Source organism: Sulfurovum sp. (assembly GCA_026990595.1).
Taxonomy (GTDB): Bacteria; Campylobacterota; Campylobacteria; order Campylobacterales; family Sulfurovaceae; genus Sulfurovum.
In genome coordinates this window covers 1-40,542 of sequence record JALXCZ010000046.1, presented here as the reverse complement: position 1 = coordinate 40,542, position 40,542 = coordinate 1, and the positions used below count along the sequence as shown (strand labels likewise).

43 protein-coding genes are annotated in these 40,542 nt (G+C 40.4%); 6 read left to right on the top strand and 37 right to left on the bottom strand.

The genetic code is table 11. The annotated features are described in order from the left end of the window. The 7 genes from MVE01_RS08880 to ypfJ all read right to left on the bottom strand — a co-directional run. On the bottom strand, window positions 1-1,838 hold a 1,838-nt coding region (locus tag MVE01_RS08880; RefSeq protein WP_472561829.1), incomplete at its 3' end, for a hypothetical protein. Window positions 1,839-1,873: 35 nt separating this feature from the next. Beyond that, the gene (locus MVE01_RS08875; protein ID WP_472561828.1) at window positions 1,874-2,752 is read right to left on the bottom strand and encodes an RnfABCDGE type electron transport complex subunit D; all 879 of its coding nucleotides are present in this window, start codon (window positions 2,750-2,752) and stop codon (window positions 1,874-1,876) included. Continuing rightward, window positions 2,749-5,721: a transcription-repair coupling factor gene (gene mfd / locus MVE01_RS08870; protein ID WP_472561827.1), complete on the bottom strand. Its 2,973-nt coding sequence runs from the start codon at window positions 5,719-5,721 to the stop codon at window positions 2,749-2,751. The genes MVE01_RS08875 and mfd overlap by 4 nt, the downstream gene beginning before the upstream one ends. 116 nt (window positions 5,722-5,837) lie before the next feature. Continuing rightward, entirely contained in the window at window positions 5,838-7,025 is a 1,188-nt protein-coding gene (locus MVE01_RS08865) for a bifunctional folylpolyglutamate synthase/dihydrofolate synthase (RefSeq protein ID WP_472561826.1), read from the bottom strand. Window positions 7,026-7,027: 2 nt separating this feature from the next. Further along, window positions 7,028-7,567, bottom strand: coding sequence for an LPS assembly lipoprotein LptE (gene lptE / locus MVE01_RS08860; RefSeq protein ID WP_472561825.1), 540 nt, complete (start codon window positions 7,565-7,567; stop codon window positions 7,028-7,030). Between the two features lie 64 nt (window positions 7,568-7,631). Next, window positions 7,632-10,073 carry a leucine--tRNA ligase gene (gene leuS, locus MVE01_RS08855; RefSeq protein ID WP_472561824.1) on the bottom strand — a complete coding sequence of 814 codons (2,442 nt, stop codon included), beginning with the start codon at window positions 10,071-10,073 and terminating at the stop codon, window positions 7,632-7,634. A 201-nt stretch (window positions 10,074-10,274) separates the two neighbouring features. Continuing rightward, window positions 10,275-11,162: a KPN_02809 family neutral zinc metallopeptidase gene (gene ypfJ / locus MVE01_RS08850; protein WP_472561823.1), complete on the bottom strand. Its 888-nt coding sequence runs from the start codon at window positions 11,160-11,162 to the stop codon at window positions 10,275-10,277. A 90-nt stretch (window positions 11,163-11,252) separates the two neighbouring features. On the opposite strand from ypfJ, the gene MVE01_RS08845 reads away from it, so the two are divergent. Continuing rightward, entirely contained in the window at window positions 11,253-13,094 is a 1,842-nt protein-coding gene (locus MVE01_RS08845) for a DNA polymerase III subunit gamma/tau (RefSeq protein ID WP_472561822.1), read from the top strand. Here MVE01_RS08845 and MVE01_RS08840 read toward each other — a convergent pair. The 21 genes from MVE01_RS08840 to MVE01_RS08740 all read right to left on the bottom strand — a co-directional run bounded on the left by MVE01_RS08840 (window position 13,091) and on the right by MVE01_RS08740 (window position 32,299). Beyond that, window positions 13,091-13,903, bottom strand: coding sequence for a TIGR00282 family metallophosphoesterase (locus MVE01_RS08840; RefSeq protein ID WP_472561821.1), 813 nt, complete (start codon window positions 13,901-13,903; stop codon window positions 13,091-13,093). The two genes, MVE01_RS08845 and MVE01_RS08840, sit on opposite strands and share 4 nt — an antisense overlap. Before the next feature lie 3 nt (window positions 13,904-13,906). Further along, on the bottom strand, window positions 13,907-14,914 hold the full coding sequence (locus MVE01_RS08835; RefSeq protein WP_472561820.1) for a beta-ketoacyl-ACP synthase III: 1,008 nt from the start codon (window positions 14,912-14,914) through the stop codon (window positions 13,907-13,909). Window positions 14,915-15,216: 302 nt separating this feature from the next. Then, window positions 15,217-16,203 (bottom strand): phosphate acyltransferase PlsX, encoded by a 987-nt coding sequence (gene plsX / locus MVE01_RS08830; protein WP_472561819.1) that lies wholly within the window; start codon window positions 16,201-16,203, stop codon window positions 15,217-15,219. A 3-nt stretch (window positions 16,204-16,206) separates the two neighbouring features. Further along, window positions 16,207-16,368, bottom strand: coding sequence for a 50S ribosomal protein L32 (gene rpmF / locus MVE01_RS08825; RefSeq protein WP_012083812.1), 162 nt, complete (start codon window positions 16,366-16,368; stop codon window positions 16,207-16,209). Between the two features lie 18 nt (window positions 16,369-16,386). Continuing rightward, window positions 16,387-16,761: a YceD family protein gene (locus MVE01_RS08820; RefSeq protein WP_472561818.1), complete on the bottom strand. Its 375-nt coding sequence runs from the start codon at window positions 16,759-16,761 to the stop codon at window positions 16,387-16,389. Between the two features lie 12 nt (window positions 16,762-16,773). Then, on the bottom strand, window positions 16,774-17,187 hold the full coding sequence (gene ndk, locus MVE01_RS08815; protein ID WP_472561817.1) for a nucleoside-diphosphate kinase: 414 nt from the start codon (window positions 17,185-17,187) through the stop codon (window positions 16,774-16,776). A 156-nt stretch (window positions 17,188-17,343) separates the two neighbouring features. Beyond that, a complete protein-coding gene (locus MVE01_RS08810; RefSeq protein ID WP_472561816.1) occupies window positions 17,344-17,619 on the bottom strand; it encodes a 4Fe-4S dicluster domain-containing protein in 276 nt (91 codons plus the stop codon). 60 nt (window positions 17,620-17,679) lie between these two features. Next, complete coding sequence (gene metK, locus MVE01_RS08805) at window positions 17,680-18,834, bottom strand: methionine adenosyltransferase (RefSeq protein ID WP_472561815.1); 1,155 nt, start codon at window positions 18,832-18,834, stop codon at window positions 17,680-17,682. A 225-nt stretch (window positions 18,835-19,059) separates the two neighbouring features. Then, a complete protein-coding gene (dxs, locus tag MVE01_RS08800; RefSeq protein WP_472561814.1) occupies window positions 19,060-20,859 on the bottom strand; it encodes a 1-deoxy-D-xylulose-5-phosphate synthase in 1,800 nt (599 codons plus the stop codon). Between the two features lie 10 nt (window positions 20,860-20,869). Next, complete coding sequence (locus MVE01_RS08795) at window positions 20,870-21,085, bottom strand: hypothetical protein (RefSeq protein WP_472561813.1); 216 nt, start codon at window positions 21,083-21,085, stop codon at window positions 20,870-20,872. Then, window positions 21,082-22,176 (bottom strand): histidinol-phosphate transaminase, encoded by a 1,095-nt coding sequence (gene hisC / locus MVE01_RS08790; protein ID WP_472561812.1) that lies wholly within the window; start codon window positions 22,174-22,176, stop codon window positions 21,082-21,084. The genes MVE01_RS08795 and hisC overlap by 4 nt, the downstream gene beginning before the upstream one ends. A 49-nt stretch (window positions 22,177-22,225) precedes the next feature. Beyond that, complete coding sequence (gene pheA, locus MVE01_RS08785) at window positions 22,226-23,284, bottom strand: chorismate mutase (RefSeq protein WP_472561811.1); 1,059 nt, start codon at window positions 23,282-23,284, stop codon at window positions 22,226-22,228. Between the two features lie 16 nt (window positions 23,285-23,300). Then, window positions 23,301-24,512 carry a diaminopimelate decarboxylase gene (gene lysA / locus MVE01_RS08780; RefSeq protein ID WP_472561810.1) on the bottom strand — a complete coding sequence of 404 codons (1,212 nt, stop codon included), beginning with the start codon at window positions 24,510-24,512 and terminating at the stop codon, window positions 23,301-23,303. Between the two features lie 100 nt (window positions 24,513-24,612). Then, the gene (locus tag MVE01_RS08775; RefSeq protein ID WP_472561809.1) at window positions 24,613-25,695 is read right to left on the bottom strand and encodes an LptF/LptG family permease; all 1,083 of its coding nucleotides are present in this window, start codon (window positions 25,693-25,695) and stop codon (window positions 24,613-24,615) included. Next, window positions 25,692-26,264 (bottom strand): aminoacyl-tRNA hydrolase, encoded by a 573-nt coding sequence (gene pth, locus MVE01_RS08770; RefSeq protein WP_472561808.1) that lies wholly within the window; start codon window positions 26,262-26,264, stop codon window positions 25,692-25,694. The genes MVE01_RS08775 and pth overlap by 4 nt, the downstream gene beginning before the upstream one ends. A gap of 22 nt (window positions 26,265-26,286) precedes the next feature. After that, the gene (locus MVE01_RS08765) at window positions 26,287-26,823 is read right to left on the bottom strand and encodes a 50S ribosomal protein L25/general stress protein Ctc (protein WP_472561807.1); all 537 of its coding nucleotides are present in this window, start codon (window positions 26,821-26,823) and stop codon (window positions 26,287-26,289) included. A gap of 52 nt (window positions 26,824-26,875) precedes the next feature. Continuing rightward, a complete protein-coding gene (locus MVE01_RS08760; RefSeq protein WP_472561806.1) occupies window positions 26,876-28,015 on the bottom strand; it encodes a type IV pilus twitching motility protein PilT in 1,140 nt (379 codons plus the stop codon). 23 nt (window positions 28,016-28,038) lie between these two features. Next, window positions 28,039-29,034, bottom strand: a complete 996-nt coding sequence (locus MVE01_RS08755) for a transaldolase (protein ID WP_472561805.1) — start codon at window positions 29,032-29,034, stop codon at window positions 28,039-28,041. Then, window positions 29,024-29,785, bottom strand: a complete 762-nt coding sequence (gene aat, locus MVE01_RS08750) for a leucyl/phenylalanyl-tRNA--protein transferase (protein WP_472561804.1) — start codon at window positions 29,783-29,785, stop codon at window positions 29,024-29,026. The genes MVE01_RS08755 and aat overlap by 11 nt, the downstream gene beginning before the upstream one ends. Before the next feature lie 4 nt (window positions 29,786-29,789). Further along, window positions 29,790-31,988 (bottom strand): ATP-dependent Clp protease ATP-binding subunit ClpA, encoded by a 2,199-nt coding sequence (gene clpA, locus MVE01_RS08745; protein WP_472561803.1) that lies wholly within the window; start codon window positions 31,986-31,988, stop codon window positions 29,790-29,792. Between the two features lie 11 nt (window positions 31,989-31,999). Next, a complete protein-coding gene (locus MVE01_RS08740) occupies window positions 32,000-32,299 on the bottom strand; it encodes an ATP-dependent Clp protease adaptor ClpS (RefSeq protein ID WP_472561802.1) in 300 nt (99 codons plus the stop codon). An 83-nt stretch (window positions 32,300-32,382) separates the two neighbouring features. Between MVE01_RS08740 and bioD the strand changes: the two genes are divergently transcribed. The 3 genes from bioD (at window position 32,383) to MVE01_RS08725 (ending at window position 35,018) form a co-directional block, all read left to right on the top strand. Then, window positions 32,383-33,030, top strand: coding sequence for a dethiobiotin synthase (bioD, locus tag MVE01_RS08735; protein WP_472561801.1), 648 nt, complete (start codon window positions 32,383-32,385; stop codon window positions 33,028-33,030). A 27-nt stretch (window positions 33,031-33,057) separates the two neighbouring features. Then, window positions 33,058-33,933: an aspartate carbamoyltransferase catalytic subunit gene (locus tag MVE01_RS08730; RefSeq protein ID WP_472561800.1), complete on the top strand. Its 876-nt coding sequence runs from the start codon at window positions 33,058-33,060 to the stop codon at window positions 33,931-33,933. A gap of 113 nt (window positions 33,934-34,046) precedes the next feature. Further along, window positions 34,047-35,018, top strand: coding sequence for an aminodeoxychorismate synthase component I (locus MVE01_RS08725; protein WP_472561799.1), 972 nt, complete (start codon window positions 34,047-34,049; stop codon window positions 35,016-35,018). On the opposite strand, the gene MVE01_RS08720 is transcribed toward MVE01_RS08725, so the two are convergent. The 6 genes from MVE01_RS08720 to ribA form a co-directional block, all read right to left on the bottom strand. Continuing rightward, window positions 35,003-35,443 carry a hypothetical protein gene (locus tag MVE01_RS08720; protein ID WP_472561798.1) on the bottom strand — a complete coding sequence of 147 codons (441 nt, stop codon included), beginning with the start codon at window positions 35,441-35,443 and terminating at the stop codon, window positions 35,003-35,005. The genes MVE01_RS08725 and MVE01_RS08720 overlap by 16 nt on opposite strands. Window positions 35,444-35,519: 76 nt before the next feature. Then, the gene (locus MVE01_RS08715) at window positions 35,520-36,200 is read right to left on the bottom strand and encodes a rhomboid family intramembrane serine protease (RefSeq protein ID WP_472561797.1); all 681 of its coding nucleotides are present in this window, start codon (window positions 36,198-36,200) and stop codon (window positions 35,520-35,522) included. Between the two features lie 6 nt (window positions 36,201-36,206). Further along, entirely contained in the window at window positions 36,207-36,587 is a 381-nt protein-coding gene (locus tag MVE01_RS08710) for a hypothetical protein (protein WP_472561796.1), read from the bottom strand. A 19-nt stretch (window positions 36,588-36,606) separates the two neighbouring features. After that, window positions 36,607-36,819 (bottom strand): PP0621 family protein, encoded by a 213-nt coding sequence (locus MVE01_RS08705; RefSeq protein WP_472561795.1) that lies wholly within the window; start codon window positions 36,817-36,819, stop codon window positions 36,607-36,609. After that, window positions 36,816-37,415, bottom strand: a complete 600-nt coding sequence (gene rsmG / locus MVE01_RS08700) for a 16S rRNA (guanine(527)-N(7))-methyltransferase RsmG (protein WP_472561794.1) — start codon at window positions 37,413-37,415, stop codon at window positions 36,816-36,818. The genes MVE01_RS08705 and rsmG overlap by 4 nt, the downstream gene beginning before the upstream one ends. A gap of 14 nt (window positions 37,416-37,429) precedes the next feature. Continuing rightward, complete coding sequence (gene ribA / locus MVE01_RS08695) at window positions 37,430-38,002, bottom strand: GTP cyclohydrolase II (protein WP_472561793.1); 573 nt, start codon at window positions 38,000-38,002, stop codon at window positions 37,430-37,432. 89 nt (window positions 38,003-38,091) lie between these two features. Between ribA and hemB the strand changes: the two genes are divergently transcribed. Then, the gene (hemB, locus tag MVE01_RS08690; protein ID WP_472561792.1) at window positions 38,092-39,063 is read left to right on the top strand and encodes a porphobilinogen synthase; all 972 of its coding nucleotides are present in this window, start codon (window positions 38,092-38,094) and stop codon (window positions 39,061-39,063) included. Window positions 39,064-39,095: 32 nt separating this feature from the next. Here the strand turns inward: hemB and MVE01_RS08685 are convergent, their stop codons facing one another. The 3 genes from MVE01_RS08685 to MVE01_RS08675 are packed head-to-tail and all read right to left on the bottom strand — an operon-like array spanning window position 39,096 to window position 40,154. Continuing rightward, on the bottom strand, window positions 39,096-39,575 hold the full coding sequence (locus MVE01_RS08685; protein ID WP_472561791.1) for a DUF6714 family protein: 480 nt from the start codon (window positions 39,573-39,575) through the stop codon (window positions 39,096-39,098). 2 nt (window positions 39,576-39,577) lie between these two features. After that, complete coding sequence (locus MVE01_RS08680) at window positions 39,578-39,874, bottom strand: type II toxin-antitoxin system RelE family toxin (protein ID WP_472561790.1); 297 nt, start codon at window positions 39,872-39,874, stop codon at window positions 39,578-39,580. After that, window positions 39,864-40,154 carry a prevent-host-death protein gene (locus MVE01_RS08675; protein ID WP_472561789.1) on the bottom strand — a complete coding sequence of 97 codons (291 nt, stop codon included), beginning with the start codon at window positions 40,152-40,154 and terminating at the stop codon, window positions 39,864-39,866. Before MVE01_RS08675 ends, MVE01_RS08680 begins: the two co-directional genes overlap by 11 nt. 87 nt (window positions 40,155-40,241) lie before the next feature. On the opposite strand from MVE01_RS08675, the gene MVE01_RS08670 reads away from it, so the two are divergent. Then, window positions 40,242-40,542 (top strand): hypothetical protein (locus MVE01_RS08670; protein ID WP_472561788.1); only part of this gene is annotated, 301 nt, incomplete at its 3' end.

Below are 40,542 nucleotides of genomic sequence, written 5' to 3'. Positions count from 1 at the left end.
GGCCACACTTTGACATGAAGATTGCCGTCATCTCCAATGACCGTATCTGCCCAGCAGTACTCCTCTCCCTTTTTTGCATCATTACGGATGCGGGGAACATACCACAGTACCACATGTTCACCCTCAATGTTTTCCGGTTTTTCTATGTAACGCTCTACTCCATCTGCTTTCAGGTCACAACATGAACCCAAAGTAAGCAGGTCTTTATCGCCTTCATTCTCTTTGAACTTAGTGGCAAAGAGTGTCGCATGGTCTCCTCTGCTGTTATCACCAAACTGCCCGTGGTTTGGCTCGATATAGTAGCCCTTGTTTTCATTGGTAGCAGAGACTATTTTGTATGGGTATTTATCTGTCGATATTGTCGGGGTGGGGGCACCCCGACCTACAAACTCGCTACCTTCCTTCTCCCAAAGTTTCCAACTGCCGTCATAGCTGTAAAGATTCTCTTTCTTTCCCAGCGCCATATCAATACGCATGACCGGTCGGTAGATTGCATTGTCACCACACCCTCTACCTTTATTTACGCCTACTACTCTAAAAGAACCGTCATCATAGAACTCAAAACGGTTCTCATAACGATAGTTACATGCCATTGGCCATTTCGGGTTACGGAAATCCTGTGTAAGCATAAAACCATCTCCATTTTTAAGCGCTCTTACCTGAGGACCGTTAAAAGCTAAGACAACAGAGGTAGAAAAAAGCGGACATCCCATCGCATCGTTGTAACCAAAGAGATAGTTGCCGTCTTCTCCCCGAACAAACTCTACCCTTCTGCCTTCTATGTAAGTTTCTGTACTGGTATCTAACTTCTCTCCGCCTTTTTGCTGATAGCTTACATGCCAATCCACGATCTTGGCAGAGGTGACTACAGGCATACCTTTGAAAAAAACATCACGGATCTCCAATCCATCCGAACCTGTCAGTCGGTAGGTGATCTTCCAGCCGTTCTTTTCCAGCACACTGTTCTTTTGACAAAAGTTTTTCATAATATAACGGTTTTGCAAACTTCGTTCACTGATACACGCAGGCGTCGTTGTCTTACCCAAACCAGCCCATTTGGCAGCTGCAAGTTTTAACTCTGTCAGATCCACCACTGCCCAAAGTGCCTGCTCTTTTTCATGGTCGGAGAAGGTAGGAGCCACGCAGAGGTGATCACTGTTTTCACATGGGGACTCTTTCATGGTTCCCCTGACATTTGCCATAGTGATATCTTTTTTCGCAGGCGTAAAACCCAATTCCTTTTTAACTTCAGGTGCATGCAGGGCAATGGTCTGGGCAATATGTGTCAGACGTAACGAGATATCAGGCTGCATCCCCGGGTAACGCTCTACCAAGAGCACTTGACCTGCATCGGTATCGACTACTGCTCTAGTAGTCGTGTTGGTGACAAAGTTGTACTTCTCTGCCTGATAGCAGCTGTGATCCTGACACACTTTTTGTGCTTTTTTATTCAATGTACTAACAATAGCAGGTAGAATACGCATCATATCGTTATGCAGAAGTTTGTTTCCTTGTCTGGTATCTTTAAGAAAATCTGCATTTTGAAGCAGAATTTTTTGTACTTCTTGGGCTTGACTATCCAGTTCACTGTTTTGCAGAGGAAGAACAGCCTGTCCCTTTTTGATCATTGCTTTGATATCTGACAAATAGCTCTGTACTTCTGGTATATTTTGATAGATATTCTTTTCATACTGCGGTAAAATAACCCGTTCTTCAACAGATACTTTTGACTTTAAATGCTTTACTGTAGAACTCTCTTGCGGCATAAACCAATACCCTGCGATTACCAATAATCCAATGAGCAATATACCTATACTGATCTTACTCTCTCTGTTCACCTGTTACCTGCTCCTTGCTGCTTGCATCCTGCTATTTATCCATTCATTTCAAAATAGTAAGGGGGTTGCATTTCGATGTAAATTATAGCACTTAGAGCTAAAAGTAGCATCGCACTGCTCATACGTATTAATATTTTTCTCTGATCAACATCTTGCCAGTGCACGCAAAGCGGTACCATAGCTGCACTTGCAAAAAGTGCCATAAAGAGATGCTGTACCCTAAAGCCGTTGTAGTAATCAAGCAATGTCGCACCCAAAGCAATAAGCGCTGTAAACAGCAGTTGCTGCCAATGCATTTTCGGTGTGGTCTTTGGATCGGTCAGCATAAAAAGAATAAAGACAATAAATGAGACCGAATAGAACCGGTAATACACTGTATCCATGATCAATACCGGATCACTCTTTACAAGAAAAAAATATTGTAACAGCAGATAGATTACAGAAAAACTGACAGGAATAACCCAGCGATCTATTCTATAGAGTATAGATGCCGCCAATAATGAGACAACTATTCCAAGCCACACACTGTCACCCAATTGCCCCAGAACAATATGGGCATCATCATAGAAAAACAGTAATCCTGTCATCAATGCAAAATTGGAAGGATTAAAAAAATGTTCTCCTTTCCATGTTAAAAAATGTTTCTGAAACAAGCCAAAGGCTATAAGCAATATTGTGAGCCACACATGCGGTGTAACCATCATCAGCATTACACCAATAGCGGTAGAAAGGGAAGAGAAAGAAAAAAAAGTAATCTCTTTTTCCTTCACATAAAGCATCAAATGTTCTATGAGTATGGTCGCAAACAGGATCAGCAGAATATGTTCCCATGGAAGATAGATATGCGCTGCATATTTCCCCAGAAGCAACAACAACCCAAGATTGATAAGCTGCTGTAACTGAGGATGTATCATTTTTTCAGATATCCCATTGCCGCAGCAATAATATCATCATCATCTTTACTTCGGGATTTGAGTACAACACGCTCTTTACCCTCTTCCCTGAACTCAATAAAAACATTTTCACCATAAGAAGAGACTTTGGAAATACCCTGTTTGCGTGCCAGAACCTTCATCACGATGACATCGATGAACTGTCTGGTAATGGTGTCAAGTTTACCGAATCTGTCTGCGATCTCTGCTTCTATTTCGTACACTTCTCCTGTACTCTCACAAAGTGAAAGCCTGCGGTAGAGTTCCAGACGCAGTCTGTCTTCTTCGATAAGCTCTTCATTCAGGTAGGCATCAACCGAGAGCTTCATATCTATGTTCTGAGCTACCTCTTTATCCTGCCCGCTGAGTTCTTTAATGGCATCTTCAAGCATGCGAAGGTAAAGGCTGTACCCTATCTGTTTAATGTGTCCGGACTGTGCTTCACCGATTATATTCCCGCCACCACGTATCTCAAGATCATGAAATGCAAGTACTGCACCGCTTCCCAGATCGGAGTGAGACTCCAGTGCCAACAGACGTCGTTTGGCATTATCTGTCAGTCTCTCTTTGTCTGTAACCATAAAGTAACAGTACCCCTCTTTCCCACCACGTCCTACACGCCCTCTAAGCTGGTGGAGGTCAGCAATACCAAAATGGTCTGCCCCGTCAACAATCATCGTGTTGGCGTGAGGCATATGAATACCTGACTCCACAATGGAGGTGGAGAGCAGCACATCATACTCTCCATCTTCAAACTTCATCATCTCATCTTCCGTCTCTTTGGCTGATATTTTGGAATGAAGCACTGCAATGCGTAGCTTAGGAAGTATCTCAAGTAGGACTTTTTTCTTCTCCTCTATACCGGCAATGGAGTTAAAAACGTAAAAAATCTGTCCACCTCTACGCATCTCACGAAGTATTGCCTCTTTGATCACTTTATCATCATAATTCTTCACAAAAGTTCGCACCCCTTGGCGCTCTGTCGGGGGCGTAAGTATCTCCGAGAAGCTCTTCACCTCTGAGAGTGCAAGGTTCAGTGAACGCGGGATGGGCGTGGCTGACATAGAAAGCAAATGCACATCGATTGCCATCTCTTTAAGTGCCTCTTTCTGTTTGACGCCGAATTTATGCTCTTCATCAATGACCACAAGGGCGAGGTTTTTAAATTTGGCGTTAAGCAGTGCATGGGTACCCACCACTACATCTATCGTTCCCTCAGCAAGTCCCTTTAGTGTGGTATTCTTCTCTTTGGCTGTAGAGAACCTGTCAAGCTTTGCCACCCTGATACCATGTTCATAAAAACGCTCTTTGAGACTTTTGTAGTGTTGGGAGCTAAGCAGTGTCGTCGGAGCGATCATCATTGCCTGATAGCCATTTTTAATAGCCACAAACATTCCATTCATTGCAACTTCTGTTTTACCAAAGCCCACATCTGCTGAAAGCAGTCTATCCATCATCTTTCCACTTGCCATATCATCAAGCATTTCATTGATAGCACGCTCCTGATCTTCTGTATGGACAAACCCTGCTTCTGACATAAAGATAGCATGTTCTTCCATATTACGTTTTAATTTAATTCCTTTTTTAAGATGACGTTGGGCAGAGAGGTTAATGATCTGTGAAGCGATGGCAAAGAGTTTCTCTTTGACTTTGGCTTTGAGCTTTTTGAAACTGGCTTTCCCCATACGGTCAAGCACCGGCAACGCCCCGCCCTCTGCTACGTAACGGTCTATGGTTTCCAAATTACTTACAGGAATAAGCAGTGCATCTTCATTCTGATAGTGAATCACTACAAACTCAGAAGAGGCCCCCAGTATCTCTCTCTTTTCTATACCCCTAAAGATACCCACACCATGATTCTCATGTACCACATAGTCCCCAGGTTTGAGTTCGTCCAAAATGATCGTGGCTTTTTTAACACGTTTGCGTTTTACCGGTTTATTCAATGAGAGTATGAGCCTGTCAGCTCCTAAAAGATTAACAATACCATCCTGATAGATGAATTCTATATTTTCAAAGGAAGCCAATTGTGAACCACGAACGATACTCTCATTCTTGGCAATAATGGTGATCTTTTTATCTTTATGGGATTCCAACAGTTTATTAGGATCGACGGTTTCAAGATCACGGTATTTTGTCCCTTCCCCAATAGCAGGAAGTAAAAAAGATTTTCTTGGAACCAAGGGCTCATCCAGCTCATAGATCTCCTTAAGTTCCTCATCGAGATTGCTCGCCAAAACACCTTCAAACTGTTCAAGTGCACTTTCACCCAAGTCATCTAAGTACCAAAGCCCCAGTGAGTCTATATCTTTTACGAATGTGTCATAACTGCTTCGTTCACATCGGTTTTTAAACGCTTCATATTCTGTTTTATCCAGTGCCAGAAATGCCGGAGTGATCTCTAATGACTCCAACTCATCAGAGAGGCGTTTTTGACTACCTTCCTCGTAATAGTGTATGGCTTCCACCTCTTCATCAAACAGAGAGATACGATAAGGTTTCTCCACATGGATAGGATAAATATCAATGATATCCCCACGAAAAGAGACTTCTCCTCTTTGTGCTGCAATATCGGTAAAATGATATCCCCACTGATAGAGCCTGTCTTTTAGTTTATTCAGATCAATCGTATCACCAAATTCAATTTTTATCTTCTCAAAAAGTTCCGGCTTTGGAAAAGGAATAAGCACTGTTCTTACAGGAGAAACAAGCAGTTTTTTCTTTTTACTTGCATGATACAATGAAAGTTGCGTAAACAACATCTGAATATCTTCACCATATGCACGAAGATCTTCCCCTACACTTACACGAAGATCAGGCAGAACAAAGGTATCGTACTCCAATAAATTTGCCACATCTGCGATCTGTGTTGCTTCTTTGTCATCTTTACAAATGAGAAGTTTGGCTTCGACAAGTGTCTCTAGGTATTCATATATATTGCTTTGGTACATGTGCTTTTATCTATCCTTTTTTATAGGGTGTTGTACCATTACAACACCACATATTTAAATAACAATTTTAAATTTTCATCATATTCCAACTAATGGTGTTGTCGTGGGACAACACCCTACGTATTTCTTTGTTTTAAAAATGCTTCAACCACATAAAAGGAACCAAAAACCAAATAATTTTCATCTTCTTTTATCTCATTCTTAAAATAACTATATTCCAAACCTACGGTTTGCAACGCTTTTTCTATCTCTTCTAAAGTTGTTGCACGCTGTGAATCGATTTTAATGATCTCCACACGTTTTACTTTTGGTTTAAGTATTCGCAGCACCTCTTCATAATCCTTGTCATCCAAAGAGTTATAAACAAGTACTACTTTTTCATCTAAGGCTTTTTCTATAGCAAATGCCGCTAAAGGATTGTGTCCTACATCAATACGAATATTAGGAGTCAGTGCATAAAAACGTCCAAAGAGTTCTAAAGATTTTAAATCATTGATATCATATTGTATATTTAAGATATCAAGTGACTTTAAAGCTATTGTAGCATTGTCTACAAGGTAGTCTCCCCAACCTTTGGCTTCGGCTATTTTTTCCAATCCGTAGGGGTCAACCCGTGTGTTGACCTTTGGGCAGACACATAGGTCTGCCCCTACATCCCTTGCAATCTCTTTTGCCACCTCAACCACCTTTTCATAAGGTTGTGGTGCCAACAATGCCTGCGTTTGAATACTACGTATCTTCGTTGCAGCGATCTGCTCAATCGTATTACCCAAAAATGCCTGATGGTCTATACCTATAGGGGTAATGACAGTAAGCTCTTTATCACAAACATTCGTTGCATCAAACTCACCCCCGAGCCCTGCTTCAAGTACCATAAGACCACAATTCTCAAATACTACAAAAGCCAAAAGTGTCGTGTATTCAAAATAGCTCAGTGCATCACTCATCTCTTTACCCAAAAAGCCAAAAAGCCGTTGATGTGCCTCTTCAAGTACCTCATCAGATGCATCATGCCCATCTATCCAGATACGTTCATTAAATTTCAGAATATGCGGCGAAGAGTAATGACCAACACTATAATTTCTACCTTCTGACTCCTCACTTCTGACTCCTTGCCGATAGGCAAGGTATGCGATCATCCTTCCGGTAGAGCCTTTACCGTTGGTACCCACAATATGTACGGTTTTTGGTCGTCTGATATAGGGTTTGAGCATCCCGTAAGCAATATGTACACGCTCATGGTCTATCTCTTTATAATAAAGAGGTTTAGAGTTTAAAAACTTTTTTAACTGCTCACTGCTCACTGTTACCTGCTTACTGACTTCGCACTTACATATGCCAAAAATTCATCCAACGCTTTCTCCAATCCTTTACGTATTGCTTCTGTTCGGAGTGTAGAAGAGGCTAGTGAACTGGCTTGGATATCGGATTCAAAAATAGTAGAGATATTTTTTGTCATTCTACCCTTTTTGGTTATCATATCAAAACGGACTTTGATATTGGCACGATAACGTGTTACATATCCGTCTTCATAAGCAAGAGGTGTAAATGTACTGCCGCTGTAGGCAATACGTATTTGACTCTCCGCCTGAGCTTTTGGAACGATTCGTCCTTTAAAACGTGTATAAACCAGACGATTCATTTCATCTTTTACAAATGGCGCATTTTCCGGTTCTGCCCTGTCTACTATGACTTCTACATACACACTGTCTGTAAACAGTTGTTTGATCATATGAGAAGAGGGTTTGTAGCCACAGGCTGAAATCATGACCATTGTCATGATAGCGAGTAGAGGGTAGAGGGTAGAGGGTAGAAATTGTTTTAAAATATTTTGTATCCGCTTCAATCTTTTTCCTTTAATCAATAGTATCTTTAAATTCTCTACGCACTACTCGCCACACCCTACGCACTTATATCGGTTTCACCGCAAGGTTGACAAGTTTACCAGGTACAACGATCTCCTTGACTACTGTCATGCCCTCAAGCCATTTGGCACCGGCTTCTTTCGCAGCTGCAAGTATCTCATCATTTGCTGCCGAAGGATCTACTTCAATCTCTGTACGTTTTTTCCCGCCTATCATCACCATATATAAAATGCTGTCTTGCTCAAACACTTCTTCTTTTACTTTCAATATAGCACCAAGATTTTCTCTATTGAACAATGCTTCACTTAATTCAGTTGCAACATGAGGGATAATAGGCTCCAAGAGGTTAAGCATAATATACATTCCTTCTGTCCACACTTCAGCATTATCTTGCTTGTCTAAAGCATTAAGTGCTTCCATACATGCTGCAATAAGTGTATTGAAGGCAAAAGTCTTCTCATAGACATCCGTTGACTTTTGCAATGCTTCATAAACTTTCACACGGGCAAGTTTGGATACTTTGTCCAAACTGCTTTGCTCAATCATTGGCAACATTGTGCCTGTCACTTTGGATTTTCTGTCATAAAGCTTTTTAATGAACCTGAATGCTCCTTCAACCGCTGAGTCATTCCACTCAAGCTCTTTGGCAGGAGGTGCAGCAAAAAGAGTAAAGAGACGCGCTGTGTCTGCACCATACTTCTCTACCAGGGCATCAGGATCAACTGTGTTTCCTTTAGACTTTGACATCTTTGCTCCATCCATAAGCACCATACCCTGCGTAAGCAGATTTTCAAATGGCTCATCTATATCATGGTATCCCAAATCACGAAGTACTTTGGTAAAGAAACGTGCATAAAGCAGATGAAGGATCGCATGCTCAATCCCCCCAATATACTGATCCACGCCCAACCAGTAATTGGCATCTTCTTTGTCTATACCTACTTCTTCCCACTTCTTGGGGTTGGTGGCATAACGGAACTGATACCAGCTTGACTGCACAAAGGTATCAAGTGTGTCCGTTTCACGGGTAGCCTCTGCTCCACACTTTGGACAGACGCAATGCTTCCATGTCGGGTGATTGTCCAGTGGATTTCCTTTACCGGTAATCTCCACATCTTCAGGCAAAGCAATAGGCAGATTTTCCACTTTTTCAGCCACAAGTCCACAACTGTCACAATGCACGAATGGAATCGGTGCACCCCAGTAACGCTGACGGCTGATCCCCCAGTTTCTCAGCTTGTAATTGGTTGTCCCTTTACCTACACCTCTCTCTTCAAACTCATTAATAATTGCTATTTTTGCTTCATCGCTGTCTACGCAGGAAAAACGGTTACTGTCAATAAGCTTACCTGTTCCTGTATAGGGTAGTTCATCTCCGCCTTCTATGACGCGTTTAATAGGTAAATGATATTTTGTAGCAAATTCAAAGTCTCTCTCATCATGTGCAGGAACAGCCATCACTGCACCTCCACCGTAAGAACCAAGTACAAAATTTGCCGTCCATACCGGTATTTCTTCGCCGGTAAGAGGATGGATGACTGTAAGCCCTAAGTCATACCCCTCTTTTCCTTCTTTGGCACGCTCTATCTCTGTCATATTTGTGATAGTGACTATTTTTTCTGCCACAGCACTATCTAACAGATTGTTTTCTAACAAATATTTAGTTATAGGATGTTCTGCTGCAAGTGCAGAATAAGTCACACCATAAATAGTATCTGGACGGGTAGTAAATACTGTGTACTTCTCAAAGTTCCCACCAAGTTTCGCTTTACTCTCTGGACTCAGTTCAAATTCAAACTCAAGTCCTTGTGATTTACCTATCCAGTTTTCCTGCATAGTCAGTACCTGATTTGGCCATTTCCCCTCAAGCAGGCTCAGATCATCCAGTAACTCATCAGCATACTTGATAATATCAAGATAGTACCCTGGCATCTCTTTGAGTTGTACTTCATTGTCACAACGCCAGCAACATCCTTCTTCTACCTGTTCGTTGGCAAGAACTGTATGACAGGACTCGCACCAGTTCACCGTTGTTGACTCACGGTAGAGTAGTCCCTCTTCAAACATCTTGATAATGAACTCCTGCTCCCACTTGGTATAAAGCTCATCACAGGTAGCAAACTCCCGTGTTTTTGAAAATGAAAGCCCTAAAGCATTAAGCTCTTTTCTCATATAGTCAATATTACTGTAGGTCCACTCTTTAGGATGACGTCCGTGTTTAATGGCCGCATTCTCAGCAGGCATACCAAAAGCATCCCAACCTATGGGATGCAGTACATTAAAATCCTGCTTTCTGTAATATCTTGCGAAGGCATCTCCTATGGCATAGTTACGCACATGTCCCATATGCAATCTTCCACTGGGAAAAGGAAACATACTTAAGATATATTTTTTCTTTTGTGTTAAAGAATCGGAAGGTTCAAAAGCCTGTTCCTCTTCCCATTTCTCTTGCCACTTGGTTTCAATCTGGCTTGGATTGTAATTCATTGTTTCTCGTCCTTCACATTACCTCTCGTTCCCAACATTCTCGTTGGGAATGCGCCCTGACTCAAAGAAAGAAGTGCCCTTGGGGTGCATACTTTTAGGTGATTAATTTAATTAAAAGGATTATATCTAAGATGGGGTTAGATGTGTCTGTAAAGGTGTAATAGCAGTTGCCCCTTACAGAGATCTTAATATACCAAATACTTACTGAAACGTATTACACTGACTCAGATCACCTGAACTGAGTCCTCGCCTGAACCACTCTACACGCTGTTGGGAACTTCCATGTGTAAAGCTATCTGGTCTTACATACCCTGTCGTCTCTTTTTGAAGTTTATCATCCCCGATGGAGCTTGCAGCTCTCAGTGCTTCTTCCACATCCCCCGGTTCCAGAATATTGAACTGTTTATGTGCGCGATTCGCCCATACTCCTGCATAACAGTCTGCCTGAAGCTCTACTCTTACTTGAAGCGCATTAGATTTGACACTGTTGCCGCCCCAGCTCTGTTTTGCACGTTGTACTTTATCCAGCGTTCCTTGCATATTTTGGATATGGTGTCCTATCTCATGTGCAAGTACATACGCTTGAGCAAAATCACCAGGAGCATTATGACGACGTGCAAGTTCATCAAAGAAGCCCAGATCCAAATAGACTTTCTGATCTACAGGACAGTAAAAGGGACCCATCTGTGCACTGGCATGTCCACAGCCGCTTCGTGTACTGCCACGGTAAAGTACCATAATCGGTTTTTTATATCGTATACCATATTTTAATAATACCTGACTCCAGACATCTTCTGTACTTGCCAGTACTTTTTTGATAAATACTGCCTCTTTTTCATCATGCGCTTTATTGACCGGACTGGAATGACTTCCTCCAACACCTACCAGAGATAGAGGATTAAATCCGGAAAAATATGCTACCGCACCTAATCCCAGGATTGCCCAACCAAATTTTGTTCGAAGCAGTGGCCTAATAAGAGGCCAGATCATCATCATAGTTCCCATGGAAGGCAAACCACGTCCACCACCTCCTGAAGAGTTTCTTCTATCTTCTACATTTCTACTTTCACGTTCATCATCCATTCTCATACGAAAACCTTAGTGTAATATTTGCTTAATTATACCAGTCAAAAGTAAAATTTAACTACAATAGTATTATTGAAAAATTGAGGAGAAATTGTGTCATTAGCCCTTGCAAGAAAATATAGACCTGCTACATTTGATGATCTTATCGGTCAAGAGGCAGTCTCTCAAACTTTATCTCTTGCACTTGATGGCAACCGGCTCTCTCATGCCTATCTTTTCTCAGGTCTAAGAGGCTCAGGGAAAACTTCTACAGCTCGCATCTTTGCCAAAGCTCTGCTTTGTGAAAAGGGAACAACATCCCATCCTTGCGGCACCTGTACCCATTGTATCATGGCTGCAGAGAATCGTCATATGGACATCATTGAGATGGACGCTGCTTCCAATCGCGGGATCGATGACATTAAAGATCTTATAGAACATACCAAATACAAACCAAGCTCTGCACGGTATAAAATCTTTATTATCGATGAAGTCCATATGCTGACCAATCAAGCTTTTAATGCATTGCTTAAAACCCTTGAGGAGCCTCCTGATTTCGTCAAATTCATCTTAGCTACGACCGATCCTCTGAAACTACCTGCAACCATCCTTTCACGGACACAGCATTTTCGCTTTAAAAAGATCCCTCAGAATCTTGTACTTAAGCACTTGGAACATATTTTAAATCTTGAACAAATCGGATATGAAAAAGAGGCTCTAGATATCATTGCACGTTCCGGAGCAGGAAGTTTAAGAGACTCCCTTACACTTATGGATCAAGCCATTGTCTACTCGAAAAACTTCGTAGATGTAAGCACTATAACTGGGATGTTGGGGATCATAGAACCCACTCTTCTTGAGCAATTACTTGATGACATTAACCGTAAAGATAAAAGCAAAATACTGGCATTCATCAAACTCGCAGCAGACTATGAAGCAGAGATGATACTTGATGAACTTACCCTTTATCTTAAAGAGTTACTGCTTACACAGAACAGTAAATTTACCCCTATGATCATAGAACGATTTTTCAGGGTCATTGCAGATGCCAAAGGACTGCTTGCTTTGGGAAGCGATGGAGAGTTTGTCTTGACACTCACACTCTTTAAAATGATGGAAGCCCTTGAGATCAAAGATATTGATGCAATGATACGTGGATTGGAGAAAGAACTCAAAGGTGTTGAAGTCTCCGAGATCATGGTGACAAAACAACCTGAAACTGAGGTGATCACCATTACTGAAGATGAGATTGTTGCTACGCTTCCAAAAAAGAAGGAAAATGACCTTCGGCAGACTCAAGTATCAGAAGTTCAAGAATCAAACAATATACAAAATAAGAATAGTATGACTGACCATGATCAGGATACAGTAACCAGCACTTCGATAAGTTCAGTGGATGAAGTGAATAAAGTGGCTGAGCCTGTCGAAGCCAACCCTCATCAAAAAACCTTTACTGCTCTCATCAAAAAGATTTACGACAGAGATTATGACCTTGGAAAACTCTTTGAAGAGAATATTACTTTTGTTACTTTTAAAGCACAGAAACTCACTTGGGAGTCCACCGCCGAAGGGGAAGAGAAAAAACAACTCATCACCCATTGGGGGCTCATTAATATGTTTGTCAAAGAGCTCTTTGGTTTTGAGACAAAAATAGTCAATATCGCTAAAAAAAAAGTAGTTAACACTTCGACAAACTCAGCAACCGCAGAAAATAAAGTAACTACCCATACCCCCATAAAATCGGTGGCTGAGCCTGTCGATGCCCCACATACCGATGCCGACAGCAGCTCCATGATCGAAGAGGTCGAGATGAAAAGCTCCTGTATCGCACCCGAAGCAGGAGAAACAGAAGCAGCTAAAGAGAAAGACCCCTCTTCACTTCTTGAAGAACCTATGATCAAAGAAGCCATAGCCCTCTTCGACCCCAAAAAAGTAAGAATTAAAAGAAATTCCTAATCCATCCATGCCTGAGAAACAATCTTAGGCTTATCATCATAAATTTTAATTTTTTCAGCACTCAGGCAACGTCCCTCATCATCAAGCTCAAACACCACCATTTGCAAGAGCGTTTTACACACATCCGATACATCAAAATGTCCACTTAATCCTGTAAGAAAACGTTTTACAGGGACTTCGCTGTCCATACCGATAACACCGTCACGACAACCTGTCAGTCCTACATCTGTCACATAACAGCACCCTTCTTCAGTTACATAAAGATCATCCGTTGCCACATGGGTATGTGTTCCAAGTATTGCAGAGACATCCTCTTTAAGCATATGTAAAAGTGCCTGTTTTTCAGAACTTGCTTCTGCATGCATATCGATAATAATGTGCTTAATACCCTGAGCTTTGAGGGAAGCAACAACCGAGACGATCATCGTAAATGGATTATCTGCCAGAGGCATGGTATAGTGCCCCATAAGATTAAGGATAGCGACTTGCTTGTCTAAAAGTATGGTTTGGTAAATACCTTTTCCAGGTGTGGCTTGCGGGTAGTTCATGGGACGGATAAGCGGATAGGTATCAAAAAGATCCAATATTTCTTTCTTATCGAAACTGTGGTTACCTCCGGTCATCATATCAACACCGTAACCCAACAGTTCCATACAATTTTTTTCAGTCAGTCCAAAGCCATGACTTGCATTTTCATAATTGGCAATGGTAAAGTCGATGAAATGCTCTTGCTGTAGTCTTTTCAAATGCTTTTTAAGCATCAAACGACCGGGTTTACCAACTATATCGCCTATAAAAGCTATTTTCACAAATTATTTAGCTTTCCCTGCAAAAGGAAGAAGTGCAGAGGCCCATGTGAGTCCTCCACCAAACGTATCAAGTAACATTAGATCACCATTTTGCAATCTGCCAGATTCCCAAATATCATTGATCGCCATGGGAATGGAAGCTGCTGAAGTATTTCCATATTTTCCTACTGTAAGCACCACTTGTTTTTCCGTCATTTTCAATGCATCCCCTACAGCCTTAATAATACGATAATTTGCCTGATGAGGAATAAAGTGAGGGATATTTGCTGAGGCTATTTCATTCCTTGCAAGAATTTCCTTGACATCTTTTGTCAATGTCTTGACAGCCAATTTAAAGGTCTCATTACCTTTCATCTGAACAAAGTTTAGTCCCTCGTCAATAACTTTCTGGCTAACAGGGTTCACAGAACCGGGAGCAGGTGTCACTAAAAAGTCTGCATAGGCACCATCTGCACTGGCATGAATATCGATCAAAGCCTCTTTTTTATTCTCTGTAGCACTAATGATCGCTGCACCGGCACCGTCACCGAACAAAATACAGGTACCCCTGTCCGTATAGTCTACAATAGAGGAAAACTTCTCGGCACCGATGATCAGTACATTCTTTTTCATACCAGACTCAATAAATGCTTTAGCAACAGAAAGAAGATAGACAAATCCACTACATGCGGCAGAAATATCAAAAGCTTGAACATTCTTTATTCCCAATTTATCAGAGATAATACATGCTGTTGAAGGCATATTGAAGTAATCCGGTGTCACTGTTGCACAGAGAACAAGATCTATCTCTTCTTTTCCTATATCAGCTCTGTCAATGGCAAGTTGGGCAGCTTTTGCTCCCATATCACTTGTTACTTCATTTTGGGCTGCAATATGCCTCTCTTTGATACCTGTACGTTTTACGATCCATTCATCCGTAGTATCGACCATCTTTTCAAGATCGGCATTACTCAAAATCTTTTCCGGTACATAAGCACCTATTGATCTAAATGAAGCATATATATGTGACATAGTTGTCCTTAACAAATAATATAAAGTCTATTATTTTACCATAATTTTCTAAGTTTTAGGAGATATTTAAGCTTCCCAAATCTCGAAATAGAAAACTTATAGTCAGTGCAATGCTCGTGTGTAAGGGGTTTATGTAAAATTTGCACCCCAAGGGTATTTCCTCCGGGCAGTTACACCCGTAGGTTCGATGATGATTTTACACGAAGCCCATACACACAATAATTGTGGTGAATCTGTTTTCTAACGAGAGATTTGAAAGCTTATGTAGTCAGTCTAAAAGTGTAGATACACGATTAGACTTATTAATTATTTGTAAGAAGTTCTTCTATCTTACTATTTACATCTGATTGGGTATAAAGAATTGCTTGAAAAATAGCATTTTTCATTGCTTTTGCACTGGATGCACCATGAGAAATTATAGCGCAGCCATCAATTCCGAGTAACGGTGCACCACCATACTCATCTTTGTCTACTTGTTTTTTCATATTGGCAAAGACTTTCTTCTTCATCATCAATGCACCGATCTTTGCAGGAAGTGATCTTCGGATATACTGTTTCATCAGATCAAAAACAGTTGTAACAACTCCTTCACTGGTTTTAAGCAGAATATTCCCAGTAAATCCGTCACATACTACAACATTGACACTGCCGTTGAAAATATCTTTCCCTTCAACATTCCCTATAAAACCTTTCAGCCCCTTTAAAAGTCCAAAAGCCTCTTTTGTTAAAGCATTCCCTTTACTCTCTTCGGATCCATTAGATAAAAGCCCTACACGTGGAGACTTAACACCCAATATTTTTTGTACATAGGCTTCGCCCATTGCACCGAATTCATACAGATTTTGAGGTGTACAGTCTGTGACTGCACCCACATCCAATACCAATGTTTTTATATCTGTAATACTTGGCATCAAAGTAGCTAAACCGGGTTTTGAAATATGTGGAAGTCTTCCTATACGAAGAGTTGCAAGCGTCATGGTTGCCCCGCTGTGTCCCGCTGAAACTACAGCATTTGCTTCCTTATTGCGCACAAGTTCAACTGCTTTATAGATAGAGGAATCTTTACGTTTTAATGCATTTGTTGCCTGATCACTCATAGAGATTACATCATTTGCTTCAACGATCTCAACTTTATCAATATAATATTGGGGGAGGAGAGAGAGTATCTCTGTCTTATCACCTACTAAAATAGGGAGGAATTTTCTTTCTTCGAGTGCTTGTACTACACCTTCAATAATAGGTTCAGGACCAAAGTCCCCACCCATAGCATCAATTGCGATCTTGATCATCAATTACGCTTTTGTTGTTTTGTACTCACCGGTAGTCATATTCATGTGGTGAGGCATTCTCCATGTTCCATCAGCATCTTTTACCGGCATTGGTAATGTCAACTTGTAATGTGTTCTTCTTTTTGCTGCTCTTGTGTGACTCACTCGTCTCTTAGGTACTGCCATAATTTATTCCTTTATCAATTAATATTCTATCTCAAGTGCTTCTTCATTACCGTCACAACTGTCACAGTAATGAAAAGCAACTTCTATTGCGCTAATTTCGCTCTCAAGAATGTACGTAATGTCTATTACGCCATTTAAAAACTCAATTATATCCAAATCATCTTTATCTTCAGATACTCTGTCACTCAGTGTCAATTTAAGAGGTGTGTTCATATCATAGTCAAAAGCTTGACCACATCTGTCACAATCTAATCTCAAAGATCCACTCAACCTGGCATCTAAAGCTACACGATGATAACCATTTTTCTGCAGTGTTCCCTCCAGTTTTACTCCTTGAACTTCAAGTTCAATCGGTTTAGAAGTAGAACCTACTTTATCAAAAACTATTTTCAAAAGAAAATCGTCTTAGTTGATCTCTCTCTGTGCAAAGAAGAAAGCAATCTCATTTTTTGCATTTTCTACAGAATCAGAACCATGCACAGCATTTGCATCAATACTCTCTGCAAAATCAGCTCTGATAGTTCCGGCTTCTGCTTCTGCGGGATTGGTAGCACCCATAAGTTCTCTGTTCTTAGCCATTGCATTCTCACCTTCAAGCACAGTTACGACAACTGGACCTGATACCATGAACTCCACAAGATCTTTAAAGAAAGGTCTCTCAGCATGGATCGCATAAAATGCTTCTGCATCCACACGAGAAAGTCTGATCTTTTTCGTTGCTGCAATTCTAAGTCCTGCTGCTTCAAATCTTGCAAGTATCTGTCCTACAACATTTTTTGCCACTGCATCCGGTTTGATGATCGATAATGTTTGTTCCATCTTAATATTCCTAAAGGATAATTTACTTCTTGCTATAACATGCACACGAAGTATTTGGGCGGCATTATACCGAAAATCAAATTAAAATTTTATTAAAAATGAAGAAAATAGTTTTAGAGAAAGGTGTATCGGGTAAAACCCGATACAGAGAGAAATTTAGTCTTCGATAACTGGTGTACCCTTTTCACCTCTGTTCTCAGAAGCAGGCATCCCCTCTACGACATCATCCCATTGGATACAGCCTTCGGTTGGACATGCTTCAGCACATGCCGGAACATCATGGTAACCCACACATTCAACACATTTATCTGCGTATACATAGTAAATCTCTTCACCTGTTGGGTTATCATCCTCATCTACAATTGCTTCTACGGGACATTCATCAATACATGCCGCACAGTTAATACAGATATCTGTAATTATTACTGCCATATTTACTCCTTAATTTAAAGTTAACAAACTATATCAAAACTTATTTAAATTATTCTTTAATTATATGCCGAAATAGGCTTTAATCTCATCAACCTTGTTCAATTGTTCCCAAGTGAAATCAGCATCTTCTCTACCAAAGTGTCCATAAGCTGCTGTCTTACGGTAGATCGGTCTTAACAGATCCAACTCTTCCATGATCCCCTTTGGTGTCAGATCAAAAAGTGCTTCTACACATTGAGTAATTCTATCTTCATCAACAGCAGCTGTTCCATGGGTATCTACATAGATAGAGACCGGCTCAGCCACACCAATCGCGTAAGCGATCTGAAGGGTTGCCTTTTCACATACACCCGAAGCTACAAGATTCTTTGCTACATATCTTGCGGCATATGCTGCTGAACGGTCTACTTTGGTTGGATCTTTTCCTGAGAAAGCACCTCCTCCATGAGGGCATGAACCACCATAGGTATCAACAATGATCTTGCGTCCGGTAAGTCCTGCATCACCTTGCGGTCCACCGATCACGAAACGCCCTGTAGGATTGATGTGATACGTAATATCATCACTCATTAATTCTGCCGGGATCACCGCTTTGATCACCTCTTCAAGTACTGCTTTTTGTACCTGTTCCAAGCTTACTTCCGGATGATGCTGTGTGGAAACAACGATCGTATCGATCGCTACGGGTTTACCATCTACATATTTTACAGAGACCTGTGCTTTTCCATCCGGGCGAAGAAAGGGTACCGTACCATTCTTACGTACTTGGGCAAGTTTAGCTGTGATCTTATGAGCCAGAGAGATCGGTAAAGGCATCAATTCAGGTGTCTCTTTACACGCATATCCGAACATCAATCCCTGATCACCAGCACCTATCTCTCCTGAAGCCTGATCCACACCCTGATTGATATCTGGACTCTGTTCACCTATACCGTTAAGTACGCCGGCGCTTCTATAATCAAAACCATAACTTGCATCGGTATAGCCGATCTCTCTTACTACCTCTCTTGCAATCTCTTGCATAGGTGCATATGCGGTTGTTTTCAGTTCTCCTGCAATAACACAAAAACCATTACTCAATAACGTCTCACAAGCCACTCTGGCCTGCGGATCTCTTGCAATGATATAATCTAATACAGCATCAGAGATCTGATCAGCCATTTTATCCGGATGACCTTCGGTTACCGATTCACTTGTAAAAATGTATTCGTTCATTCATGCTCCTTCTTCTTGAAAATTGGCAAGGCCAATCTTTCAATTCATTTCACTGAAGCTTTGCCTTAGGCTCAGAATACTCCAATAAAAGAATTTTTTTAGAATTTGTTCACTGTCACTGAACTTAAAAAAATATCTCTCAAGGTATTTTTTTAAATCCAATTCGTAGGGGTAAACCTGTATGTTTACCCTTCAACTTCAAAGGGCGGACACGTAGGTCTGCTCCTACACTATCTTTTTTGCCAATTGCTCAGGAAGTAACCCCAAACTCTCTTCCACCTTCTTCGTATTGCCATGGGTAATAAAGGCATCATCATACTCAAAAGTAGTTAATGAAATATCTTTTATCTGTTTTTGGCTTAAAAATTCAAGTATTGCTGAGCCTACACCACCTTGTTTTACAGAATCTGAGAATATAAACCACTTTTTATACTTTTTACTTAGATCAATCAGCATCTTTTCATCTAACGGTTTTACAAAACGCAGATCTAACATAGCAATATCAGCTTTGACAAGCTCAGATACCTGCTTGGCTCTACCCACACCGTTACCATATCCAATAAAAAGTATATTATTCCCCTCTTTTAAAAGATGGGATTCCCCCAATTCATAATCAGGCACATCAGCATCTTCGGCTATAAATGCACCTCTTGGATATCTGAAAGCACACGGATGGTCATACCCTTTGGAAAATACCATCACTTTTTTCATGCTTGTTTCATTATAAGGAGCCAAAAGTGTCATATTGGGGATAGCCCGTAAAAAAGAGATATCAAAAACACCTTGGTGTGTCTCTCCATCTTCACCAACGATCCCTGCTCTATCCATCGCAAAAGCCACACCTAAGTCCATGAGACAGATATCATGGATCACCTGATCATATCCACGTTGCAGGAAAGTCGAGTAAATCGTACAGAAAGGCTTGAATCCCTCTTTGGCGAGCGGTCCCATGGAAGCAACTGCATGCTGTTCTGCTATGGCCACATCCCAAAAACGTTCGGGATATTTCTCTATCACTGCACTCATGCCTGTGCCGCTTGGCATGGCAGCAGTGACACCCACCACTTTTTCATCTGCATCTGCAAGTGCTACAAGTGTTTCCGAAAAAATAGCTGTGGCTGATTTTGCACCTGTTTTCTTGGGAGTTTCTCCTGTTTTTAAGTCAAAAGCACTTACCCCATGCCAATGTTCTTTTGTCCCTTCAGCGATCTCATACCCTTTGCCTTTTGTCGTTTGTGCATGTATGATCACCGGTTTTCTAAGCGATTTTGCTACTTCCATAGTCTCAATTAAAGCTTCGATATTATGCCCGTCTACCGGACCAATATACTCAATACCCATCTCTTCAAAAAGAATACCCGGTGTGATCAGTTTAAATGACTCTTCAAGTCGTTTGGCTATATAGCTTGTACCCTCGGGCATCATATCTACAACCTTTTCCACTTTCGTTTTAAACTTTTGATAAAACGGACTTGCCATAGTCTGGGAAAGCAGTTTGGAAATGGCTCCGATCGGTTTGGCAATACTCATTTCATTATCATTAAGAATAATGATCACAGGGTACTTTCTGTCTCCCAGCTCATTGAGTGCCTCATATACCATCCCTGCACTCATACTCCCATCTCCTATGAAAGCAATAGGAATCCTATCTTCTCCTTTTAGCGCTATAGCTTTTGCTGCACCCACAGCCAATGAGATGGAAGTCGAACTGTGCCCGGCTACATAATAGTCATACGGAGATTCACTTGGTTTTGTATACCCTGAGATCCCGCCAAACTGACGTAAAGTATCAAAATCATCCCATCTCTCTGTCAGGAGTTTATGTGCATAGGACTGGTGACTTACATCGAAAATAAAAGGATCCTTACCTGCATCAAATACTTTATGCATCGCAACAATAAGATCAGTGGCACCCATCGTTGAACTCAAGTGTCCACCATTTTTACTCACAGTTTCCAATATTTTTTGTCTGATATTTTCGGCCAATGTGCTAAGTTCTTCTACTGAGTATGCTTTTATATCCATTTTCTTTTCTTTATCTCTGTGCCGATACATATGCTGTTATCAGTTTTTTTGCAAACGCTATCTGCTTATCATCGTAGTCAAGACCTAACTTTTTAGCTAAGGATTTGAGCTCTTTTTTACTTACTTTTTCCATAGTACTGCTTTTGGCTTTGTTTTGGTTAAAATCATCCAAAATAAAAGGTTTTACTTCTACTTCATTTGCCTTGACTACTTCTATTTTTCTCAAGAGATAACCTCCGAAAAATGTCTAAAGAATGTATCATTCTGTTTTGCTGTACCGATAGTTATACGTATTGCATTCATTCCGTAAGAAGCAAGATCACGGATGATCACACCCCGTCTAAGCAGTGCATCTGCCATCTTGCTTGAATCCATCTTCTCATCAAACAGATAGGTAATGAAATTGGTATAACTCTCTATATATACCAATCCATTCTCTTTCGCAAACAATTCATAACGCTTGATCTGCTCCTGATGCAAAGCAATTGACTCTTCTACAAACACATCATCTTTAGAGGCAGCAATCGCTGCCGCAAGAGAGAGTGTAGAGATATTAAAGGGTGGTCTCATTTTATACAGTTCATGTATAAGTCCAGCTTGTGCAATACCATACCCAACACGCATACCTCCCAAACCATAAGCTTTGGAAAAGGTACCAAGATAAATGACATTTTCATATCCCAGTATATCCTTAGGAGTGATAGCATATTTTTTATCTTTGGCTGCAGCATACTCCATATAGGCACCATCCACCACGATCAATGTTTCTTTATCTATGGATCCAATAATCTTCATTACTTCGGCTTTACTGGTTGCATCCCCAGTAGGATTGTTCGGAGTACAGATATAAATGATCTTCGGTCTGTACATTTTGTAAGCTTCCATAAACTCATTATATTTATGTTCATAGCTAGCTGTTTTGTAGATCTTTGCTCCCATCTGCTTGGCATAGATCTCATACATTGCAAATGTCACTGCTGACATCAATACAGATTCATTCTCATTAAGCAGTGAGCGGGAGATAAACTCTAATACCTGGTCTGATCCTGCACCGATAATAATATTGTCATCATGTACATCATATTTTTCAGAGAGTACAGCTTTGAGTTCGAACATACTGTCATCCGGATAAAGATGTGCTCTGTCAGCATTCTCTATGATCGTCTGTTTGACTGCAGGACTTGTCCCTATAGGATTTTCATTGGAAGCCAGTTTCACCACCTCTTCAGGAGCAATCCCAAATTCACGCACAACCAACTCTATAGGCTTACCCGCTTCATAGGTCTTTATATTTTCAAGTACTTTGTTAAACTTCATTTCTTTTTACCTTATTGGTGTTATCAAAAGACAATACTCTGCATTATCTTTATACATCATCTGTCTCTTTTACATACGAACCGAGCACTTTGACAGACTCTTGATGTTTTTCTAAAATAGATTTTATCTTTTCATCATTTTGATGCCCGTCAAACTCTATAAAGAAAATAGACTCTCCCTCAACAATATGCGATTTGATCTTTGTCAGGTTAATATGTACTCTTTCAAAATCATTTAAAAACTCTACCAAAGATCCGGGTTTGTCAGGTAATCTTACAAGCAGTGACGTTTTATCGTTTCCTGAAGGTACATTTTTAAAATCTGAAATAATGAAAAAGCGTGTTCTGTTATTGGTATTATCCTCTACATCTTCAAATAGAATGGGAAGATTATAGAGTTTTGCGGCAACAGAAGGACAAAGCGCTGCTGCAGTTTCATCTTCCAGTGCCAATTTGGCCGCTTTTGCAGTAGATTCTACGGGTATTAGTTCGATTTCATCGAGTCCAAGATCCTGTAAAAAATTCCTACACTGACCAAAAGCAATATCTTTTGAATATATTTTTGTGATATGTTTAACGTCTTCTACCAAGGTAGCAAAACTGAGATGTACATCTATCATCACTTCGGCAATGATCTTCAAATCATATTCATCCAAACAGTTGATCGTATCACTGACAATACCGTTGGAAGAATTCTCAATCGGTATAACACCGAATTTTGCTGTGCCTTTTTGTACTTCTCTAAAAATACCTCTGATCGAGCTAACAGGCAAATAACGACTCATAGCACCAAACTTCTTCTCCGCTGCCTGATGTGTAAAACTGGCCTCTGGTCCAAGATAGGCTACTGCTTCAGGCAACTCAAGGTTCCTTGCTACGGCAAAAAGTTCTAAAAAAAGTGCATCAATGGCACTAGGGGTTAATTTACCGCTGTTTTGACTTTTAAGACGGTTAAGAATAGCCTGTTCCCTTTCAGGGCGATAGATCGGTGCACCGGTTGTATTTTTCAATTCACCTACCTGATGTACCAATTCCATGCGTTCATTATAAAGCTTGAGCAGTGTATCATCAATATGATCTATCTTCTCTCTTAATGCATCTAAAGTCATCTTGCAGCCTTTATTTTTACTTTTCTAAATATTCAAGTTCTAAACGTACTTGATCCTCATAGGTTTCACGTTTACGTATTAATCTGTCTTTTCCGTTTTGCAGCGCTACTTCTGCCGGTTTTGCACGGGTATTGTAGTTACTTGCCATAGTAAATCCATAGGCACCTGCAGAATGCACCACGATAATATCATTATGCTCCAGCGGAGGCAACGGCACATTTTTTCCGAAGAAGTCACCGCTTTCACAGACTGGCCCCACTACATCTGCAGGTGTTTTTTCACCTTCTACACCCACAGCCTCTATCTTATGATACGCATTATACAAACTTGGGCGGATCAAGTCATTCATACCACCATCAACGATAACAAAACGTTTACCGCCATTGTTCTTCTCATAGAGGACTTTAGTAAAAAATGCCCCTGCATTGGCAACCATATAGCGTCCCGGTTCACATAGTAATGTCAGATCAAGTCCTTTGGTTGCTTCAAAGATCACCTGCGTATAGTCTGTTGCAGAGATGGTCACTTCATCATCATACACTACACCAATACCGCCACCCACATCAAAAAATTTGATATCGATCTTGATCGCTTTAAGAGAACGTACCAGATCAGCTACGATCATGGCAGCTTCACGAATAGGAGAAAGTTTCGTGAGTTGTGATCCAATATGGAAATGAATACCCACAGGATTGAGATATTCTGACTTATTCGCATAAATATACATACGTTTTGCCATATCTATCTCAACACCAAATTTATTCTCATGCAAACCTGTAGAGATATACGGATGTGTTTGCGGATCAATATTCGGATTGACACGAATAGAGATACGTGCTTCTTTCCCTAACTCAAGCGCTACCAACTCTACACGCTTCATTTCTGCTTCACTCTCAAGGTTCAGCATCAAAATATCTTTTTGCAGCGCTTCACGAATCTCATCATCACGCTTTCCCACACCGGAAAAAATGATCTTATACTTATCTATGCCTGCATCCAAAGCACGTCTGACTTCACCTATACTCACACAGTCTGCTCCGGCCCCCAGTTTGGCAAGATGTGCAATCACTGAGAGGTTTGAGTTTGCTTTTACTGCATAGTTAATGATTGATTTTTTACCTGCAAAGGCATCTTTCAGTGTTGTATATCTGTTTTCAATATAGTCAAAATCATACATATACAATGGCGTACCGTATTTCTTTGCCAATGCTTTAGTGTCAATTTCCATTTATAAAATCCTAATTTATAGTCATATCTATTTTAGGGTGATTTTAGCTAAAAGTTGATTAAAGGGTGCCTTAGCGAAAAAAGAAGCCTGAGTAGCGGTTTTAAACAATACTTTTTTCATCTGTCACATAGACATATATTGCATAAAACCATAAAAGAATAATAGGCAGGATTGCAGTAAGTTCAGGAGCTAATACGCCATTGGATCCTATCTGATTCAAGCCAAACAAAATACCCCATATAACAAATGTTGCTCCCAAAGAGAGTGCAATAATACTTCCGAAATTCATCATCCTGGCATGAAAAGGAAGTTTAAAAAAGAGTATCAACAGAAGTGCCAGAGCAAAAAGAGGAACAATGACCTTATCATAGAATACAGCACGGATCTTGTCTGAATTAAGATGCTGTTTCTCAAGTAGTCTCCAGGTATTGAATGCATCCTCAATATTCAGTGCCTTCCCTTCGTAAAGTGACTCTATGATCTTTGGTTTATACCCTTTGAGTGTTTTGATACTTTTTTTATGCTCAACTCTGTATTTTTCCAATTCACCGTTTTTATAGATATGCGTTTTCAGTGTAGCATCTCTTGCATCCCACTCTTCCCCGTCAAAGAATGCAACAGGTGCATGGATCGTATAACGTATCTGATACCCCTCTACTTTAAAAATAGTGATATCTTCTATCTTTTTTTCTACAGGATCAAGATTTTTAATATAGACAAAAGTATCATTATATTTAAAAAAAAGATCTTTCACATCATAGGCACCAAGCTCATTTTTCAATAAAAAAGAAGCTTTGTCTTTCGCATAGGAAAATTCTGTTGTATGCAAAAAAGTGAAGAGAGCATAGGTAACAAAAGCTACTGCCATAAAAGGAAGGAAAAGCCTTTTTTTGTTATATCCGAAAGCATGCAATGCACCCATCGTATTATTTTTGACCAAAGAGAGTTTTGTCATGATCAACGCAAATACAATAGCTAAGGGATAAAGTAACCCCAATGCCTCCTGCCACATATAGAAGATATAGAGTATCTTGTAGTTTCCTGCGACATCCAACTGTTGTACATGTTGAAAGTAGTCAATGGCAGCAAAAGCAAAAGAGAGTCCAAATAAAATTGCCAGTAAATTCTTTATATAAAGTTTTGAGAGGTACCTGAAATGCAATGAGGGAGAAAAAAGACTCATACATTCAGTCCTTCAATGGACTTTAAACTGTACTTGGATCGTACCTCATTCAACTCTTCCTGAAGTAATGCCTTGCATGCCTTTACAACATGTTCAATCAGCCTCTGTAGTACCTTTTTCTCTTCATCATTGAAATCATGCAGTACATAATCGGATACTTGGCTTTTATGTTCAGGTTTCCCAACCCCTACCCTTACACGCAAATACTCTTTGGTAATATGGCTATCAATGGATCTGAGTCCGTTATGTCCGCCATGACCACCGCCTTTTTTAAAACGCACTGCACCAAACGGCAGGTCAATATCATCATGGATCACAATAATATTTTCCAACTCTATTTTGAAAAAGTTTTTTACTGTCTGCAGACTTTTACCCGAAAGATTCATAAATGTAGTAGGTTTTAAAAAAAGTGAATTGGCAGAGCGGTAAAGCTTACCTTGAAAAGAAGTTTTGGAGATGTCTCTGGCTCCAAGATCATCAACAAGTTTGTCAATGACCTTGAAGCCGATATTGTGCCGTGTATTTTCGTACTGTGATCCCGGATTACCTAGACCTACGAAAAGTGTCACAATTCTGCTTTTACAACATAGATTATTTAGATTTGATCACACCACAAACTGCAACATCCGGTCTATCCATCATTTTACAATTTGCCGGTACTTCCACATCTCTTACAAGAATAGAGTCATCTCTCTCAAGCGGTTCAACATTAAGATCAAATTTTGCAGGCATATTTTCAATAGCCCCTCTCACTTTTACTCTTTTTTTAGAGATAACAAGTACACCTTTGTTCTTAAGACCAATCGGTGTTCCGTGTGTAACAACCGGTACTAAGAAATCTGTTACTTGACCTGGTACAGTTACTCTTAAGTCAACATGTACTACTTCACCGTGAACCGGGTGCAGTTGATATTCTTGAATGACAACATTCAACTCTTTATCACCCACTTTTACAGGGAATGCAAGGTTCTCTTTATTTCTAACTGCTCTTACAAATTCACCACGCTTGAACGCAGCTTGAATGTTTTCAACACCATTTGCATATAAATTCGCAGTTAGATAACCATCTCTTCTAAGCTTCTTTGCAGTAGTCTTTCCGATACTCTCTCTAACGATACCTTCTAACATATTTTGTCCTTAAATTTAAAATAGATGCGGATTATACCGAAAAAAGTTTAATTTAATCTTCTTCCTCTTTAAATTCAAATACTTCCACTTCTCTTTCATCTGCATATTCATCAACAATGGCACCTTTCCCTACCCCTTCCATTTTCAGTTTCATATCTGATGGGTTTGTTGCATATTCAAGGGTCACTTCTTCTGTGATCCTTCTTTCACGAAGAAGATCTAGAAGTGCCTGATCGAATGTCTGCGTACCATAGATCTCTTTACCTTCAAAGAGGGCATCGGGTATCTCATAGTCACGGTCTTCCATAATAAGCTGTTCAATCCTTGCTGTCTTCTTCAATATTTCGATCGCAGCTGTTCTTCCTCCCTGCTTTGTAGGTACAAGCCTTTGTGAAACTACTCCTTCAAGGACAGAAGCCAGTGAACTCCTGATACGGGTCTGCTCTTCTTTGGAGAACATACCGACGATCCTGTCTATGGTCTCTTTTGCATCCAGTGTATGCAGGGTTGAGAATACAAGGTGACCTGTATTCGCAGCATGCAGTGCAATATCGATGGTTTCCAGATCCCTCATCTCTCCAACCAGGATGATGTCCGGGTCTTCTCTCAATGCAGCTCTAAGCGCATCAGAGAAGGAGTGTGTATCCTGCCCGATAGCACGCTGATTGATCAGACATCCTCTGTCTTTATGTATGAATTCTATAGGGTCTTCAATAGTAATAATATGCTTTTTTGTCTCTCTGTTTATCTTGTCCAATATAGCCGCGAGTGTAGTTGACTTACCCGATCCGGTAACACCGGTTACAAGGACAAGTCCACGCTGGATATCGGTAAATGTTTTAATGACCTCCGGAAGATTCAACTCATCGAGTGTCAGTATCTTTACGGGAATGATACGGAAAACTGCACTTAACCCATCCATCTGATAAAAGAAATTCACACGGAATCGGTTCTGGGCATCTAAAACATATGAAAAATCCAGGTTTCTGTCATTTTTCAGTCTTTCATACTGCTCATCTGTTGTGATCTCCTGGGCAAGTTTGTCTACCATATCAGCACTCAGAATATCTTTTCCCAAAACTTTCAGAATACCATGAATACGCACTCTCACCTGAGAACTAGACTTAATATGAAGGTCACTTCCCTGATTACTGATCATACTTCTTAGATAGAGTTTGAGTTTTTCTTCCATGGCACTTCCTCTTTAAATATATTTTACTTGAGACTGTCAAGCATCTCTTCAAATGCTTTTTCAAATGCTTCAAGTCCGTCTTTCAATAAAGTTGCATAGACTTCATCCATATCAAATCCGTTATCCGCCAATTTGGTAAAATATCCGTTTATCACATCATCTTCTATAGGTAATTTCGGCGCAGTTTCTTTTTTTGCTATGTATGCTTCAATCGTTGCCAATGGTGCCGTATTGACAGAGTGTGGTGCCAAAAGTTCCCTTATGTAATAATCTGTAGGCAGGTTATCACCTTTGACTCCTGTACTGGCAAAAAGTGTTCGTACAGAGGGTGTATGGTTCTTTTCGATGAGATTGTAAATTTTAGCAGCATTATAGATACCGGTTTTGGCAACTTCGATACCTTCTTTTTCCAAATCAGGATCCAAAAGTCTGTCAAAACGGCTGACAAATACAGAGATAACTGCTTCAACCCGACAACCTCCCTCATTCGAGAAAGTATCGATTCCCTCTTTCATTGCTTTTAGACAACGTTTTGCCTGATCCGGAGAAAAAATAAGTGTTGCATTCACCGATATTCCTATGGCAAGCAATTCTGTCATCGCTGCATATCCAGCATTGGTAGCAGGTACCTTGATCATGACATTAGGTTCATCTATGGCTGCAAAAAGTCTTTTCCCTTCTTCGATCGTTCCTTGTGTATCATTTGACAAAAATGGATCTACTTCTATTGAAATATATCCGTCATTCCCTTCATCGTAACTCTCTCTAAGTGCCTGTGCAGCTGTACGTATATCATCAATTGCCAATGCTTCATATTTCTCTTTGGGACTTTTCCCTTTGAGCGAGGCTAACTGTTCTTGATAGGCAGGTGAAGTAGTGATTGCCGAAGCAAAAATAGATGGGTTGCTGGTTGCACCGTTAATAATACCTTTTTCGACCCATGCCGAAAACGCGTTTTTCAAATAGTCTCTCTCTACAAAATCCAACCATAAAGAGAAGTTTATATCTCTATTTACCATCTTTTTTTCCTTCGTGTACAGGGTCTTTATATTCCCAGTTAAAATCATGCCAATACCCCAGATCACTGGGCTTTTGTAATGCTTTGTGCAGTGCATCAAGGAAAATATCCCTTGCAACTGTCTGTGCACCCAATCCCACCATATGATCAGTTTTCATCTGGCAATCTATAAAATCATAACCTCTATCTCCTAAAACATCACTTAGTGCTTTAAAGGCTACTTTTGAAGCATCACTGACCAAAGAGAACATCGACTCTCCAAAAAAGGCTTTTCCCATGGCCAAACCGTAAAGCCCTCCTACAAGTTTCCCCTCTTTATGTACTTCCACACTGTGTGCAAATCCTTCTTCATGCAGACGGATATACGCTTCCTGCATCTGGGGCAATATCCAGGAACTACTCTGTCCTTCTCTTGGTACAGTAGCACACAAAGAGATCACTTCAGAAAAATGTTTGTCGAAAGTTACTGTAAATTTACCGCTGCGCAGCACTCTTGCAAATGATTTTCTGACTTTGAAATTTTCAGGATAAAGCAACAGTCTCGGATCGGGAGACCACCATAAAATAGGATCTCCTTCCGCATACCAGGGAAAGATCCCGTTGCGGTACGCTGTGAGGAGTCTGGAAGAAGAGAGATCACCCCCATACGCCAAAAGCCCTTCATCTGAGGCATCACGTGGATTTGGAAAAATATAAGAATAATGACTTAAAGGAGGAATAAAGTACTCCTCCTCATCAAACATAGAACCCAATATTTTACCTTTTTCTTTCAAATGTAAAATCTAATTTTTCATTTTTAAAGCCTACTTTAACAAAGCCGCCTTTTTTCAATTTTCCAAAGAGTATTTCATCAGTCAGAGCCTCTTTGATCTTCTCATCTATGACACGGGCAATATGTCTTGCTCCGTAACGCTCATCATAGCCTTCATTTGCCAAGTACTCTTTAGCTTTTTTGCTGAGTTTGACTTTTACTTTTTTAGACTTGAGTAATGCATTTAATTTGTCCAGTTCTCTATCTACAATTTCAATAAGTGCATCCAGATTCAATCTATTGAACTCAATTGTTGCACTCAAACGGTTCCTGAACTCCGGAGAGAAGAATGCTTTGAGTGCTTTGTCCGTTTTCATAGAGTTATCTTTGTTGAAGCCCATCACATTCGCCTCTTTGGTCCCGATATTGGAGGTCATAATGAGAACAACATTCTTAAAGTCACTCACGACACCGTTGTTATCTGTCAACTTCGCCCCATCCATCACCTGAAGCAGAATGTTCATAATATCAGGGTGTGCTTTTTCTATCTCGTCAAGCAGCAGTACGGTATGCGGATGCTTTTTGATCATCTCGGTCAGCAGTCCACCCTGTTCATACCCGACATATCCCGGAGGTGCACCGACCAGACGGCTGATGGTATGTGCTTCCATATATTCACTCATATCCAAACGCTCAAAATGTACATGCATTGTTTGGGCAAGTTGTGTTGCCAAAGCTGTTTTTCCTACACCGGTAGGTCCCACGAAGAGAAAAGAACCTATAGGTCTATCTCTCGCATTGAGCCCTGCATAGGAGCGTTTTATTGCTGTTGTCAAAGCTTTAATAGCCTCATCCTGTCCGATGATATGTGATGCCAGATCTTTTTCAAGTGTTTTAAGTTTTTTCGTATCATCTGTCCCTATAACAGTTGAAGGAAGTTTCATGATCTTTGCCACACTCTCTTCAATATCTCTTGGCTTCACTCTCACACCCTCTTGCCCTCTAAGCATAAAGTGCGCCCCTACCTCATCGATGATATCCATCGCCTTATCCGGTAGAAATCTGTCATGCAGGTATTTCACGGAAAGGTCTATAGCTGACTGCAATGCTGCATCAGTAAAATTAATGTTATGGTAATCCTCATACTTATGCTGCACGCCCTTTAAAATGGTAAAGGTATCTTCAATACTCGGTTCTTCCACATCGATCTTCGCAAATCTACGGCTGAGTGCCTTGTCTTTATCAAAAAAGTTTCTAAACTCCTGATAGGTCGTTGCACCGATACACTTAAGATCACCGCGAGCAAGTGCCGGTTTAAGCAGATTGGAGGCATCCATGCTTCCTCCGCTTGTAGCACCTGCACCTACCATCGTATGTATCTCATCTATGAACAAGATAGCATCATCCATTCGGCTCAGTTCAGAAATGATCCCCTTAAGACGCTTCTCAAAATCACCTCTGTATTTCGTTCCTGCCACCAATGCCCCCATATCTAAAGCAAAAACTTTTGAGTCTTTTAAAATATCAGGTACTTCACCCTCGGAAATCTTCAGTGCCAACCCCTCAGCAATGGCAGTTTTACCTACTCCAGGTTCACCCACGAGCAGAGGGTTGTTCTTCTTTCGGCGGCAGAGTGTCTGCATCACACGTTCTATTTCATCTATACGTCCGACTACCGGGTCGATCTTTCCAGTCTTTGCAAGGGCTACCAACTCCATAGTGAACTGGTCAAGAAGCGTTTCGTCTTTTTTCTCTTCACCCTCTTTTGGCATTCCCTCTTTAGGCAGATTACGATGAGAGATCACTTCTAAAATATCTACTCTGCTGAGTCCCTCTTTTTTCATGAGGTAGACCGCATACGAGTGCTCCTGCATGAAGATCGCTGCGATCATATCACCTATACTGGCTTCTGTACGACCTGAACTGTGAATATGGGTCATCATATCGTTAATAGCCCGTGAGAGTGCTACGGTCTCAAACGGCTCTACTGCCTCTTTGAGAGAAGGGATGGTCTTATTGATATGCTCAATGATCCCTTCTTCCAATATCTCCAGATTTGCATCCAGCGTGGAGAGTATCTCCACACCCGGCTGGCTTCTTACAATAGACAAAAATACATGCTCTACCGTCAGATATTCATGTCTATTCTCCTTTGCATACATTACAGCATTTTTAAATACATCGTTTAATGCTACACTTATCATCTATTATCCTTTTACGCATCTTCCTCTATTGTTGCCAATAACGGAAATTCATTTTTCTTTGCGAGCTGTTTCACCTGCTCTGCTTTTGTTTGAGCGATCTCAAAACTGTAAACCCCACACACTGCTCTCTCTTTCTCATGGATCTGAAGCATGATCTGTACAGCTTCAGGTTCACTTTTATGAAAGATCGTTGTGAGTACCTCTACAACAAAATCCATACTGGTATAGTCATCGTTATGCAACACCACTCTGAACATCTGCGGCTCAGCTATCTCCAGTTCTACGTCTAACTCTTCTTCAAACTTTGGCAATTCATATCCTTAAAATATCTACTATAGTATAATCATTTTTCTATTTCACTATAATTATATCAAAAACTGTAAAGGAATTGTGAATGCCATCACTTTTTATCACTGCCACAGATACCAATATCGGTAAAACCCATACTACACTTAAGCTCATAGAAGCATTGGCAGACAGAGGTTACTCGATCGGTGTCTTTAAACCCATTGAAACCGGTGTAACCAGTACTGCTCCTGATGCAACTATACTCCTCGAAGCTTGTCGGAAGGTCAACACGCATTTTGAAAATCTTACACCACAGGATATTACAGCCTACACTTTTAAACTGCCGGCTGCTCCATTTTGTGCCGATATTGACAAAACCATCAACCTTCAACATATCATGGACAAACATGAAGAGCTCTCAAAGCTGTGTGACATCCTTTTAATAGAGGGTGCAGGCGGACTCATGGTTCCCATTACCAAAGAGTACATGATGATCAACCTTATTAAAGAGCTCAATGCAAAAACACTATTGGTCACTCCAAGTAGACTTGGATGCATCAATGACACTCTTTTATCTATTTTGGCATTAAGAACATTTGATGTTGACTTTGACTGGTGTGTGAATTTGTATGAAGACAAAGAGAATTTTACTCAAACAACAAAGCCCTATTATGATGCTGTGTTTCCTAAGTGGTGGAGTGTTGAGGAGGGCTTAGATAAATTTATCTCAACCTTTACCACCCATCTGCTATAATCACATAATCACTCTTCAAGGATATCCATGCAACACCTCGTAGACACCAATAACTTTTCTGATGCTCAAATCGAACAACTTTTAAGCGATGCTAAAAACTTTAAAACACAATGCCCGCCTAAACTGCTCAGAGACAAACTTCTCATCACTCTTTTCTTTGAAGCTTCTACGCGAACAAGAAGTTCTTTTGAAGTAGCAGCCAAAAGACTTGGAGCTGCCGTAGTACACCTTGACCCAAGCCGTTCTTCTACTAAAAAAGGAGAGAGTCTGAAAGATACATTCGCAAACTTGTGTGCCATGGAACCTGACGGAGTCATCGTCAGACATGCTCAAAATGAAACACCGCAAATTCTTGCTGATATGCAAACCACACCTGTCATCAACGCAGGTGCAGGAAATTATGCACATCCCACTCAGGCCCTGCTTGATCTTTTTACCATGGTGGAGCACTTTGGAGATGTCAAAGGAAAGACCATTGCTATTGTGGGGGATATTGTTAGTTCACGCGTAGCCAGTTCCGGTATCAGACTCATGAAGCGTATGGGAATGCATGTCATCCTTGTTGCACCCAAACAATTCATGCCTCAAAGTGATCTCCCTCAGTATGAGAAACTGGAAAACGTTATGGACAAAGTAGATGTCATTATGAGCCTGCGTGCCCAACTTGAACGTCATGAGACAGAACTTTTTGAAAATTATGAGGATTATGCCAGACAGTACTGCATCACCAAAAAGCGCATGCAGGACAGAGACATCCTGCTTCTGCACCCGGGACCGGTAATGAGAAACATAGACATCTCTGATGAGATGCTCGAAGATCCCCGCTGTAAAGTTTTGACGCAGGTCAAAAACGGTGTCTTTATGCGTATGGCTATTTTGAAATTATTATTGCTGGATGCATAACCGTAGGTCGGGGTGCCCTCACCCCGACATCAACTTGCATAAGAAAAAAGCTTCTGTTTTTGATTTAATTTAAACCGTCGAGGGTGAGGGCACCCCGACCTACAGGAAAATAGATGTGTTGGTTCAATAAAAAAAATGGTTTTGAAGAGATTGACCAACTTGGTCAATCACGCACCCCTTTTCTCTTCATTGTCTCCTACGACAAGACCAAGATCTTCGCACAACCTTTAGCCCATCTGGACAATGACATTTTCTATAAATTAGAAGATTGGCGAAACTACCCTGTCAAAAAAAGAGAGAAAGATTTTACATTTTCCAAAAGCCCCGTAGATTTTTCTACTTACAAAAGTGCCATGGAAGAGATACTCGAAGATATACGTTCAGGCAATACCTATCTTCTCAACTTGACATTCAAGACTCCTGTAGAGAGCAACTTCAGCCTTGAGGAGATCTTTACTTATGCAAGAGCCAAATTTAAGCTCTATTTCAAAGGGAAGTTCATCTGCTTCTCTCCTGAGCGTTTTGTAAACATTCAAGGAAACACAATAGCGACCTATCCTATGAAAGGTACTATTGATGCGGATCTTCCCCATGCAAAAGAGCATATTTTAAGCAACGAAAAGGAGATGGCAGAACATGTAATGATCGTTGACCTTATGCGTAACGATCTTGGTATCATAGGAGAGGATATTAAAGTAGAGAAATTCCGTTATGTGGACAAGATCAAAGCCGGTAAAAAAGAGTTGCTACAGGTAAGTTCAAAGATCACTGCCAGACTTCAGACAAACTGGAGAGACACCATAGGCATACTGCTTGATCAACTCACTCCGGCAGGCTCCATCACAGGGACACCGAAAAAAAGTACTGTCAATATCATCAACCGTGTAGAAAACTACAACAGAGGGTTTTACACCGGAGTCTTTGGCGTATTTGACGGGGAGAGTCTACGTTCGGGGGTGATGATACGTTTTATTGAGAAAAAAAATAATGAACTTCTTTACAAAAGTGGTGGAGGCATTACTATTGATTCTGATGCGAAAGATGAATATGAAGAGCTAATTGACAAAATTTATTTACCATTTTGACAAAACTCCCTATTTGCTCTGTGTTTCCATTTATACTTGGTGTCATCTTTGAGCTTTGAAAAATAGAGTTTTCCGGAATCTCTCCAGGGATCTATCACGATCCCTTCTTCAAACTTTCCACCTTTCCCTGTAACCACCAGAACATTGTGCTCAAAAAAATACTCTCCTATATTGGCTCCGCCCAAATGAAATGAAAAATGCGGATAGTGCTTTTTTAAAAAATGTATATAAAGCGCGTCACTCCACTGGTAACAAAGCCCTTTTTCTCTCAGTCCGATATTGACTAAAAAATTATGAAACCAGGGAGGAGAGGTCAGCTTAAATTCTTTCGTAAGTTCAGCTGTCTCATGAAAAATATCTTCGGAAAGCGCTTTGGCTTCTTTGGGAGGAATGGCATCATCAAGCGAACGCAGCTCAATGGACAAGTGATCTATTCTATTTTGGGAAACATGCACCGGAGTGACTGTACAACCCGAAAAAAAGAAAACAAAAAGCAAAAGTTTAAAATGATTTCTGTGCATAATAACCGGGTAGATAACTCATCATTATAAAGATCAAAAATACCATCGCAACACTGTATGTCCAGACCCATTTTGGATCTTTAGAAAGGATATATCCACCGATAAACCCAATAAAAAGACCCCCAATATGTGCACTGACATCCACTGATTCAATAGAAAAACCTATGACAAGGTTGATCCCTATAATAATTGCAAACTCTTTCATAAAGGCTTTGGTATGCTCTCCTATTCTCTCTCTGTGTGCCAGAAAAAATCCTGCCAAAGCACCAAAGACACCAAAAATAGCTCCCGAAGCTCCAATACCTACCGTTGCCGGATGCATATAAAGCGATACTACACCCCCAAGAAGACCGGAAAAAAGATAGATGCTTAGATAGGATTTCGTATCAAAGTACATCTCTGCACCACGTCCTATGATATAGAGTGATACCATATTCATCAGTATATGGGTCATACCTCCGTGCAGGAACATCGCCGTAAAAAGTCTCCACCACTGTTCTTTTAATACAGTTAACGGACCGTACAATGCACCCAGCTCTACAAGCACCCGCATATCCATATTCATCATATCACGGCTTAAAAAAGAGGAAAGAAGATAAACAAAAATATTAAGCCCTATAAGACTGTAAGTGATCTTGTATCTTTGAAATTCACCTAACATGAAAATTTAACAGATCGCCTCTGGGAAAATCACTCCGTCTATGCCCGAACGTGCGATCTTTGTTATCTCTTTTTCTTCGTGGATCAGAGCCAATATACGTGTATCGAACAGATACTCCTGAGCAATAGGCTGGATGATCAATGCATCATCTTCTTCACATACCATGTAAGATGCACCTAGAGCATTGGAAAAGATCGCTTCTTGCAGTGTATTGACCGTTGCGGCAAAAGGAATCCCATTTTCTTTACAATACTTGGCAAGCACATGCGAATCAACTAAAGGCTCAAGCAGCACAATATTTTCTGCTTTACTTTTCTTAATATCTTCCAAAGAGAACACCTTATAGAATTTGGGACTTTCAATCCACGGATGACCAATGATAATCATAGTTACTCCTTATTCACTTTTAATCTAAACATTCTTTGGAACAGTAGTACTTTCCATGCATCATAATACTCTCTTTGACTGTGACATAAGTACCACATTTTTCACATTCTACCAGTGTATCTTCATCTAACTTTTTTTCTTCGGAACTTTTACCTATGGTTGGCAGTTTTCCACCAAGAAACTTGTAGATCATCAATCCTACAAAAGCAAAAATAATAAGTTTTAAGATCATACCTTACCTTTAATATATAAATAATTTCGTTGATTTTTCTGTACTATATCATAATCTAACTGATGTTGTACATCGGCTACTTCATCAAAAACACGCGAGCCTTTATAGAAAAGATAGGCTGTTTGTTCATTGGAGATATTCTCTGTCAACTCAAGCAGCAGTCTGGTATTGGTCACCGCACGGGAAGAGATGAGTTCAAAAGGTACATGCTCTACTTTTTCTACTCTTTTTGCCTCTACACTTACATTTGAAAGCTCCAGATCTATAGCTGCATATTTTAAAAATGAGACACGTTTTTTCAGAGGTTCTGCCAGTACCACTTCTGTTTGCGGCAAGGCAATAGCCAGCACAAGCCCCGGAAACCCGGCACCAGTGCCTACATCTAACAGTGTTTTTGGTTTTTCTATAAAGGTTAAAGGATAGAGTGAGTCAATGATGTTGTCATAGATCGCCTCTATATTTTTTGCCCCGGTAAGGTTGTGTATCTGATTCCACTCGTGCAGAAGTGCTGCAAACCTCTCCAACTTCATGATAATCTCATGACTCAAAATAATATTTTCAGCTGCCAATCTTCTCTTCAGCTCCTCACTCTTCACTCCCTACTCCTCATTCAAAGCAAGTGTCCTAATTGCTCTTTCTTTACTTTCAAATAGGCTTCATTATAAGGATTTGGCGTGATCTGAATAGGCAAACGCTCTACAATCTCTATATCTGAAAGGCTTTCTATCTTTGCAGGGTTGTTTGTCAACAGTTTCAACTTTTTAACCCCTAAATGATGCAAAATATACTCTACTATTTCATAGGTACGCTCATCTGCTTTAAACCCAAGCTGATGATTTGCTGCTACGGTATCAAGTCCTTCATCCTGCAGGGCATAGGCATTGACTTTGTTCAGCAGACCGATGTTTCTACCCTCTTGTCTGTGGTAGATCACAAGTCCACCATCAAGAGCTATACGTTCCAACGCAAAGTCCAGTTGCTCTCCACAGTCACATTTGACAGAACCTATGGCATCACCGGTAAGACACTCAGAGTGTACACGCACAATGGGAGCTTCTATTTCTTGGAAATTATCGGTAAAAATAGCCAAATGCTCTTTATCATCCTGCTTAAATGCCTGTATCTTAAAGGTACCATGTTTCGTTGGTAAAGTAGCGATTTGTGATATTTCTATGTTATTCATAGCAGGATTATACAGAAACAATTAATAATTAATAATTAACAATTAATATTTAGTGTAAAATAACCTAATTTATTTGCGAAGGTTAAAATATGTTTGCTAGATTTAGAAGAAAAAGAATCAACCCTGTGTTACGTGACCTGCTTCAGGAGACCCATTTGAGTGTCCATGACTTCATCTACCCTCTTTTTGCCAGAAGTGGTACGGGCATCAAAGACGAAGTAGCCTCTATGCCCGGTGTCTACCAAATGAGCATCGACGAGATCGTCAAAGAGTGTGACACACTTAAAGCACTTGGCATCAAGTCCATTATTCTCTTTGGTATCCCCAATGTCAAAGACTCTGTCGGAAGCGATGCGATGTGCGAACACGGCATCATTGCCCAGACAGTACGTAAGGTAAAAGCAGCGCACCCAGATATGTTTGTCACCACAGACCTCTGTTTTTGTGAATACACAGACCACGGTCACTGTGGTGTCATAGACCCTGTGTTAGAAACTGTAGACAATGACATCACCCTGGACAACCTAGCCAAACAGGCCATCGTCCATGCCAAAGCGGGGGTAGATATGATTGCTCCATCTGGTATGATGGATGGTATGATACAAGCCATCAGAGGTGGACTTGATGCTGCAGGATTTGAAAACCTCCCCGTCATGAGCTACTCTACCAAGTTTGCTTCAGCCTACTACGGACCTTTCCGTGATGTAGCAGAAAGCAGTCCTGGAAAAGGCGACAGAAAAAGCTACCAAATGAACCCAGCCAACCGCAACGAAGCCATAGCCGAATCCGTGAGCGATGAAGCAGAGGGTGCAGACATCCTCATGGTCAAACCAGCCCTAGCCTACATGGATGTCATCCGTGACGTACGAAACAACACTACCCTACCACTGGCAGTCTACAACGTTAGTGGCGAATACTCCATGCTCAAAATGGCTGCCAAAGCAGGGGTTATAGACTATGATGCTGTGATGATGGAAACATTGCTAGGGTTTAAACGTGCGGGAGCGGATATTATTATTACGTATCATGCTAAGGAAGCGGCGGAGTTGTTGCAGAAGTAGTCGTAGGGTGCGTTTGCTAACGCACCTTTTATTTAAAGATACTTACTCCACTCTTTGTCTAATGCCATCTTTGCAGAATCAGTATCAACAAAATCTTCACCTACCTCAACCATAAACACTAAAAACTTGGCGATGACTCTTTTTTGTCCTAATGTATAGAAATCTTTTTTATCCTTACCTATTGCTCCACGTTCAATTGCATAAATTGTTGTGTCTATAGAAAAATAACTTTTATCATAATTTTTCAAAGAAAAAATCATATAAGCTGGTAATGCCCATTTTATACCTTGAGAATCCATAAAACACATTGGTGAAGTGTAATATGCTAAATGTTTATCTTCTATATAATGCCAATCTCTCCACCAAGACCTATCTTTTTCTTTAGCTTGCTTTAGTTTTTTATCACTACTACAAGCATCCAATTCTTCAGCTTCAAATATTCCAATACCATCTTCTAATTTTACATTCTTGAATGTCTCTTCTATTTCTGAAATTAATTTTTCTTTATCCAAATTCATCTCCTCTCCCCAGCCTTCTCATAAACAGCCATATCATCCCTCTTCCCCACAGCAATCACCTCAACAGTAATAATCTCTTCTAAAATACTATAGACAATACGTACTTTCTTTTTATCTACATACATTTTTCTACATCCACTTAGGTTGTAGCCACTTTTGTTACCAAGTAATTGCCCTAACTCTGGTGAGGTTTGGAGTTTTTTGAACTGTTTAAGTACAAGCATCTTCTGAGTAGTCGAAAGTTTAGATAAATCTTTTTCTACCTCTTCCTTGACTTTCAGCTTATAGTTCATCGTATGAAATACCTTCTTTTTCTAACAATGTTTCAAAATCAATAGTCTTAGAGTCTTTTCTCTCTTCCACCATCTTCGCTATCTCTATATGTTCCATAAGTTCATAGGCTTCTTTTAGACGTTCATACTCTTCTATGTCTATAATAACTGCTTCAAGCTTATTGTTTTTCGAAATAGCTACTTTATCTTTTATATTTTTTGTAATACTACTAAGCGTACCAGAAACATTACGAGCCAAATCTGTCGCGGAGATAATCTCATCTCTTGTGTATGCCACCATCTTATATCCTTATTATTTTATATATAATTATATGTATAATACTACATTAAAATAAATATGTCAAACTCTTTCGCTATAATCCTACCTATGAACATCAAAAACAAACCCGCAACCTTCTTTGCCCTGCTCATCCTCCTCCTCATGGTATTCATCCTCTACTGGAGTACAACCAAGCCTGTCTCTGTAGTCATTCAGGCAGGGCATGAGGGCAGAACATGTGGGAATACCGGTGCAGAATGTAAACTTTACAGGGAAGAAGATTGGAACATCCTTGTAGCAGATGAAGTAGCAAAAACGTTACGCTCATGGAACATAGATGTCAAGCGTATGCCCGCACGTGTACGTTTTACCAGAGCCAAAATAGCCGTTGCCATACACTTTGACGGAG

Coding starts and splice junctions, on each gene's coding strand:
- clpA (WP_472561803.1), bottom strand. CDS start 31,988: ATGATAAGTGTAGCATTAAACGATGTATTTAAAAATGCTGTAATGTAT.
- hemB (WP_472561792.1), top strand. CDS start 38,092: ATGTTTGCTAGATTTAGAAGAAAAAGAATCAACCCTGTGTTACGTGAC.
- MVE01_RS08755 (WP_472561805.1), bottom strand. CDS start 29,034: ATGGTAAATAGAGATATAAACTTCTCTTTATGGTTGGATTTTGTAGAG.
- MVE01_RS08760 (WP_472561806.1), bottom strand. CDS start 28,015: ATGGAAGAAAAACTCAAACTCTATCTAAGAAGTATGATCAGTAATCAG.
- ypfJ (WP_472561823.1), bottom strand. CDS start 11,162: ATGAGAATGGATGATGAACGTGAAAGTAGAAATGTAGAAGATAGAAGA.
- MVE01_RS08680 (WP_472561790.1), bottom strand. CDS start 39,874: ATGAACTATAAGCTGAAAGTCAAGGAAGAGGTAGAAAAAGATTTATCT.
- MVE01_RS08675 (WP_472561789.1), bottom strand. CDS start 40,154: ATGGTGGCATACACAAGAGATGAGATTATCTCCGCGACAGATTTGGCT.
- MVE01_RS08730 (WP_472561800.1), top strand. CDS start 33,058: ATGCAACACCTCGTAGACACCAATAACTTTTCTGATGCTCAAATCGAA.
- MVE01_RS08765 (WP_472561807.1), bottom strand. CDS start 26,823: ATGTTAGAAGGTATCGTTAGAGAGAGTATCGGAAAGACTACTGCAAAG.
- pheA (WP_472561811.1), bottom strand. CDS start 23,284: ATGACTTTAGATGCATTAAGAGAGAAGATAGATCATATTGATGATACA.
- MVE01_RS08875 (WP_472561828.1), bottom strand. CDS start 2,752: ATGATACATCCTCAGTTACAGCAGCTTATCAATCTTGGGTTGTTGTTG.
- MVE01_RS08715 (WP_472561797.1), bottom strand. CDS start 36,200: ATGTTAGGTGAATTTCAAAGATACAAGATCACTTACAGTCTTATAGGG.
- bioD (WP_472561801.1), top strand. CDS start 32,383: ATGCCATCACTTTTTATCACTGCCACAGATACCAATATCGGTAAAACC.
- MVE01_RS08725 (WP_472561799.1), top strand. CDS start 34,047: ATGTGTTGGTTCAATAAAAAAAATGGTTTTGAAGAGATTGACCAACTT.
- MVE01_RS08835 (WP_472561820.1), bottom strand. CDS start 14,914: ATGTCACATATATATGCTTCATTTAGATCAATAGGTGCTTATGTACCG.
- ndk (WP_472561817.1), bottom strand. CDS start 17,187: ATGGAACAAACATTATCGATCATCAAACCGGATGCAGTGGCAAAAAAT.
- hisC (WP_472561812.1), bottom strand. CDS start 22,176: ATGAAGTTTAACAAAGTACTTGAAAATATAAAGACCTATGAAGCGGGT.
- dxs (WP_472561814.1), bottom strand. CDS start 20,859: ATGGATATAAAAGCATACTCAGTAGAAGAACTTAGCACATTGGCCGAA.
- mfd (WP_472561827.1), bottom strand. CDS start 5,721: ATGTACCAAAGCAATATATATGAATACCTAGAGACACTTGTCGAAGCC.
- metK (WP_472561815.1), bottom strand. CDS start 18,834: ATGAACGAATACATTTTTACAAGTGAATCGGTAACCGAAGGTCATCCG.
- ribA (WP_472561793.1), bottom strand. CDS start 38,002: ATGAATAACATAGAAATATCACAAATCGCTACTTTACCAACGAAACAT.
- MVE01_RS08775 (WP_472561809.1), bottom strand. CDS start 25,695: ATGAGTCTTTTTTCTCCCTCATTGCATTTCAGGTACCTCTCAAAACTT.
- MVE01_RS08710 (WP_472561796.1), bottom strand. CDS start 36,587: ATGATTATCATTGGTCATCCGTGGATTGAAAGTCCCAAATTCTATAAG.
- leuS (WP_472561824.1), bottom strand. CDS start 10,073: ATGAATTACAATCCAAGCCAGATTGAAACCAAGTGGCAAGAGAAATGG.
- plsX (WP_472561819.1), bottom strand. CDS start 16,203: ATGATCAAGATCGCAATTGATGCTATGGGTGGGGACTTTGGTCCTGAA.
- MVE01_RS08810 (WP_472561816.1), bottom strand. CDS start 17,619: ATGGCAGTAATAATTACAGATATCTGTATTAACTGTGCGGCATGTATT.
- rpmF (WP_012083812.1), bottom strand. CDS start 16,368: ATGGCAGTACCTAAGAGACGAGTGAGTCACACAAGAGCAGCAAAAAGA.
- lysA (WP_472561810.1), bottom strand. CDS start 24,512: ATGGAAATTGACACTAAAGCATTGGCAAAGAAATACGGTACGCCATTG.
- MVE01_RS08705 (WP_472561795.1), bottom strand. CDS start 36,819: ATGATCTTAAAACTTATTATTTTTGCTTTTGTAGGATTGATGATCTAC.